At 72.9% G+C, this 57055-nt stretch carries 51 protein-coding genes, 2 tRNA genes and 1 riboswitch (1 of these 54 cut by a window edge); of the genes, 22 read left to right on the forward strand and 31 right to left on the reverse strand.

What is annotated here, in order from left to right; translation table 11 throughout:
* Window positions 1–96: 96 nt before the first annotated feature.
* A complete protein-coding gene (locus tag T328_RS09230) occupies window positions 97–354 on the forward strand; it encodes a WhiB family transcriptional regulator (RefSeq protein ID WP_018835069.1) in 258 nt (85 codons plus the stop codon).
* A 250-nt stretch (window positions 355–604) separates the two neighbouring features.
* Here the strand turns inward: T328_RS09230 and T328_RS09235 are convergent, their stop codons facing one another.
* Window positions 605–2086, reverse strand: coding sequence for a sensor histidine kinase (locus T328_RS09235; protein WP_496495446.1), 1482 nt, complete (start codon window positions 2084–2086; stop codon window positions 605–607).
* A 621-nt stretch (window positions 2087–2707) separates the two neighbouring features.
* Window positions 2708–3340, reverse strand: coding sequence for a TetR/AcrR family transcriptional regulator (locus tag T328_RS09240; protein WP_496495447.1), 633 nt, complete (start codon window positions 3338–3340; stop codon window positions 2708–2710).
* Between the two features lie 79 nt (window positions 3341–3419).
* On the opposite strand from T328_RS09240, the gene T328_RS09245 reads away from it, so the two are divergent.
* Window positions 3420–4172, forward strand: a complete 753-nt coding sequence (locus T328_RS09245) for an SDR family oxidoreductase (RefSeq protein WP_496495448.1) — start codon at window positions 3420–3422, stop codon at window positions 4170–4172.
* 181 nt (window positions 4173–4353) lie between these two features.
* On the opposite strand, the gene T328_RS09250 is transcribed toward T328_RS09245, so the two are convergent.
* From T328_RS09250 to T328_RS09270, 5 genes are all read right to left on the reverse strand, one after another.
* Window positions 4354–5403: an SIS domain-containing protein gene (locus tag T328_RS09250; RefSeq protein WP_496495449.1), complete on the reverse strand. Its 1050-nt coding sequence runs from the start codon at window positions 5401–5403 to the stop codon at window positions 4354–4356.
* Between the two features lie 50 nt (window positions 5404–5453).
* Window positions 5454–7034 carry a glycoside hydrolase family 3 N-terminal domain-containing protein gene (locus T328_RS09255; RefSeq protein ID WP_496495450.1) on the reverse strand — a complete coding sequence of 527 codons (1581 nt, stop codon included), beginning with the start codon at window positions 7032–7034 and terminating at the stop codon, window positions 5454–5456.
* Window positions 7035–7094: 60 nt separating this feature from the next.
* The gene (locus T328_RS09260; RefSeq protein WP_496495451.1) at window positions 7095–7925 is read right to left on the reverse strand and encodes a carbohydrate ABC transporter permease; all 831 of its coding nucleotides are present in this window, start codon (window positions 7923–7925) and stop codon (window positions 7095–7097) included.
* Window positions 7922–8905: a carbohydrate ABC transporter permease gene (locus T328_RS09265; RefSeq protein WP_496495452.1), complete on the reverse strand. Its 984-nt coding sequence runs from the start codon at window positions 8903–8905 to the stop codon at window positions 7922–7924. Before T328_RS09265 ends, T328_RS09260 begins: the two co-directional genes overlap by 4 nt.
* Window positions 8906–8995: 90 nt before the next feature.
* On the reverse strand, window positions 8996–10282 hold the full coding sequence (locus T328_RS09270) for an extracellular solute-binding protein (protein WP_496495453.1): 1287 nt from the start codon (window positions 10280–10282) through the stop codon (window positions 8996–8998).
* Between the two features lie 328 nt (window positions 10283–10610).
* On the opposite strand from T328_RS09270, the gene T328_RS09275 reads away from it, so the two are divergent.
* The 6 genes from T328_RS09275 (at window position 10611) to T328_RS09300 (ending at window position 18549) form a co-directional block, all read left to right on the forward strand.
* Complete coding sequence (locus T328_RS09275; protein ID WP_496495454.1) at window positions 10611–11417, forward strand: GntR family transcriptional regulator; 807 nt, start codon at window positions 10611–10613, stop codon at window positions 11415–11417.
* A 175-nt stretch (window positions 11418–11592) separates the two neighbouring features.
* Window positions 11593–13839 carry a carbon starvation CstA family protein gene (locus T328_RS09280; protein ID WP_496495455.1) on the forward strand — a complete coding sequence of 749 codons (2247 nt, stop codon included), beginning with the start codon at window positions 11593–11595 and terminating at the stop codon, window positions 13837–13839.
* Complete coding sequence (locus T328_RS09285) at window positions 13836–14039, forward strand: YbdD/YjiX family protein (RefSeq protein WP_496495456.1); 204 nt, start codon at window positions 13836–13838, stop codon at window positions 14037–14039. Before T328_RS09280 ends, T328_RS09285 begins: the two co-directional genes overlap by 4 nt.
* A gap of 126 nt (window positions 14040–14165) precedes the next feature.
* Window positions 14166–14684 (forward strand): GNAT family N-acetyltransferase, encoded by a 519-nt coding sequence (locus T328_RS09290; RefSeq protein ID WP_496495457.1) that lies wholly within the window; start codon window positions 14166–14168, stop codon window positions 14682–14684.
* A 16-nt stretch (window positions 14685–14700) separates the two neighbouring features.
* Window positions 14701–14877: riboswitch (cobalamin riboswitch) on the forward strand.
* A 175-nt stretch (window positions 14878–15052) separates the two neighbouring features.
* A complete protein-coding gene (locus T328_RS09295; RefSeq protein ID WP_496495458.1) occupies window positions 15053–17515 on the forward strand; it encodes a ribonucleoside-diphosphate reductase subunit alpha in 2463 nt (820 codons plus the stop codon).
* A 59-nt stretch (window positions 17516–17574) separates the two neighbouring features.
* Window positions 17575–18549 carry a ribonucleotide-diphosphate reductase subunit beta gene (locus tag T328_RS09300; protein WP_496495743.1) on the forward strand — a complete coding sequence of 325 codons (975 nt, stop codon included), beginning with the start codon at window positions 17575–17577 and terminating at the stop codon, window positions 18547–18549.
* A 60-nt stretch (window positions 18550–18609) separates the two neighbouring features.
* Here the strand turns inward: T328_RS09300 and T328_RS09305 are convergent, their stop codons facing one another.
* From T328_RS09305 to T328_RS09350, 10 genes are all read right to left on the reverse strand, one after another.
* The gene (locus tag T328_RS09305; protein WP_496495459.1) at window positions 18610–19344 is read right to left on the reverse strand and encodes a D-Ala-D-Ala carboxypeptidase family metallohydrolase; all 735 of its coding nucleotides are present in this window, start codon (window positions 19342–19344) and stop codon (window positions 18610–18612) included.
* A gap of 173 nt (window positions 19345–19517) precedes the next feature.
* Complete coding sequence (gene def, locus T328_RS09310) at window positions 19518–20165, reverse strand: peptide deformylase (RefSeq protein ID WP_496495460.1); 648 nt, start codon at window positions 20163–20165, stop codon at window positions 19518–19520.
* Window positions 20166–20249: 84 nt separating this feature from the next.
* Window positions 20250–21242: a tetratricopeptide repeat protein gene (locus T328_RS09315; RefSeq protein WP_496495461.1), complete on the reverse strand. Its 993-nt coding sequence runs from the start codon at window positions 21240–21242 to the stop codon at window positions 20250–20252.
* 165 nt (window positions 21243–21407) lie between these two features.
* Window positions 21408–22718, reverse strand: coding sequence for an HD-GYP domain-containing protein (locus T328_RS09320; RefSeq protein ID WP_496495462.1), 1311 nt, complete (start codon window positions 22716–22718; stop codon window positions 21408–21410).
* Window positions 22719–22801: 83 nt separating this feature from the next.
* Window positions 22802–24265: an HD-GYP domain-containing protein gene (locus tag T328_RS09325; protein WP_496495744.1), complete on the reverse strand. Its 1464-nt coding sequence runs from the start codon at window positions 24263–24265 to the stop codon at window positions 22802–22804.
* 105 nt (window positions 24266–24370) lie between these two features.
* Window positions 24371–24730: a mycothiol system anti-sigma-R factor gene (gene rsrA, locus T328_RS09330; RefSeq protein WP_496495463.1), complete on the reverse strand. Its 360-nt coding sequence runs from the start codon at window positions 24728–24730 to the stop codon at window positions 24371–24373.
* Window positions 24727–25410 carry a sigma-70 family RNA polymerase sigma factor gene (locus T328_RS09335; protein ID WP_496495464.1) on the reverse strand — a complete coding sequence of 228 codons (684 nt, stop codon included), beginning with the start codon at window positions 25408–25410 and terminating at the stop codon, window positions 24727–24729. Before T328_RS09335 ends, rsrA begins: the two co-directional genes overlap by 4 nt.
* Window positions 25411–25660: 250 nt before the next feature.
* Window positions 25661–26293 (reverse strand): alpha/beta hydrolase family protein, encoded by a 633-nt coding sequence (locus tag T328_RS09340; protein ID WP_496495465.1) that lies wholly within the window; start codon window positions 26291–26293, stop codon window positions 25661–25663.
* Window positions 26294–26429: 136 nt separating this feature from the next.
* Complete coding sequence (locus T328_RS09345) at window positions 26430–26621, reverse strand: hypothetical protein (protein ID WP_496495466.1); 192 nt, start codon at window positions 26619–26621, stop codon at window positions 26430–26432.
* A gap of 118 nt (window positions 26622–26739) precedes the next feature.
* Entirely contained in the window at window positions 26740–27561 is an 822-nt protein-coding gene (locus T328_RS09350) for an SOS response-associated peptidase (protein WP_496495467.1), read from the reverse strand.
* Between the two features lie 84 nt (window positions 27562–27645).
* Here T328_RS09350 and T328_RS09355 point away from each other — a divergent pair, with 84 nt between their 5' ends.
* The 4 genes from T328_RS09355 (at window position 27646) to T328_RS09370 (ending at window position 31375) form a co-directional block, all read left to right on the forward strand.
* A complete protein-coding gene (locus tag T328_RS09355) occupies window positions 27646–28359 on the forward strand; it encodes a M50 family metallopeptidase (protein ID WP_496495468.1) in 714 nt (237 codons plus the stop codon).
* Window positions 28360–28488: 129 nt separating this feature from the next.
* Entirely contained in the window at window positions 28489–29925 is a 1437-nt protein-coding gene (gene aroA, locus T328_RS09360; protein ID WP_496495469.1) for a 3-phosphoshikimate 1-carboxyvinyltransferase, read from the forward strand.
* A gap of 8 nt (window positions 29926–29933) precedes the next feature.
* A complete protein-coding gene (gene rsgA, locus T328_RS09365; protein WP_496495470.1) occupies window positions 29934–30941 on the forward strand; it encodes a ribosome small subunit-dependent GTPase A in 1008 nt (335 codons plus the stop codon).
* 110 nt (window positions 30942–31051) lie between these two features.
* Window positions 31052–31375 carry a DMT family transporter gene (locus T328_RS09370; protein ID WP_496495471.1) on the forward strand — a complete coding sequence of 108 codons (324 nt, stop codon included), beginning with the start codon at window positions 31052–31054 and terminating at the stop codon, window positions 31373–31375.
* Here the strand turns inward: T328_RS09370 and T328_RS09375 are convergent.
* Complete coding sequence (locus T328_RS09375; protein ID WP_496495472.1) at window positions 31341–31979, reverse strand: TetR/AcrR family transcriptional regulator; 639 nt, start codon at window positions 31977–31979, stop codon at window positions 31341–31343. The genes T328_RS09370 and T328_RS09375 overlap by 35 nt on opposite strands.
* 138 nt (window positions 31980–32117) lie before the next feature.
* Between T328_RS09375 and hisN the strand changes: the two genes are divergently transcribed.
* The 4 genes from hisN (at window position 32118) to T328_RS09395 (ending at window position 34311) form a co-directional block, all read left to right on the forward strand.
* Window positions 32118–32912: a histidinol-phosphatase gene (gene hisN / locus T328_RS09380; RefSeq protein WP_496495473.1), complete on the forward strand. Its 795-nt coding sequence runs from the start codon at window positions 32118–32120 to the stop codon at window positions 32910–32912.
* 221 nt (window positions 32913–33133) lie between these two features.
* A complete protein-coding gene (locus T328_RS09385) occupies window positions 33134–33544 on the forward strand; it encodes a CBS domain-containing protein (RefSeq protein ID WP_496495474.1) in 411 nt (136 codons plus the stop codon).
* A gap of 221 nt (window positions 33545–33765) precedes the next feature.
* Entirely contained in the window at window positions 33766–34176 is a 411-nt protein-coding gene (locus tag T328_RS09390) for a Fur family transcriptional regulator (protein ID WP_496495475.1), read from the forward strand.
* A gap of 58 nt (window positions 34177–34234) precedes the next feature.
* A tRNA-Met gene (locus tag T328_RS09395) sits at window positions 34235–34311 on the forward strand.
* Window positions 34312–34440: 129 nt separating this feature from the next.
* Here T328_RS09395 and T328_RS09400 read toward each other — a convergent pair.
* The 3 genes from T328_RS09400 to T328_RS09410 all read right to left on the reverse strand — a co-directional run bounded on the left by T328_RS09400 (window position 34441) and on the right by T328_RS09410 (window position 39828).
* Entirely contained in the window at window positions 34441–36282 is a 1842-nt protein-coding gene (locus T328_RS09400) for a tetratricopeptide repeat protein (protein WP_496495745.1), read from the reverse strand.
* Between the two features lie 375 nt (window positions 36283–36657).
* Window positions 36658–36731: transfer RNA gene (locus T328_RS09405), tRNA-Met, on the reverse strand.
* A gap of 100 nt (window positions 36732–36831) precedes the next feature.
* Window positions 36832–39828 carry a UPF0182 family membrane protein gene (locus T328_RS09410; RefSeq protein ID WP_496495746.1) on the reverse strand — a complete coding sequence of 999 codons (2997 nt, stop codon included), beginning with the start codon at window positions 39826–39828 and terminating at the stop codon, window positions 36832–36834.
* Between the two features lie 143 nt (window positions 39829–39971).
* On the opposite strand from T328_RS09410, the gene T328_RS09415 reads away from it, so the two are divergent.
* On the forward strand, window positions 39972–40595 hold the full coding sequence (locus T328_RS09415) for a PPA1309 family protein (RefSeq protein ID WP_496495476.1): 624 nt from the start codon (window positions 39972–39974) through the stop codon (window positions 40593–40595).
* A gap of 93 nt (window positions 40596–40688) precedes the next feature.
* Here the strand turns inward: T328_RS09415 and T328_RS09420 are convergent, their stop codons facing one another.
* From T328_RS09420 to T328_RS09430, 3 genes are all read right to left on the reverse strand, one after another.
* The gene (locus T328_RS09420; protein ID WP_496495477.1) at window positions 40689–41783 is read right to left on the reverse strand and encodes a YlbL family protein; all 1095 of its coding nucleotides are present in this window, start codon (window positions 41781–41783) and stop codon (window positions 40689–40691) included.
* Between the two features lie 270 nt (window positions 41784–42053).
* Complete coding sequence (locus T328_RS09425) at window positions 42054–42533, reverse strand: molybdenum cofactor biosynthesis protein MoaE (protein ID WP_496495478.1); 480 nt, start codon at window positions 42531–42533, stop codon at window positions 42054–42056.
* 189 nt (window positions 42534–42722) lie between these two features.
* Complete coding sequence (locus tag T328_RS09430; protein ID WP_496495479.1) at window positions 42723–43868, reverse strand: SDR family oxidoreductase; 1146 nt, start codon at window positions 43866–43868, stop codon at window positions 42723–42725.
* A 175-nt stretch (window positions 43869–44043) separates the two neighbouring features.
* On the opposite strand from T328_RS09430, the gene T328_RS09435 reads away from it, so the two are divergent.
* Window positions 44044–45555 carry a zinc-dependent metalloprotease gene (locus T328_RS09435; protein ID WP_496495480.1) on the forward strand — a complete coding sequence of 504 codons (1512 nt, stop codon included), beginning with the start codon at window positions 44044–44046 and terminating at the stop codon, window positions 45553–45555.
* Window positions 45552–46082: an NUDIX hydrolase gene (locus T328_RS09440; RefSeq protein ID WP_496495481.1), complete on the forward strand. Its 531-nt coding sequence runs from the start codon at window positions 45552–45554 to the stop codon at window positions 46080–46082. The genes T328_RS09435 and T328_RS09440 overlap by 4 nt, the downstream gene beginning before the upstream one ends.
* A gap of 201 nt (window positions 46083–46283) precedes the next feature.
* On the opposite strand, the gene T328_RS09445 is transcribed toward T328_RS09440, so the two are convergent.
* Window positions 46284–46871 (reverse strand): M48 metallopeptidase family protein, encoded by a 588-nt coding sequence (locus T328_RS09445; protein WP_496495482.1) that lies wholly within the window; start codon window positions 46869–46871, stop codon window positions 46284–46286.
* Between the two features lie 169 nt (window positions 46872–47040).
* Between T328_RS09445 and T328_RS09450 the strand changes: the two genes are divergently transcribed.
* Complete coding sequence (locus T328_RS09450; RefSeq protein ID WP_496495483.1) at window positions 47041–48228, forward strand: ThiF family adenylyltransferase; 1188 nt, start codon at window positions 47041–47043, stop codon at window positions 48226–48228.
* Complete coding sequence (locus tag T328_RS09455) at window positions 48221–49621, forward strand: ABC1 kinase family protein (RefSeq protein ID WP_496495484.1); 1401 nt, start codon at window positions 48221–48223, stop codon at window positions 49619–49621. Before T328_RS09450 ends, T328_RS09455 begins: the two co-directional genes overlap by 8 nt.
* A gap of 136 nt (window positions 49622–49757) precedes the next feature.
* Here the strand turns inward: T328_RS09455 and T328_RS09460 are convergent, their stop codons facing one another.
* The 4 genes from T328_RS09460 to T328_RS09475 form a co-directional block, all read right to left on the reverse strand.
* Window positions 49758–50069: a putative WhiB-interacting protein gene (locus T328_RS09460; RefSeq protein WP_496495485.1), complete on the reverse strand. Its 312-nt coding sequence runs from the start codon at window positions 50067–50069 to the stop codon at window positions 49758–49760.
* Window positions 50066–50431 (reverse strand): WhiB family transcriptional regulator, encoded by a 366-nt coding sequence (locus T328_RS09465; RefSeq protein ID WP_496495486.1) that lies wholly within the window; start codon window positions 50429–50431, stop codon window positions 50066–50068. The genes T328_RS09460 and T328_RS09465 overlap by 4 nt, the downstream gene beginning before the upstream one ends.
* Before the next feature lie 113 nt (window positions 50432–50544).
* Window positions 50545–50868 (reverse strand): hypothetical protein, encoded by a 324-nt coding sequence (locus T328_RS09470; RefSeq protein ID WP_496495487.1) that lies wholly within the window; start codon window positions 50866–50868, stop codon window positions 50545–50547.
* A 168-nt stretch (window positions 50869–51036) separates the two neighbouring features.
* Window positions 51037–53181 carry an ATP-dependent DNA helicase UvrD2 gene (locus T328_RS09475; protein ID WP_496495747.1) on the reverse strand — a complete coding sequence of 715 codons (2145 nt, stop codon included), beginning with the start codon at window positions 53179–53181 and terminating at the stop codon, window positions 51037–51039.
* Between the two features lie 329 nt (window positions 53182–53510).
* Between T328_RS09475 and T328_RS09480 the strand changes: the two genes are divergently transcribed.
* The gene (locus tag T328_RS09480; RefSeq protein WP_496495488.1) at window positions 53511–53768 is read left to right on the forward strand and encodes a mycoredoxin; all 258 of its coding nucleotides are present in this window, start codon (window positions 53511–53513) and stop codon (window positions 53766–53768) included.
* A gap of 36 nt (window positions 53769–53804) precedes the next feature.
* Here the strand turns inward: T328_RS09480 and nudC are convergent, their stop codons facing one another.
* Together nudC and T328_RS09490 are read right to left on the reverse strand one after the other, a co-directional pair.
* Window positions 53805–54755: an NAD(+) diphosphatase gene (gene nudC / locus T328_RS09485; RefSeq protein WP_496495489.1), complete on the reverse strand. Its 951-nt coding sequence runs from the start codon at window positions 54753–54755 to the stop codon at window positions 53805–53807.
* 105 nt (window positions 54756–54860) lie between these two features.
* Window positions 54861–57055, reverse strand: the 3' portion of a protein-coding gene (locus T328_RS09490; RefSeq protein WP_496495490.1) for an ATP-dependent helicase. 1309 nt of this gene lie beyond the right edge of the window; 2195 of the gene's 3504 nt are visible here — the last part of the coding sequence; its start codon lies beyond the right edge, outside the window; it ends in the stop codon at window positions 54861–54863.

The raw sequence follows: 57055 nt of genomic DNA on the forward strand, positions 1-57055 counted from the left end.
CCGGAAATCTGGTCGGGCCCCTTCACTTGTCGGAGGATTCGTGAAAGCGTTCACATTCACAAGCAACTTACAGCAACGCGAAGAGATGGAGCAGTCATGGACTGGCGTCACAGCGCCGTTTGCCGCGAGGAAGACCCCGAACTCTTCTTCCCGATCGGCAACACCGGTCCTGCGCTGCTGCAGATCGAGGAAGCCAAGGCCGTCTGCCGTCGCTGCCCCGTGATGGAGCAGTGCCTGCAGTGGGCGCTGGAGTCCGGCCAGGACTCCGGTGTCTGGGGTGGCCTCAGCGAGGACGAGCGCCGCGCGATGAAGCGCCGCGCCGCCCGCAACCGGGCGCGCAGGGCAAGCGCCTGACCCGACACCCCCCGGATGCGCGAAGGCGCCGTGGGTCCCACGGCGCCGCTCTCCCCGAGCCGCAGCGCAGCAGCCACTAGCCACAAGCCACACCCCGAGCACCTCAGAGCCCCGGAGCCGACGGCCCGGGGCTTCTTGCTGCCCCCGGGGCGCGCCGGCCGCGCGCGTACGGGCCCCGCGCCGGCCCCGCCGGCCGCGGCCCGCGCGCGTACGGGCCCGTCAACCGCCGTACACCCCAACCACCCGCGCGTCAGCGCTTTTCGGGTTGCACGGGAATGTCGAACACCACCCGCGTGCCCCCCTCCGGCGCCCGCGCCATCGAAAACGTGCCCGCCAACTCCCCCTCGACCAGCGTCCGTACGATCTGCAGCCCCAGGCTCCCGGACGTCGCCGGGTCGAATCCCTCCGGCAGCCCCTGCCCGTCGTCCTGCACGGTGACCAGCAGCCGGCTGTCCTGCCGGCCGGTGGAGCGCAGCGCGGTCACCTCCACGTGCCCCGACTCCCCCGGCCCGAAGCCGTGTTCCAGGGCGTTCTGCAGCACCTCGGTCAGCACCATGGACAGCGGCGTGGCGACCTCCGCCGGCAGCACGCCGAAGCGGCCCGTACGGCGCCCCGTCACCCGGCCGGGGTTGATCTCCGCGACCATCGTCACCACCCGGTCGGCGATCTCGTCGAACTCCACCGTCTCGTCCAGGTTCTGCGACAGCGTCTCGTGCACGATGGCGATCGAGCCGACCCGCCGCACCGCCTCGTCCAGCGCCGCCCGCGCCCGCCCGTCGGGGTCTTCGGCGGCCAGCCGGCGCGACTGCAGCCGCAGCAGCGCGGCGACGGTCTGCAGGTTGTTCTTCACCCGGTGGTGGATCTCCCGGATGGTGGCGTCCTTGGTCATCAACTCACGCTCGCGCCGCCGGATCTCGGTGACGTCGCGCAGCAGCACCAGCGACCCGATGCGCGCCCCGCGCGGCTTCAGCGGGATCGCGCGCAGCTGGATGACGCCGCCGATGCCTTCCACCTCCGCCTCCCGCGGCGCCCAGCCGCTGGCAAGCTTGACCAGCGCCTCGTCCACCGGCTCCTTGCTGGCGGCCAGCTCGGAGGTGGCCTGGCCGAGGTGACGGCCGACGAGGTCGGCGGCCTGGCCGAGCCGGTGGTAGGCGGAGAGCGCGTTGGGTGAGGCGTACTGCACGATGCCGTCCACGTCGAGCCGGATGAGCCCGTCGCCGACGCGCGGCGAGGTCTCCGTGTCGCCCTGCTGCCCGGGGTAGGGGAACGCGCCGGCGGCGATCATCTGCGCCAGGTCGGAGGCGCTCTGCAGGTACGTCAGCTCCAGCCGGCTGGGAGTGCGCACGGTCAGCAGGTTGGTGTTGCGGGCGATGACGCCGAGGACGCGGCTCTCCCGGCGCACGGGGATGGATTCGATCCGTACGGGCACCTCTTCGCGCCACTCCGGGTCCCCCTCGCGCACGATCCGGCCCTCGTCGAGGGCCACGTCGAGCATGGGGCGCCGGCCGCGCGGGACGGTGTGGCCGACCATGTCGTCCTGGTACGAGGTGGGGCCGGTGTTCGGGCGCATCTGCGCGACGGAGACGTAGCGGGCGCCGTCGACGGTCGGGACCCAGAGCACGAGGTCGGCGAAGGACAGGTCGGCGAGCAGCTGCCACTCCGAGACGAGGAGGTGCAGCCACTCCAGGTCGGTCTCGCTCAGCGCCGTGTGCCGGCGGACGAGTTCGTTCATGGACGGCACACCTTGGAGCCTACCGGCGGGACCGGGCGGCACCCGCAGGCTGCCTGCGGCGGCAGCGGGCCGGAGATCGGGGCGGCGGCCAGGACGTGTCCCGGCCGCCGCAGGCAGCCCGCACACCGCGGCGAAGCCGCCGACGCCCGCCACGCGGCCCGCAGGCGGCGGTTGCGGAACGGCAGCGGGCCGGAAGGGACAGCCAGGACGTGACCCGGCCGCCGCAGGCACGCCGCACACCGCGGCAAAGCCGCCGACGCCCACGGCGCGGGCCGCAGGCCGTGACGTATTTCGGGACGCGCCACCCAGACCGAACCTGCCCCCACCGCCGCAAGCAGGCGCACGCCGCGGCGAAGCCGCCGGCGCCCCGCGGTGCGGGCCGCAGGCCGCAACGCACTTCGGGCCGCGGTGCCTGGACCGGGACCCTCAACCCGTCCGGCACCGCGGCCCGGAGCCAAGCACCGGTGCGCACGTCGCGGAGTGTGCGGCCCCGCGGCCTCGCAACCGGTGAAGAGGCCGGGACGCAGTCAGGGCAGAGAGCGCCTCGGGCCTCGTTCCACCCCGTCGTGCGGAAGGGGTGGAAGCCTGACAAGCATTGTGGACTAGACCACTCCCGGCTGTCTACGCCCCGGACGCACCGACTTCGCGGCCCTCGGCCGCCGCCTCAAAGCCCAACGCCGCGACCTCCGCCACCCGCTGCAGCAGCTCCCGGTCGGCACCATCCCTGGCCTGCGCGGACAAGCCCTGGATCACGGCCGCGGTGTAGCTCGCGAGCTTCTCGGCGTCGGTCCCGGCCGGCAGCACGCCGGCGGCCACGTCGGCCCGTACGCGCGCCGCGATGCTCGCGAAACTCAGCTCGCGCAGCTCGCTCATCTTGGCCACCACATCCGGGGTGGTGGCGCTCACGCCGACGCTGAGGACCATGCAGCCGCGCGGGCGGTCCGGCGCGGTGTAGCCGACGGCAGCCTCGCGCAGGATGCGCGTGACGGCGGCGACGGCGGTGGGCTCCTCGGCCAGCGCGCGGTCGATGAACGTCCCGTTGTCGGTGCGCGCGTACGCCTCCACCGCCGCGTCGAGGAGCGCCCTCTTGTCGCCGAAGGCGGCGTACAGGCTCGGCGCGCCGATGCCGAGGAGGCGGGTGAGGTCGGCGACCGAGGTGGCCTCGTAGCCGTGTTGCCAGAAGGCGTGCAGGGCCTTCTCCAACGCCTCGTCGCGATCGAAGGAGCGAGGTCGCCCGCGCTGTTTGGTGGCCATGACATCAATTCTATAGCGTCCGCTAGTTAATGTGATACGGTCCTTTCTGTAGCGACCTCTACAGAAAGGGGGCGCAGCCATGGGCGCGCTCACTGGGAAGACGGCACTGGTCACGGGCGCAAGCCGGGGGATCGGCAGGGCGATCGCGGAACGGCTGGGGCGGGACGGCGCGCGCGTCGCCGTGCACTACGGCAGCAGCGAGGCGGCGGCGAAGGAGACCGTCGCCGCGATCGAGGCGGCCGGCGGAGAGGCGTTCGCGATCAGGGCCGAGCTGGGCGTGCCCGGCGACGCGGCGGCGCTGTGGGCGGAGTTCGACCGGCACGCGGACGGGCTCGATATCCTCGTCAACAACGCGGGCGTCGCCCTGCAGGCGCTCATCGAGGACACCGAAGAGGCCGACTTCGACCGGCTGTTCGCGGTGAACACCAAGGCGCCGTTCTTCGTCACCAAGCTGGGCCTGCCGCGGCTGCGGGACGGCGGGCGCATCGTCAACCTGTCCTCTGTGTCCACGCACGCGGCGCTGATGCCGACGCTGCTGGCGTACACAATGACGAAGAGCGCGGTCGACGCCTTCACCAAGTACCTGTCGAAGTCCGTGGGCGCGCGGGGCATCACCGTCAACGCGGTCGGGCCCGGCGCGCTGGACACCGACATGAACGCCGACTGGCTGCGCGGCAATGACGACGCCAAGGCCGGCACGGCCGCGATGTCCCCGCTCGGCCGGATCCCGGACGTGAGCGAGGTCGCGGACACGGTGGCCTATCTGGTCTCCGGCGACGCCGGGGTGCTGACCGGCACGTACGTCGACGTCTCCGGCGGAGTGCTGCTCTGAGACGCGCTACGGACCACGGCCCCGGCTCCGCGAGGGGGCCGGGGCCGTGGTCCGTACCGATCAGGCGGTCAGCGCGTCACCTTCGCCGACGCGCGCGGCGCGCCGCCCGGGCTCCTGAGGGCTCCGCCCCCGGTCCCCCACCACACCGGCCGAACACCGCACCGGCGTCCCCGCGGAGCGCTCACCGCGTCTCCGTCACCTTCGCCAGCGAACGCGGCGCGTCCGGGTCCTGGCCGCGGGCGATGGTGACCTCGTACGCGAGCAGCTGCAGCGGCAGGATCTCCAGGATCGGCTGCACCTCCTCCGCCACCCCCGCCGTCGGCAGCACGAAGCCCGCCGCGGCGGCGTCGACCTGCGCCTTGGGGCCGATCACGACGAGGTCCGCGCCGCGGTCCCGCAGCCGGTCCAGCACCGGCTGCAGCGCCTCGCCGCCGCGGCCGTCGGTGACGATGGCGATGACCGGCGAGACGTTGTCGACCATGGCCAGCGGGCCGTGCAGCAGGTCGGCGCCGGAGTAGGAGAGCGCCGGGATGTACGACGTCTCCATCAGCTTCAGCGCCGCCTCCTTGGCCGACGGATAGCCGAAGCCGCGCGAGGTGAGGACCATCCGCTCGGCGAAGCGGTAGCGCTGCGCCAGGGCCTTCACCTCGTCCTGCCGGGCGAGGATCTGCTCGGCCAGCTCCGGCAGCACCATGGCCGCCTCGCCGCGCCCGCCGCGCATGCCCTCGACGAAGAGGTAGAGCGCGAGCAGCGAGGCGGTGTACGTCTTCGTCGCCGGCAGCGCCTTCTCCGGGCCCGCCTGGACGTCGATGTGGTATTCGCTGACGCCGGCCAGCGGGGAGTCCGGGTTGTTCGTCACCGCCAGCGTGATCGCGCCGGCCTCGCGGGCGGCCCGGGTGGAGGCGACGAGGTCCGGCGAGCCGCCGGACTGGCTGACGGTGATCACCAGCACGTCGGTGAGGTCCGGCTTGGCCTCGTACGCCGTCGTGGTCGACATCGACGTCAGCCCGCAGGGCAACCCCAGCTGGATCTCCAGCAGGTACTTGGCGTACAGCGCGGCGTTGTCCGACGTGCCGCGCGCGGTCAGCAGCACGAAGCGCGGCGAGCGGGCGGCGATCGCCTCGGCGACCCGGCGGATCTCCGGGGCGCCGTGCGCCAGGACGCGGCGCAGGACCTCGGGCTGTTCGGCCATCTCGCCGGCCATGATCCGGCCCGGCTGGGCGGTGGTCATGCGGGGTGCCTCCGTTTGCGGTGTCAGGTGGTACGGCGGGCGAGCGGCGGTCAGGCCCCGGCGCCCTTGCCGGTGACGACCTCCGCGGCGGCGCGCCCGCAGACGCGGGCGGCACCGTGCGTCGCGATGTGCGGCGCCCCGCGCGGCGGCGCCTGCGGCACACCCATCTCCACCACGACGGTGTCGGGGCGGACGGCGAGCAGGGCGTCGAGCGCGTCCGCCATCCAGGGGTGGCGGTGGACGTCGCGCACCACTGCGACGATCCTACGGTCACCGGCTGCCGCGAGCACATTTGCGGTCAGCGCCGACAAACCCTCCCGGCTCGCCGCGTCCCCGCCGCCGGTGCCCTCGGCGCCGGTGCTCTCGGCGCCGGCCGCCGAGCCGTCGAAGACCGCCGACTCGGTGCCGGGCAGCGCGCGCTCCAGCTCCGCGCCCACGCCCCACGGCGTCTCCTGCCCCACCGCGATGCTCGCCACCGGCGTGAACCCGGCGACGTACACCGGGCCGGCCGGCGGCACGTAGTCCGCGGCGCCCGTGACGCGCAGCGCCCGGCGGGCCGCTGCCTGGCCGACGCCGGGGTCCGGCGCGACCCCCTCCGCCGCACCGCCCGCCGCCGACCCGGCCGCCAGCGCCCGCACCCGGGCGGCGGCTTCGGCAAGCCGCTCCTCCGGCAGGTCCCCGCCGCGCACCGCGGCCACCAGCGCGTCGCGGGTGCGCAGCACGATCTCCTCGTCGCCGCGGGCGCCGAGGCACAGCGCGTCGGCGCCGGCCGCGACGGCCCGTACGGCGCCGCCCTCGATGCCGTACGTCGCGGCGATGGCCTGCATCTCCAGCGCGTCCGTGAGGATCAGGCCGTCGAATCCGAGGCCGCCGTAGACGGCGGGGGTGCGCAGCAGGCCGGTGAGCGCCTCGGGGCTGAGGGTGGCGGGCAGGTCGGTGCGCAGCGCGGGCAGCAGGATGTGCGCGCTCATGATCACCTTGGCGCCGGCCGCGATCGCGGCCCGGAACGGCACCAGCTCCCGGGTGCGCAGCACGCCGAGGGGGACGTCGATCCGCGGCAGGGCGTGGTGCGAGTCGACGTTGGTGTCGCCGTGGCCGGGGAAGTGCTTTGCGCAGGCGAGGACGCCCGCGGCGTGCAGGCCCTCGACGTACGCGGCGGTGTGCCGGGCGACCAGCTCGGGGTCGGCGCCGAAGGAGCGCACGCCGATGACCGGGTTGCCGGGGTTGGAGTTGACGTCCGCGGACGGCGCCCAGTCGAGGTTCACGCCGACCTCGGCGAGCCGGCGGCCCAGCTCGCGGGCGACGGCCCGGGTGAGGCCGGGGTCGTCGACGGCGCCGAGGGCGAGGTTGCCGGGGAAGGAGGAGCCGGTGCGCACCTCCAGCCGGGTGACGTCGCCGCCCTCCTCGTCCATCGCCACCAGCACCTCGGGCCGGGCGGCGCGCAGCCGGGCGGTGAGCCGGGCGACCTGCTCGGGGCTCTCGACGTTGCGGCCGAAGAGCCCGACGCCGGTCAGGCCCTCGTCGAGGCGGCGCAGCACCCAGTCCGGGGGCTCGGTGCCCAGGAAGCTCGGCTGCAGTACGGCGAGGGCGTCCCGGGTCAGCGTGTCGGTGGCCCCTGCGAGTGTCGTCATGGCCGTCGTGCTGTCCCTTCCCGCGGCGGGTGCTCCCGCCGCAGCTTACGAGGTGGCACGTCAGCCCTTCACGGCGCCCGCGGTGAGGCCGGCGGTGACCTTGCGCTGCAGGTACAGGAAGAGCAGGAGGATGGGGAGGGAGAACAGCGACGCGGCGGCCATGGTGGCGCCCCAGTCGTCGCCGAAGTTGGTCTGGAACTGCGACAGCCACAGCGGCAGGGTCTGCGCCTCGGCCTCCTTGTTGAGGACCAGCACCATCGGGAACTCGTTCCAGGCGGTGATGAAGCCGAAGAGCGAGGTGGCCATGAGGCCGGGCGCCAGCAGCGGGAAGATCACCTTGCGGAACGCCTGGGTGCGGGAGGCGCCGTCGACCATGGCCGCCTCCTCCAGGTCCTTGGGCACCGCGGCCACGAAGTTGCGCAGGGTCAGAATGGTCAGCGGCAGCACCATCACGGTGTAGAAGAGCGTCAGCGGCACCAGGCTGTTCAGCATGTCCGCGTCGCGCACCAGCATGTACACCGAGATGACCATGACCTCCCAGGGCGCCATCTGCGCGAACATGAACACCAGGATGATGCCGGTACGGCCCCGGAAGCGCATCCGCGCGATGGCGAAGGACGCGAAGAGGGCGATGAGCAGCGAGAGGCCGACCGCCAGCAGGGTCACCGTGAGCGAGTTCTTCCAGAAGTTCCAGAAGTTGTCGGCGTCGAAGGCCGTGCGGTAGTGCTCGAAGGTCGGGTCCAGGGGGAACCAGACCGGGTCTTCGCTGAGGATGTCGCCGGTCGGCTTGAAGGACGTGGCGAACATCCAGTACACGGGGAAGAGGAAGATGACGAACAGCACCAGGGCCGTCGCGTTGGGCCAGAAGCGGCCGAAGAGCGAGCGCCTCACGAGTCTTCCCTCTCCTGCTTCATGAGCATGCGGATGTAATACGAGGTCAGCCCCATCAGCACCAGGATGGTGAGTACGGAGATCGCCGCGCCCATGCCGTAGTGCTGGTTGCCGACGCCCTCGACGAAGGCGTAGACGGGCAGCGTCTCGGTGAGCCGGTCCGGCCCGCCGCCGTTGATCGCGTAGACGTGCGGGAACGCCTTGAAGATCCAGATGATCTCCAGGAAGGTGGTGGCGAGCAGGAACGGCCTGATGAACGGCAGGGTCACGGAGGTGAAGGTGCGCCAGGCGCCGGCGCCGTCCAGGCCGGCGGCCTCGTACAGCTCCTTGGCGATCGTGGTCGTGGCGGCGTAGAGGTTGATCGCCACGAACGGGATCGACGTCCAGACGAGCATCACCGTGATCACGAAGAAGGTGGAGAACTGGCTGCTGGTCCAGCTGTAGTCGGCCATCGAGTGCCAGCCGAGCTTGTCCAGGACCCAGTTGACGACGCCGTAGCGCTCCGCGAACAGCCACTGGTAGACGGTGGTGGCGGCGATGATGGGCATCGCCCAGGCGAGCACGAGCGCCATCAGCAGGGTGAGCCGCATCTTGCGGCCGAGCCGGGCGAGGAGCAGCCCGACCAGGGTGCCGAGCACCATGATGAGCGCGACGTTGACCGCGGTGAACACGACGGTCCGGAGCGTGACGCGCCAGAAGTCCTCGCCGCCGAGGGCGTCGGTGTAGTTGTCGACGCCGTTCCACTCGGTGAGGTGCTGGATCAGCTCCTTCATGCCGAGCTGCTGGAACGACAGCATGCCGTTCTTCACCAGCGGCCAGCCGAGCAGGATCGCGGTGAGCACCAGCGCGGGCAGCAACAGCAGGTACGGAAGGGCGCCGGCGGACCCCTGGGACCTGCGGCGGCGTCCGGGCGGTGGGGGTTGTGTACGGGCGCGGCCCGCGGCCTTCTCGGCGGCCGGGCTCGGTGTCTGCACAGTCATGATGCGGCGATCTCTTCGGGACGAGGTGGTTTCGGGCCCGCGGGTGCGGGCGGGGCCGGGGCGTACCCGGTCCCGCCCGCCCGATGTCACTTACTCCTGCGCCAGGCGCTCGTTCAGATCGCCCTCGACCGACTCGGCCGCTTCCTCGTGGGAGTCGCCGTTGAGGAAGGCGGTCATGTAGGACTTGATGGGGTTGGGGGTGTTCTCCACCGCGCCCCACTCCGGGATGAGCGGTGTGGTGCCGCCGACGGCGGCGGCCGGCGCCGCGGCCTCGGCCGCCTCGTTGCCCTGCAGCTTCGACTGCAGCGAGTCCTTGTTGGGGATCACGCCGTTGGCCGCCGCGAGGGCGCCCTCGTGCTTGTCCGAGAGCACGATCTTCAGGAACTCCTGGGCCAGCTCCTGCTTCTCGCTGCCCGCCGCGATGGCCAGGTTGGAGCCGCCGAGGAAGACGCTCTCGGGGGTGTCGGCGGTCTCACCGGGGATGGTGAAGTAGCCGATCTCCTTCTCGAAGTCCTTGTCCTTGCTCGCTTCGATCGCGGTGCCGGACTCCCAGCCCATGCCGATGATGGCGCCGGTCTCGCCCTTGCCGAAGACCTCGCCCTGCTGCGGGGTGGCCTCGTCCTTGTCCTTGGGCGCCGTGGAGTAGTCGGCGTACTGCTTGTAGATCTCCATGGCCTCGCCGACCTTGGGGTCGGAGAGGTTGGACACCCACGTGTCGCCGTCCTTCTTCACCAGCTCGGCGCCCTGGCCGATGAGCAGGCCGTCGAAGAAGTACCAGTTCTGGCCGGGCATGTAGATCGGCTCGGCGTCGGTGTTCTTCTCGATCTTGTCGAACGCCGCGAAGAGGTCGTCACGGGTCTGGGGAAGCTCCGTGATCCCGGCTTCCTTGAAAATCGACTTGTTGTACATCACCACGCGGTTCGCGAAGAACCACGGCGCGGCGTACTGCTGACCCTCGTAGATCGACGACTCGTTGAGGGACTCGGTCCACTCGGTGCCGATCTCCTCCTTCAGGTCGGTCAGGTCGGACAGACCGCCGGTCGCCGCGTAGGCGGGCGTCTGGGTGTTGCCGACCTCGACCACGTCGGGCGGGCTCTCCTCGGACAGCGCGGTGGTCAGCTTCTGCTGAATGCCGTTCCACTGCTGCACCTTGTATTCGAGCGTGGCGCCCGTCTTCTTCTCGAACTCGGCCTCCACGTCCTTCAGCCAGTCGTCCGGTGTGGAACCGTCCATGGCCCAGAAGGTGAGCGTCTCGCCCTTGAACGAACCGGGCCCGCCGCCCGCCTCGTCACCACCGTCACCGTCGTCAGAACCGCAGGCGGCGAGGCTTGCCACCAGGCCAGCCGCCGCCAGCACCGCTACCGCCGTGCGCTTCACGTCACCCTCCTCAACATGCCGGCCCACGCCCCCCTGCCGTCGTTCGCCGGCGATTCGCCGGCGATTCGCCACCGAAAAGTCCTTGCTCCCGGACCCTGCCCGTGGAGTGGACTTGTGGTCTTTAATGGTTTAGACCAGGTTGACGGTCTTGGTCTGGACCAATCGTGGAACGAAGCCTGGCCTAGACCAATGAGGGTGTCAAGGGTGTGCGGCCTGCTGGTTCGGCTTCCGTTACCGGACCGACATGTGAGCAATCCCGTCACCCCGCGAGTGCACCGACGGGTGACGAGCCGTGCCAGGATGTGAGCCGCTACCAGACGGAGGAGTCATGAGGACGAACGCCGGACCGGCCGAGGGGACGTCGGCTGCGACGGTACCGGCAGCCGACGAGCCGGGACGCGCCGGGGGGAGCGCCGGGCGGACCACCCGTGTGCCCAAGTACTACCGCCTCAAGCGGCATTTGCTGGAGATGACCGAGACCCTGCCGCCCGGTACCCCGGTGCCGCCGGAGCGCACCCTCGCCGCCGAGTTCGACACCTCCCGTACGACCGTGCGCCAGGCGCTGCAGGAGCTGGTCGTGGAGGGGCGGCTGGAGCGGATCCAGGGCAAGGGCACGTTCGTGGCCAAGCCCAAGGTCTCGCAGGCCCTCCAACTGACCTCGTACACCGAGGACATGCGCGCCCAGGGTCTCGAACCTACCTCGCAGCTGCTGGACATCGGCTACGTGACCGCGGGCGACCAGCTCGCCGAACGGCTCGACATCACCCCCGGCGGGCGCGTGCTGCGCATCGAGCGCCTCCGGCTGGCCAACGGCGAGCCGATGGCCATCGAGACCACCCACCTGTCCGCCAAGCGCTTCCCCGCGCTGCGCCGCAGCCTCGTCAAGCACTCCTCGCTCTACACGGCGCTCGCCGAGGTCTACGACGTCCACCTGGCCGAGGCCGAGGAGACGATCGAGACCTCGCTCGCCACGCCCCGGGAGGCGGGGCTGCTGGGCACGGACACGGGCCTGCCGATGCTGATGCTCTCCCGCCACTCCGTGGACACCCACGGCGAGCCGGTGGAGTGGGTCCGGTCGGTGTACCGCGGCGACCGGTACAAGTTCGTCGCCCGCCTCCGCCGCCCGGTGGGCTGAGCGGCCGAGCGGCGGCGCGTCCCGGCTCCCGGCCGGGCCCGCCGCCGCCTACCCGGCGGCTCCCGCCGCGGACCGTGATCGAAAAGCGACTCATCGCCCTAGTGACGGCGGCCACACCCTGCTCTACATTTCGAGCGCATTGCAAGAGATTGAGAGCTCAGGGGACGGAGCCGCCATGACAGTGCAAGCAACCCCGGAGGACGTACCGCGGAAGCCACGCCTGGAACCGAAGAGCGTGGCGCTCTGGTCCGTCGTCGCCCTGGTGGGCGCCGTCGGCTGGACCATGCTGGCGCTCTCCCGCGGCGAGGAGGTCTCCGCGGCCTGGATGGTGGCCGCGGCCCTCGGCTCGTACGCCATCGGCTACCGCTTCTACTCGAAGTTCATCGCCTACCGCGTGCTCAAGGCCGACAAGACCCGCGCCACCCCGGCCGAGCGGCTCGACAACGGCATCGACTTCCAGCCCACCGACCGCCGGGTGCTCCTCGGCCACCACTTCGCCGCGATCTCCGGTGCCGGACCGCTGGTCGGCCCGGTGCTGGCGGCGCAGATGGGCTTCCTGCCGGGCACGATCTGGATCGTCGCGGGCGTGATCTTCGCGGGCGCCGTCCAGGACATGGTGGTGCTGTTCTTCTCCACCCGCAGGAACGGCCGCTCGCTCGGCCAGATGGCGCGCGAGGAGATCGGCCCGGTGGGCGGCGCCGCCGCGCTGATCGCGGTCTTCTCGATCATGATCATCCTGCTGGCGGTGCTGGCGCTGGTCATCGTCAACGCGCTGGCGGAGTCCCCCTGGGGCACCTTCTCCATCGGCATGACGATCCCGATCGCCCTGTTCATGGGCTTCTACCTGCGGATGATCCGGCCGGGCCGGGTCGCCGAGGTGTCGCTGATCGGCGTCGCGCTGCTGCTGCTCGCGCTGGTCGCGGGGCGCTGGGTGGCCGAGTCCTCGCTCGCGGACACGTTCACGCTGAGCAAGGAGTCGCTGGTCGTCTGGATGGTGATCTACGCCTTCATCGCCTCGGTGCTGCCGGTATGGATGCTGCTCGCGCCGCGCGACTACCTGTCCACGTTCATGAAGCTGGGCACGATAGCGCTGCTGTTCATCGGCGTGGTCGTGGCCGCGCCGACGCTGAAGATGGAGGGCGTCACCGACTTCGCCGGCGAGGGCACGGGACCGGTCTTCGCCGGTTCGCTGTTCCCGTTCGTCTTCATCACCATCGCCTGCGGCGCCCTCTCCGGCTTCCACTCCCTCATCTCCTCCGGCACCACGCCGAAGATGGTGCAGAAGGAGACGCAGGTGCGGATGATCGGCTACGGCTCCATGCTGATGGAGTCGTCGGTCGCGATCGTGGCGATGATCGCCGCATGTGTGCTGGACCCGGGGCTGTACTTCGCGATGAACTCGGCGCCCACGGTGATCGGCGACACCGCACAGTCGGCGTCCCAGGCGATCCAGGGCTTCGGGTACGAGATCACGCCGGCGGCGCTGCAGGCGGCGGCCGACTCCGTCGAGGAGTCGACGCTGCTGTCCCGTACCGGCGGCGCACCGACGTTCGCCATCGGGGTCTCGGAGATCTTCTCCGACGTGACCGGGGACAGCCTCAAGGCGTTCTGGTACCACTTCGCGATCATGTTTGAGGCGCTGTTCATCCTGACCGCGCTGGACGCGGGCACGCGGGTGGGCCGCTTTATGCTGCAGGACACCCTCGGCAACGTCTACAAGCCGCTGAAGCGCGTCAGCTGGTGGCCGGGGCTCATCGGCACCAGCGCGGTCGTCGTGGCGCTGTGGGGCTACTTCCTGTGGGTCGGTGTCAACGACCCCCTCGGCGGCATCAATCAGCTCTTCCCGCTCTTCGGCATCACCAACCAGTTGCTCGGCGCGATCGCGCTGACGGTCTGCACCACACTGCTGATCAAGTCCGGCCGGCTGAAGTGGGCGTGGGTGACGGGCATCCCGCTGCTCTGGGTCGCGGTGGTCACGCTCACCGCGAGCTGGCAGAAGGTGTTCTCGGACGACCCGCGGGTCGGCTACTTCTCCCAGGGCGACGTGGCGCAGGAGAGCATCGACTCGGGCGAGCTGTCCGGGCAGGAGCTGGAGGACGCGGAGACCGTCGTCACCAACACGACGGTCGACGGCGTGCTGTCCGTGATTTTCGCCCTGCTGGTGGTCATCGTGATCGTGGACGCGGCGCGGGTGTGCGTGAAGTCGCTGCGCAACCCGGAGTCGGTGGTCAGCCACGAGGAGCCGTACCACGAGTCGTCGTTCGTCGCGCCCGCGCAGCTGATCCCGACCAAGGAGGAGAAGGCGGAGCTGGCCGCGGCCGGGCTGGGCGCGGGCGGCGGCTTCAAGCCGGGCACCGGGTCGGGCTCCGCCGCCGTGGGCGCCCGCGGCGCCGGCGGCGCGCAGGACGGAGGGGGCTCGTGACCGGGACGGCGGCGGTGGCGGCGGCCGGGCGCAAGGTCTGGTGGTACGTGCGCGAGGTGATCGGCGACACGGCGTACGAGCGCTACGTCGAGCACCTGCGCCGGCACGACCCCGAGGCCGAGGCGCCCAGCCGGCGCGAGTTCGAGCGGATGCGCACGGACGCGGGCGACGACCCGCGCAAGGGCTTCCGCTGCTGCTGAGCGCGGTATGGCGCGGGCCGTACGACTACGAGCCGTACGGCTACGGGCCGCCGTCCCCGGTATCCGGGGACGGCGGCCCGTTCCGCCGGGGGCCCGTTGTCGGTGGGGCAGGGCAGACTCGGAGGCATGGACTTCACGGTGCGGCCGGTGCGGCCAGAAGAGTACGAGCGAGCGGGCGAGCTGGTCGCCCAGGCGTATCTGGCGGACGGGCTGCTGACGTTCGGCGACGGCGACGACTACATCAACGAGCTGCGGGACGTACGTGGGCGGGCCCTTGCGGAGCGCGCGGAGGTGCTGGTCGCGGTCGACGGGGACGGCCGGCCGGACGGCGGCCGGGTGCTGGGCAGTGTGACGTTCGTGACGGCGGGATCGCCGTACGCGGAGTTGAGCGGGCCCGGCGAGGGCGAGTTCCGGATGCTGGCGGTGGCGCGGGAGGCGCGCGGCCGGGGCGTGGGCGAGGCGCTCGTACGGGCCTGTGTGGACGGGGCCCGGGAGCTGGGCGCGCGGCGGATGGTGCTGTCCAGCACCCCGAAGATGACGACGGCCCACCGGCTGTACGGGCGGATCGGGTTCATACGTACCCCGGAGCGCGACTGGTTCCCGCTGCCTGGTCTGCCGCTCTGGGCCTTCGTCGCGGACCTCTGAGGCGTGACACAACATATAGGGGTGGTTCCCTGACGGGCTACTAGATGTATGCTCGTCTCAGCTGCCGACGCAGGAGAATCCGGTGGAAGTCCGGAGCTGTCCCGCAACGGTAAGCGATGTGCCGTCATGCCTGCCGCGCGCCGGTGTGCCCGTACGTCGTGAGCCCGAACACCTCCGGCAGCGATCGATACGTCCGGGTCTCGCGGATCGGGCTCACGGACGCAAGCGGCTTTCCGCCTCCGGCGGCGCTCCCCCACAGCGCGCAAGCGCGCGTGGGCGGTACCCCCAGCGCGCCGTGGGCGAGCCCGCCTGCGCCCGCAGGGCAGCCTCTCCCGCGGGGCCCCCGCCGAGCCAGGGAGAGCAGCATCTTGACGATCGCACCATCCGCCGCGCTTACGGAGCCCGCCTCAGCCAGCCCCCACACCCCCGCCGCTCCCGGCGCCGACGACGGCCCGGCCGCCGCGCTCACCCGTGTCCTCGCCGAGCTGACCGCCGACCTGCCCGCCACCGACCCGGCCAGGGTCGCCGCGGGCGCCCTGCGCGGCCGGCATCCCGGCTCCGGGGAGGCCGAGTTGCGGGAGCTGGCCACCGAGGCCGCGGCGGCGCTGATCGCCGAGGATCCGGAGTACTCGCGGCTGGCCGCCCGGCTGCTGACCCAGGCCGTCGCCGAGGAGGCCGCGGCCCAGGGCGCCACGAGCTTCTCCGCGTCGATCGCCGTGGGCCACCGCGAGGGCATCGTCACCGACGCGACCGACGCCTTCGTCCGGCGGCACGCCGTGCGCCTGGACGCCCTGGTGGACGAGGCCGTCGCCGAGGGCCGCGACGACCTCTTCGGCTACTTCGGCCTGCGCACGGTCCACACCCGCTACCTGCTGCGCCACCCCACTGAGCGCGCCGTCATCGAGACCGCCCAGCACTTCTTCCTGCGCGTCGCCTGCGGGCTGGCCGCCGACGAGTCCGACGCCGCCCTGGCCGAAGTCGCCGAGCTGTACGGGCTGATGAGCCGCCTCGGCTACCTGCCCTCCTCCCCCACCCTGTTCAACTCCGGCACCCGCCACCCGCAGATGTCGTCCTGCTACCTGCTGGACTCCCCGCTCGACGAGCTGGACTCAATCTACGAGCGCTACCACCAGGTCGCCCGGCTGTCCAAGTACTCCGGCGGCATCGGCATCTCCTTCACCCGGATCCGCTCCCGCGGTTCGCTGATCCGCGGCACCAACGGCCACTCCAACGGCATCGTCCCGTTCCTGCGCACCCTGGACGCCTCCGTCGCCGCCGTGAACCAGGGCGGCAAGCGCAAGGGCGCCGCCTGCGTCTACCTGGAGCCCTGGCACGCCGACGTCGAGGAGTTCCTGGAGCTGCGCGACAACACCGGCGAGGAGGCCCGCCGCACCCACAACCTCAACCTCGCGCACTGGATCCCCGACGAGTTCATGCGCCGCGTCGAGGCCGACGGCCTCTGGTCGCTGTTCTCGCCCGCCGAGGTGCCGGAGCTGACCGACCTGTACGGCGCCGAGTTCGACGCCGCGTACGCGCGCGCGGAGGCCGAGGGGCGGTACGTCAAACAGGTCCCCGCACGGCAGCTGTACGGCCGGATGATGCGTACCCTCGCGCAGACCGGCAACGGCTGGATGACGTTCAAGGACGCCGCCAACCGCACCGCCAACCAGACCGCGGAGCCCGGTGCCGTCGTGCACTCCTCGAACCTGTGCACCGAGATCCTGGAGGTCTCGGACGACGGCGAGACCGCGGTGTGCAACCTGGGCTCGGTCAACCTCGCCGCCCACCTCGGCCCCGACGGCGAAATGGACTGGGAGAAGCTGGACGCCACGGTCCGTACCGCCGTGACGTTCCTCGACCGCGTCGTCGACATCAACTACTACCCCACGGAGCAGGCCGCCGCGTCCAACTCCCGCTGGCGCCCGGTGGGCCTGGGCGTGATGGGGCTGCAGGACGTCTTCTTCCGGCTGCGGCTGCCGTTCGACTCCGCGGAGGCGCGGGCGCTGTCCACGCGGATCGCCGAGCGCATCATGCTCGCCGCGTACGACACGTCCGCCGGCCTCGCCGAGCGGCACGGCCCGCACCCGGCCTGGTCCCGTACCCGTGCCGCCCGCGGCGTGCTGCACCCCGACCACTACCCCGAGGCCGACGTGGCCTGGCCGGAGCGCTGGACCGCGCTGCGCGCACGCATCGCGGAGACCGGCCTGCGCAACTCGCTGCTGCTGGCCATCGCCCCGACCTCGACGATCGCCTCCATCGCCGGCGTGTACGAGTGCATCGAGCCGCAGGTCTCCAACCTCTTCAAGCGCGAGACGCTGAGCGGGGAGTTCCTCCAGGTCAACACCTACCTGGTGGCCGAGCTGAAGGCGCTGGGTGTGTGGGACGCACAGACCCGCGAGGCGCTGCGCGAGCACGACGGATCCGTACAGGAACTGACCTGGATCCCCGAGGAGGTCCGGGCGCGGTACCGCACGGCGTGGGAGCTGCCGCAGCGCGCGCTGATCGACATGGCCGCGGCCCGTACGCCGTACCTCGACCAGGGCCAGTCGCTCAACCTCTTCATGGCCGCACCGACCATCGGCAAGCTCAGCTCGATGTACGCCTACGCCTGGAAGTCCGGGCTGAAGACGACGTACTACCTGCGCTCGCGCCCGGCGACCCGCATCGCCCGCTCGGCCCGCGCCGCCGCGGCGGCCACCACGGCGGCCACCGAGCCCGCCGGCGCACCCGCGGCGCCCGCCCCCGTACCCCTGCCCGTCCAGCAGCCGCACGCCGACGACGCGGTCGCCTGCTCCCTGGAGAACCCCGAGACCTGCGAGGCCTGCCAGTGACCACCGCCGCCGACGCCAAGAGCCTGCTCGACCCGGGCTTCGAGCTGACCCTGCGCCCCATGCGCTACCCGGACTTCTACGAGCGCTACCGGGACGCCATCAAGAACACCTGGACCGTCGAGGAGGTCGACCTCCACTCCGACGTCTCCGACCTCGCCAAGCTCTCGCCGGGCGAGCAGCACCTCATCGGCCGGCTGGTGGCGTTCTTCGCCACCGGCGACTCGATCGTGGCGAACAACCTGGTGCTCACGCTCTACAAGCACATCAACTCGCCGGAGGCCCGCCTCTACCTCTCCCGCCAGCTCTTCGAGGAGGCCGTGCACGTCCAGTTCTATCTGACGCTGCTCGACACCTACCTCCCCGACCCGGACGAGCGGACCGCGGCCTTCGCCGCCGTGGAGAACATCCCGTCGATCCGCGAGAAGGCGCAGTTCTGCTTCCGCTGGATGAACGCCCTGAACAGGGAAGGAGGGGTGGAGAAGATCGAGCGCCTGGAGACCAGGGAGGACCGGCGCCGTTTCCTGCTCAACCTCATCTGCTTCGCCGCCTGCATCGAGGGCCTGTTCTTCTACGGCGCGTTCGCCTACGTCTACTGGCTGCGCTCCCGCGGCCTGCTGCACGGCCTGGCGACCGGCACGAACTGGGTGTTCCGCGACGAGAGCATGCACATGAACTTCGCGTTCTCCGTGGTCGACACGGTTCGCGAGGAGGAACCGGACCTCTTCGACGAGGAGTTGGGGCGGCAGGTGCGCGACATGCTCGACGAGGCGGTGCGGGCGGAGCTGCAGTTCGCGCGGGACCTGTGCGGCGACGGCCTGCCGGGGATGAACACCGAGTCGATGCGCGCGTACCTGGAGTGCGTGGCGGACCAGCGGCTGGTGCGGCTGGGCTTCGCGCCGGTGTACGGGTCGCAGAACCCGTTCGCGTTCATGGAGCTGCAGGACGTGCAGGAGCTGACGAACTTCTTCGAGCGCCGCCCGTCCGCGTACCAGGTGGCGGTGGAGGGCTCGGTCGGGTTCGACGACGAGTTCTGACAGTGGTGGCCGCCGGCCGGACCCGCCACGGGGGCGGGTCCGGCCGGCGGTGTCCCGCGGTCAAATGCCGCAGGAGGAAGCGGACCAGTAGCGGGAGGACCGGCCGTCGACGTGCGTGTGGTCGCTGTGGCCCGGGTAGCCGGGACCGAGGATCCCGCCGAAGCCGTGCGAGCGCGCCTGCTGGGCCAGCTTGCAGAAGGACGGGGAGCCGACGAGGTCGGCCGCCGTGCCGTACAGGTGCTGGCTGTTGGAGGCGCCGCCGACCGCGTTGTTGCACGAGACGGAGCGGAAGCCGCTGCTGACGCTGATCGGGACGTCGCCGAGGGTGCGCCGCATCGCCTCCAGCTTCCACATGGTGCGCTTGGCATTCTCCTTGGCCGTGGCCGCGGAGACCGCACCGCCGCCCCAGGTGGAGTTGCACGTGTTCAGCTCGGCGTAGGTGAAGTGCACCGGCGTGCAGTCCGCGTCCTGCAGGCTGTAGATCTTGTTGAACGTGTTCGGGCCCGCGATGCCGTCCGAGGCGAGCCCGTACCGGCTCTGGAACTTGGCCACGGCGGCCTTCGTACGCTCGCCGTACTGGCCGTCGACGACGAGGATCTCGCCGGACGTGACGTGGCCCGCCACCCGGATCTGCAGCTGGGTGACGTCGGAACCGGACATGCCTTCCTTGAGCGTGCGGTTCCAGGTGTAGCACGAGTCCGCCTGCGCGGTGCCGGCGGTGGCGACCGTACCGACGACACCTGCCGCCGCGAGCATGACAATACTGAGGATGAGTCTGACCGTACGTCTGAGCATCGGGCCTCCGTGCCGTACGAATGGGGGGCTCCGAGCGTCGCGCGCGACGGGCGCGCGGTCAACGAGCCGGCCTTCCGCCAGTGGACCAGACCACCGCCGTAACCGCCGCGCAAGAGGCGGCGGTTACGGACACACGGGGCGGCGGCCGGGGGCCGGGGAGGCCCGGACGGCGGTCAGTCGTTGGGCACCGTCTCGTACCGCGGGGTGTTCTCCGCCATCTGCTGCATGACGTCCTTGCGCTCGCGCTTGGAGAGCCGGTCGATGTACAGCCGCCCGTAGAGGTGGTCCGTCTCGTGCTGCAGGCAGCGGGCGAAGTAGCCCGTGCCGTGCACCCGGATCGGCTTGCCGTCGAGGTCCTGGCCGCGCACCACCGCGTAGTCCGGGCGGGCCAGCGACATGTACGCGCCGGGGACGGAGAGGCATCCCTCGTTGCCGTCGTCGAGCTGCCGGCGGTCGGCGGGCAGCTCCTCCAGCACCGGGTTGCACACGGCTCCCACGTGGCGTACGCCGTCGTCGTCCGGGCAGTCGTAGACGAAGAGCTTGAGGTCGACGCCGACCTGGTTGGCCGCGAGCCCCACGCCCTCCGCCGCCCGCTGGCTGACGAACATGTCGTCCGCGAGTTGCCGTAGCGCGTCGTCGAAGTCGGTGACATCCCGGCACTCGCGGTGCAGCACCGGATTGCCCACCACCGTGATCGGCCTGAACGTGCCCCGCTCCCGGGCCTGGCGCTCACGCGCCTCCGCGTCCGTCACGTCGTCGAGGAACACGTCCGGCGACTCCGCTTCCCGCCCCGCCTGTTGCTGCTCCGCCTGCTGCGTCATCCTCGCCGTACGCCTTCCTGGTTCCCGCCCTCACGAGCTTTATGAAAAGACCGGAGTCCAGGGTACGGCCAGCTTCTGACAGCCTCAGACGACTTCCTCAAGATCCCGCCAGTCCCGGGTGTCCGGGCTGTCCGCGGCCCAGCTCTCCAGCAGCCCGCGCACCAGGGACGCGGGCGCGGCTATCCCGCACTCCCGCTCCGGCACCCACAACCCGTCCTCGGTGCGGTGCACCAGCGGCCCCGGCTGACCGGGCTCGCTGTGGTCGTGCGGGTCGAGGGACGCCTGCAGCGAGCCCTCGGCGCTGGGCATGCAGCTCTCCGAGCAGGTGCGACAGAGCAGCCGCACCGAGGACGACCAGTCCTCCGCCGCGTACCCCGCCTCGGCCGCCAGCTGCTCGACCGCGTCCCGGTCCGCCTCGGTGGCCGCTTCCAGCAGCACCACCCACGTCGGCACCGGCGACGGCGCCCACAGCTCTATCTCGTCGAAGACCGGGTACGACGGGCCCGCCAGCGTCGCCCGCTCGCCGTGCGGCACCCCGTCGTGCAGCACGACCTCGCCCCAGCGCCGCCCGGACGACGGCAGCGGGATGCTCTGTACCTCGATGCGCGCCGGGTCCAGCCGGCGGCCCCAGACGACCTCCGCCTCGCCCTCCGGCGACAGCCGGACCGCGGCGCTGCCCAGCTCCATGTCCTCCGGCGGCTCGGCCGCCCCCTGGTGCGCGGCGCCGCCGGGCACGCGCAGCCCGTACGCCTCCCAGGACCGCCGCGCCAGCGGCCAGTCCTGCAGCGCGGTGGCGGCGATGCCGACGTTCCACCAGTCGGGCGCGCCCGTCTCGCGGTCGAGCAGTGCGACGGCCCGCAGGCCGGCGGCGCGGGCCTGCTCCCAGTCGTGCCGGAACTTGTGCAGCAGCGCGAGGTTGAACCACGACTCCGACAGCCAGGGCTCCAGGCCCGCGGCACGGGTGAGCAGCGCGCCCGCGTCGTCGTACCGGCCGTCGCCGATCAACGTGAACGCGCGGTCGGTCGCCTGCCGCCACGAGGCGGAGGGCCGATGCCGTGTTCTGCCGAAGATCTTCACGATTCCTGCCTGCCGTCTTTGACTCCAGGATGACCACTGTGCGCCCCGTCCGCACGGCGTGCTCTCCCCGGGGGGCTCCGTTGCTCCCCGCAACTTCCTGTCCGCTCGGGTGCCGGGCTATGCCCGCATCCAACCACGCGGTGGCGTACACCCGCTTCTTACCGGTCAGTTCACCTGTGCGCCGCTCGCCAGCACCTCCCTCAGCGCGTCCACCACGGCCGGGTCGTACTCCTCCGCGGTGGCCAGGCGCAGCCGCTCCAGCGCCGCGAGCGGGCCGGCGGCGACCGCGCCCTCACCCTTCGCGTTCCCCGTCACCAGGGCGTCGTATGCGGCGGCCACGCGCACGATACGGGCCGCGACCGGCTGGTCACGGTACGGCTCCGCCTGCCGCTCCACGACGACGGCGACCTCGGCGGCCACCCCGGTCTGCCGCACCACCGCGCCGCCCAGCAGGGCGATGCGCCGCCGGTCGGCGAGGCTGTCGGGCCCGCCGCCGGCCGGCACGGGGTCGCCGCCGGCGGCCGGCACCGGGTCGGCCAGCGACAGCTTGCCGAGGTCGTGCATGAGCGCGGCCTGCTCCAGCACGTCCAGCTCCCGCTCGGACAGCCCCCGCACCCGGCCGATCGCCCGGCAGAGGGAGGCGACGCGGTGGGCGTGGCCCTGGGTGTGGTAGCCCGCCATCTCGGTGGCGCGGGCGAGGGAGGCGATGGTCTGGCGGTACGTGCGGCGCACGGCGGCGTAGCGGCGGAACGAGACCTGGGTGAGCAGCAGCGGCAGGCTCAGCACGGGCAGCGCCCACGGGCCGGCCACCTGCGCGGCGAGCGCGATGACCACACCTGTCGCGCACATCGCGGAGCCGACGCCGGGCAGGGCGCGCAGTTCGTCGCGCAGCAGGGGCCCGTACGGCCAGCCGGTGCGGGCGCGGGCGAGGCAGGCGGCGAGCACGGCGTCGCAGAGTGCGGTCAGCGCGAGGACGCCGAGGAGCGCCAATACGTAGACGGTGCCGGGGCCGGGGCCGGGCCCGGCGGCGAGGTCGCCGGGCGGGCCGCCGGGGTCCGCGGCGCCGTCGTCCGGGGTGCCCGCGTTGCCCGCGCACAGGGGGCGGCAGCAGGCGGCGGCGAAGGCGGTGCCGAGCACCCGGCGGACCAGGTGCTCGGCGGTGGGGCCACGGCCGCGGGCGATGTGCGGCACGGCGCCGACCACGGTGGCGGTGAAGGAGACGGCGGCGATCTCCAGCACGGCGGCGCCGGCGGTGTCCGCGGGGATGCAGAGCAGGGCGTAACCGAGCGCGCCGGCGGTGGCCAGAGGCGCGGGGATGCGCGCGGGGGCGCCCGCACGGTGGTCGCCCGCTACCTCGCCGAGCACGATGAGGAGGCCGAAGGCGAGCGCGGCCCCCGGCTGGGCGAGCCCGTGCGACAGCGTCCAGCAGAACCCGGCCGCGGTCACCGCCCCCGCCGCCCCGACCGCGATCCGCACCGAGGGCGGAGTCGTACGGCCCCCGGCGGGCAGCGACGGTCCGTGACTGCGCCGCGGTGCGCCGGACGGTTGCCGTGCCCGGCTCACAGCCGACCGCCGCCGGCCGCCGGGGGCCCGCCCGCGGCGCCGCGCGGATCCCCGGCGGCAGGAGCCCCGCCGCCCGGGTGGGGGACCCGCGACGCCGCGAGACCGCCGCTGAGCACCACGCCACCGTCCGGGGTCGCCCCGCCGTCCGCCGCGCCGCCCGCACGGGCACGCCGCAGCGGCGCGGGCTCGTCCGCGGTGACCTCGGCGTGCCAGCCGCGGCGCTCGATCGCGCCGGCCAGCGCCTGCACCATCCGGGGGTCGAACTGCTCCCCCGCACACCGCCGCAGCTCCGCCAGCGCCGCGGGCACCCCGCGCGCCCGCCGGTAGGAGCGGGTCGACGTCATGGCGTCGAAGGCGTCGGCCACCGCCACCACCCGGGCGTATTCCGGAATCCGCTCGCCGGTGAGCCCGTACGGGTAACCACCGCCGTCCATCCGCTCGTGGTGGTGGAGGATCGCCGAGCGCACCTCCTCCAGGAAGCCGATGCCGCGGACGATCTCGTGCCCGTACTCCGGATGCAGCTCGATGACCCGCCGCTCCTCGGGTGTCAGCGGCCCGTCCTTGCACAGGATGCGCGTCGGCACCCCGAGCTTGCCCACGTCATGCAGGATCCCGGCGAACCGCAGCACCTCCTGCCGGCGCTCGTCCATGCCCAGCTCGCGCGCGATGAGCACCGACGCGCGGCCGACGCGCTCGCTGTGCCCGCGGGTGTAGCGGTCCTTGATGTCGACGGCCTGCACCAGTGCCCGGATCGTCGCCTGGTGCGCCGCGCGTTCGCGGTTGGCCTGGGCGAACGCCCAGCAGGAGATGGCCATCGGCAGCAGCACGAGCAGCCCGCTGGCGGGGCCGTGCGGGCTGTGCCAGAGCATCGCCATCATCAGCCCGGCGAGGCCGTGCACGAGGTACGCGCTCGCCGCCGCGGGCGCGCCGGCGAGCGCCGCGCGCGGCGACCGGCGCTCGGCGGCGGCCTGCATCAGGGCGTCGAGGCAGGTGAGCACGGTCCAGAAGGCCGCGACCGCGGCTAGCGCGGCGGGCAGCAGCTCGGGGAACCCAGCCGGGCCGAGCCTGGCGTCGCCGGGCACGCGCTCCTGCGCGTACGCGGCCGCCCAGCCGGCGAGCGCCAGCTCCGCGGCCCGCCACAGCCGTCGTGGCGCGGCGGGCTGCTCGGCGATCCGGGCGGTCAGCGCGCCCGGGAGCGGGACGAGGGCCGCCGCGGCGGGCGGCAGCAGAAACGCTCCTGCAAGCAGGACCGGGAAGAAGGCGCCGATGCCGTCGGGCACCCGGCCCGCCAGCGGCGGGCAGCGCCAGAGGTGCTCACCGGCCGCGTAGACGGTGGCGAGCAGGGCCACCGCGGCCCAGGGGATCGGGGCGCCGGGCCGCAGCGCGGGGGCGGCACAGGCCGCCGCGGCGAGCACCGCGCACAGCAGGCAGCCGCGCCCGGCCGCAGAGACCTGCGCCACCCGCCGCATGCGCCCCACGCTCCTCGTCCGCGCTGTACTCCGTACGAGTTGGGGAGCATAGGGCGGCGCCTACGGCCGAATGGGGCGCAGTTGCGCAAAAGAACACTACGAGCCGGGTGGATTCGCACCTTCGAGTGACGTGGAGCGGCCGTCGTCACCGGTGCTCCCCGTGCTCCCGGTGTCGAGCACAGGCTGCTCCGGCACGTCGTCGCCGGACCTGATGAGGTCGATCCGGCCCATCACCTTCGCGCGCAGGTCCGTCGGTACGTCGTCCTGGCCGCAGCAGCGTTTGACGAGCTTCTTCACGGCCTGCTCCAGGCCGTACTTCTCCAGACAGGGGCTGCACTCGTCGAAGTGCACCTGGATCTTCGCGCAGTCCCCCTCGGGCATCTCCTGGTCGAGATACTCGTAGAGGTGGTCGAGGACCTCTGAGCAATCAGTCTCGTGCGACTCTCCGCAGCTCATGATCCCGAACCCTTTCCCGTGTGCGAGCCGGCCGACTCGGGTCCGGCTCCCGCCGGCATCAGGCCGCGCTCCTGCGCGTAGTCCTCCAGGAGGCCGCGCAGCTGACGGCGACCACGGTGCAGCCGGGACATGACCGTACCGATCGGTGTCCCCATGATGTCGGCGATCTCCTTGTAGGCAAACCCCTCGACGTCCGCGAGATACACCGCGATACGGAACTCCTCGGGGATCGCCTGGAGGGCTTCCTTCACGTCGGAGTCCGGCAGGTGGTCCAGCGCCTGGGCCTCGGCGGAGCGCAGGCCCGTCGACATGTGGGACTCGGCGCGCGCGAGCTGCCAGTCCTCGATCTCCTCGGCGGCGCTGCGCTGCGGCTCGCGCTGCTTCTTGCGGTACGAGTTGATGAACGTGTTCGTCAGGATGCGGTAGAGCCACGCCTTGAGGTTCGTGCCCTCGCGGAACTGGTGGAAGGACGCGTACGCCTTGGCATACGTCTCCTGCACCAGGTCCTCGGCGTCGGCGGGATTGCGCGTCATGCGCAGCGCCGCCGAGTACATCTGGTCGAGGAACTGGAGCGCGTCGCGCTCGAAGCGCGCGTTCCGCTCGGTGGACGTCTCCTCGGGCGCCGACCGCTCCTCGGCCGACTCGCCCTTCCCCGCGTCGGTCCCAGTGACGAGACCCACCTCCTCCAGCACCGTGGCGGAGCCATTAGTGGCCCCGTACGGTTCGGAGGATAGACGACGTCCGTGCACATCCGCCGCCCAGTACTTCTCCGCTGCCGCCGGCTGCGGACGCGACGGGCATGCAACCCTGCTCATACGCTTCCCTTCGTTGATCGCGTGGAACGTACATCGGCGACAACGCCCGCCCCCGATGGCGCATTCCCGGCGGTTCCGCAGGACACCCGGGCTCGGGGTGGGCTGTTCCGGGGCGTCAGCGCAGGCCGGCGAGCCACTCCGCCGCGGCGGCGGTGATCGTGGCGGCGGTCCCGGCGTCGTCGGGTGGCGCGCTCTTGGCCACGGCGAAGCCGTGGTCCGCGTACGGCACGGGCACGACGTCGACGTCCGCGGGGAACTCCGCGGGGCCGCCGAAGGGGTCGCGCTCGCCCTGCACCACGCGGGTCGGCACCCCGGCGTCCAGCAGCTCCGCCAGCCGCGACTTCTCCGGCTTGCCCGGCGGGTGCAGCGGGAAGGCCAGCGCGAGCACCGCCCGGGCCCCGAGCGCGCGGGCCGTGCGGCACGCGACCCGCGCGCCGGCGCTCCGCCCGCCGGCGACGACCGGCACACCGGGCTTCTCCAGGGCGGGCCACAGCGCGGTCCAGCCGGCGTCGAGGGTCCTGGGCGCGGGCGCCAGCTTGCGGCCGGCGACCCGCCAGGGCTGCTCGACGAGCGCGACGGTGACCCCCTCGGGGGGCAGCGCGGCGGCCAGCGACCGCAGGTCGCGGGTCTCGATGCCGCCGCCGGCGCCGTGGCTCAGGGCGAGCACGAGCCGCGGGCGTGCGGCCCGGTGCCAGGTGATGCGGGCGTCGCCGGGCGGGGTGGCGACGGTCTCCGTGGTGGGCTTCACCCGGCACAATCTAGGCGAGCCGTACGCGCCCCCGGCGCCCCCGCACCGGGGACGTCGGCAGATCCGTGCGGGCAGCCGTCCGCCCGGCTCAGCGGATCAGTCGGGCACGTGCTTCCTCTGCCATCTTCTGCTTCTTCTACTGATTCTGCTTCTTAGCGCGGGCACGGGCCATCAGGACGATGAGCACGATGATCACGGCGATGACGACCAGCACGATGATCATCGTCGTGCCATCGCCATCACCGCCGGCGCCGGCGCCGCCGCCGCGGTAACCTCCGCCGCGGCCCCCGCGCGCGAGTAAGCCGGAAACTTCCTGGATGTAGGCCATGGCCGGGGAGTCTAGGCCGTGGAGATCCGGACGCCGACCCGGCCCCGGGGAGCCGCCGCCTGGGCACGTTCCGGCCGGGCGGACTCCGTAGCCGGGCGGACTGCGTAGGGTTCGGCCCCTAGAACAGCGTCTCTTCCTCCGGCGCCGCTATCTCCTCCACCAGCTCCGCGCCGTTGTTCCGCACGTCGCTCACCTTCGTCGACACGGGGAACGCCCGCAGCAGCCCCGGGGGCGGCGGGCGCAGCAGCTCGCGCAGCTCCTCGGGGTCCTTGTTGGCCGGGTCGAGCCAGGCGTCCCAGCGGTCCGGGGGGAGCATCAGCGGCATCCGCGGGTGGATGTCGGCGAGGGTGTGCGGCCCGGACTCCCCGGCCGCGCCGCCCGCCAGCTCCGTGGTCTCCGCCTCCGTCGTCACCACCGTGCACGTCACCCACCACGCGCGCGGGTCCTCGTCCGGCAGGGTCTTGTCCCGCCAGAACTCGAAGAGCCCCGCCATCGCGAAGACCGAGCCGTCGACCGGGGTGACGAAGTACGGCTGCTTGCGGGGGCGCTTCTTCTTGCCCTGCTCCTCCAGCTGCCGCTCGCCCTTGAACGTCAGCCACTCGAAGTAGCCGTCGGCCGGCAGCAGGCAGCGTCGCGAGGCGAACGCCCGGCGGTAGGCCGGCTTCTCGTGCACGGTCTCGGCCCTGGCGTTGATCATCTTGACGCCCAGGTCCGGGTTCTTCGCCCAGGACGGCACGAGGCCCCAGCGCAGCGCCCGCAGCTGCCGCACCGGCCGCGGGTCGTCGGAGTCCCGCTCCGGGCGCTCCAGCACCGCGTACACGTTCTTCGTCGGCGCCACGTTGTAGTCGGGCGCCAGCGTCTCCTCCGCGTCCCACTTCTCCACGTCGAAGAGGTCGACGAGGTCCTCGGGTTTCCTGCTCGACGCGTACCGTCCGCACATGGGTGACAAGACTGCCACGCCCCTCTGACAGTCCGCACATGCCGCCTTGGCTACCCTGCTCGTTCCGAGCACCGGGAGGGCACGATGGAAGGCACCAGCCTCGGCGAGCTGTGGGACCGCGTCGTCGGTACGCAGCCCGACCCCTCGGAGTGGCTGGTCGCGGTGGCCGGGCTGGTGGCGCTCTCCGCCGTGCTGCCCTGGGGCGTATGGCGGGTGGCGCGCAACGCCGTCACCATTGCGCACGAGGGCGGCCACGGCCTCGTCGCCGTGCTCACCGGGCGGCGCCTGGAGGGCATACGGCTGCACTCGGACACCTCCGGCCTGACCGTCAGCCGCGGCAAGCCCTCCGGCCTCGGCATGGTCCTCACCGCCGCCTCCGGCTACACCGCCCCGCCGCTGCTCGGCCTCGCCGGCGCCTGGCTGCTGGCCGACGGGCGCATCACGGCGGCACTGTGGGGCGCGATCGCCCTGCTCGCGGCGATGCTGCTGATGATCCGGAACGCGTACGGGGTGGTGACCGTCGTCCTGACCGGCGCCGCGTTCTTCCTCGTCTCCTGGCTGACCGAGCCGGAGGTGCAGGCCGCGTTCGCGTACGGGGCCGTGTGGTTCCTGCTGCTCGGCGGCGTGCGGCCGGTCTTCGAGCTGCAGCGCAAGCGGCGCCGCGGCGAGGCGCCGCAGTCCGACGCCGACCAGCTGGGGCGGCTGACGCACACCCCCGCCGGGCTGTGGGTGCTGCTGTTCTACGTGGTCGCGCTCTGCGCCCTCGCCGGCGGCGCCCGCTGGCTGCTCGACCTCTGATCCGCCCGCCGCCGTCCGCACCCGCTCGCGCCGGGCCGCGCCCGGCCCGGTTGTCCACAACCGGCCGGTTGTCCACAGGCCGCGGCCGGCCCCTGCGATGGGCGGGCCGGCCCGCATAGGGTGAAGGCTATGACCGCTTCGCAGAGCAGCCCCTGGCCCGCGCCGTCCGCCGCCGCCCCCGTGACGGCCGCCGTCACCGTGCCCGGGTCGAAGTCGGTGACGAACCGTGCGCTGGTGCTCGCCGCGCTCGCCGACGGGCCGGGCCGGCTGCGCCGGCCGCTGCGCTCGCGCGACAGCGCCCTGATGGCGGGGGGCCTCACGGCCCTCGGCGTCGGCATCGAGGAGGCCGCGGGCCCGGACGGCGCCGAGGAGTGGCGCGTCAGCCCCGGCGGCGGACTGCGCGGTGACGCCTCGGTGGACGTGGGCAACGCGGGCACGGTGATGCGCTTCCTGCCCCCCGTCGCGGCCCTCGCCGACGGCCCGGTCCGCTTCGACGGCGACCCGCGCAGCCACGAGCGCCCGCTGCACGGCGTCATAGACGCACTGCGGGCCCTCGGCGCCCGGATCGACGACACCTCACAGGGCAGCCGCGGCGCGCTGCCGCTGACGGTGCACGGCACAGGCGCGCTGCCGGGCGGCGCGGTCGAGGTCGACGCCTCCTCGTCCTCGCAGTTCGTCAGCGCCCTCCTGCTGTCCGCGCCGCGCTTCGACAAGGGCGTCGAGCTGCGGCATACGGGCCACCGGCTGCCCTCGACGCCGCACATCCGGATGACCGTCGAGATGCTGCGCGCGGCCGGTGCCGAGGTGGACGCGCCGGAGGACGGCGGCGAGCCCCACGTGTGGCGGGTGGCGCCGGGCGCCCTGCGGGGCCGGGACCTGACGGTGGAGCCGGACCTGTCGAACGCGCAGCCGTTCCTGGCCGCCGCGCTCGTCACCGGCGGCCGGGTGACGATCCGCGACTGGCCCCGGCAGACCACGCAACCCGGGGACGCGCTGCGCGAGATCTTCACCGAGATGGGCGGCTCCTGCGAGCTGGTGACCACCGCCGGGGGCACGGACCTGGTCTTCTCCGGTGCCTCCGCCGGCTCCTCGGGAGGCTCCTCGGCCGGCGGTGTACGCGGGATCGACATCGACCTCTCCGAGGTCGGCGAGCTGACCCCCGGTATCGCGGCGGTGGCGGCGCTGGCGAATTCCCCGTCCCGGCTGCGCGGCGTCGGCCACCTGCGGCTGCACGAGACGGACCGGCTCGCCGCCCTCACCGCGGAGATCAACGGGCTGGGGGGCGACGTCACCGAGACCGAGGACGGCCTGGTGATCCGCCCGCGCCCGCTGCACGGCGGCGTCTTCCACACGTACGACGACCATCGCATGGCCACCGCGGGCGCGGTCCTGGGCCTGCTGGTGAAGGGTGTGCTCGTGGAGAACGTGGAGACGACCGCCAAGACCCTGCCCGACTTCCCCCAGATGTGGGCCGGCCTGCTCGCCGGGACGGATGCCGGGACGGACGCCGCTCCCGGCGCCGGGCCCGAAGCCGGCGCGCCCGCCGCCCCCGCCCCGAGAGACTGACCCGCACGATGCGGCGCTATGGCAAGAACCCCGACGAGGACGACGTCCGCGTACGCCCGGACCGCCGGGGCAGCCGGCCCCGCAGCCGCAACCGCCCCAAGCACGAGGACGCCGCCGAGGGCTTCGTGCTGACCATCGACCGCGGTCGCATCACCTGCCTGGTCGAGGAGCGCACGATCACCGCCATGAAGGCGCGCGAGCTGGGCCGCAAGGGCATCGTCGTCGGCGACCGGGTCGCCGTCGTCGGGGACGTCTCCGGCGACCCCGGGACGCTGGCGCGCATCGTCCGGGTCGAGGAGCGCACGTCGGTGCTGCGCCGGACGGCCGACGACGACGATCCGTACGAGCGCGTGGTCGTGGCCAACGCCGACCAGCTGGCCATCGTCACCGCCCTCGCCGACCCGCCGCCCCGGCCGCGGCTGGTCGACCGCTGCCTGGTCGCGGCGTACGACGGCGGGCTCGACCCGCTGCTCGTGCTGACGAAGTCCGACCTGGCGCCCGCGGCCGAGCTGCTGGAGTCGTACGCGCCCCTGGGCGTGCGGGCCGTCGCCTGCAACCGCGACGAGCTGGCCACCGGCGAGGGCGCCGCCCGCGTGCTGGACCTGCTCACCGACCGGGTCACCGCCTTCGTCGGCCACAGCGGCGTCGGCAAGACCACCCTGGTCAACGCGCTGGTGCCGGAACGCCAGCGGGCCACCGGCGAGGTGAACGTCGTCACCGGCCGCGGCCGGCACACCACCACGTCCGCGCTCGCCCTGCCGCTGCCCGACGACAAGGGCTGGGCCATCGACACCCCCGGCGTGCGGTCCTTCGGACTGGCGCACGTCGACCCGTCCCGTGTCATCCACGCCTTCCCCGACCTGGAGCCCGGGACGGCGGACTGCCCGCGCAGCTGCAGCCACGACGAACCCGACTGCGCGCTCGACACCTGGGCCGCAGAAGGCCACGCGGACCCCGCGCGGCTGGCCTCGCTGCGCCGCCTGCTCGCCACCCGCGAGCGCCGCGAGGGAGACTGACGAGCTGTCAGCCGACGAGTGATCGAAGCCGTCCGGCAGTTTCCGTCGCGGCCGCGGAGGCGCGTTGGGCATAATCGCTGGAGCGTCAACCGAATGGGAGGCACCACACGATGGCGTGGCTGCTGGTCGTCGTGGCCGGGCTCCTCGAAACCGGCTTCGCGGTCTGCCTCAAGCTCTCCCACGGTTTCACCCGGCTCTGGCCGACGGTCGCCTTCTGCGCGTTCGCGCTCGGCAGCTTCGGTCTGCTGACGCTGTCGCTGAAGAAGCTGGACGTCGGCCCGGCGTACGCGGTGTGGACGGGCATCGGCGCCGCGGGCACCGCCCTCTACGGCATGGTCTTCCTCGGCGACCTGGTCTCCACGCTGAAGATCGTCTCCATCTCGCTGGTGATCGTCGGCGTCATCGGCCTGCAGCTGTCCGGCTCGGCGCACTGACCGGCAGCAGCCCGCGGACCATCCGCTCCACGTCCTCGCCCCCGGCGGCCGGCGCGACCACGTACGACAGCGTCAGCCGTGTCACCGCCTCGCAGACCCGGCGGCGTTCGGCCGGCGCCCCCGGCAACTGCTCCGCCAGCGCCTGCAGTACCCCGTCGCGTACCTTGTCGACCAGCTCGGCCGGCGACTCCACGGACAGGTCCCGCTCCGCACGCCGCTCCCCCGGCGCCCCGTCCCGCGCGGCCACGTGCCGCGCCGGGGCCGGCAGCTGCTCGCCCCAGCACCCGGTGAGCGCGGCGCGCACCAGCGGGTTGCCGCGCGCGGCGCGCAGCGTCCAGGCGACCAGGGCGAGCAGCCGGCCGCCGGCGTCGGCACCGGACCTGCGGGCACCGGCCAGCGTCCGCTCCACGCCCGCGAGATAGCCGTCGATCTCGCGTCTGACGAGGGCCTGGGCAAGGCCCTCCTTGCTGCCGAACTCGTTGTAGAGAGTCTGGCGGGACACCCCGGCCGCGGCGGCGACGTCGACCATCCGCACCGCCGCCCAGGGCCGGCTCCTGAGCGCCGCAAAGGCTGCGTCGAGGAGTCCTTCTCGCGCTGTAGGCATCGTGGCCTCCAGAGGGCGACCGTGCGCTCAGAATTGACGCACCGCCAGGTGCTGTCAAGGGTCCGTACGGGGGCTCGGAGACCCGCCACGCGCCTCGGCGACGGTTGACGGTGCACCTTTGGGGTTACTGTTCGTTGCATGGCCGGTTTTCATGATGATCTGCGTCTCGCCCACGTTCTGGCGGACGCCGCCGACGCCGCCACGATGGAGCGGTTCAAGGCCCTCGACCTGAAGGTCGAGACGAAGCCGGACCTGACTCCGGTGTCGGAGGCGGACAGATCGGCGGAGGAGCTGATCCGCTCCTCGCTGCGGCGCGCCCGGCCGCGCGACGCGGTGATGGGCGAGGAGTACGGCACCGAGGGCACCGGCCCGCGGCGCTGGATCATCGACCCCATCGACGGCACCAAGAACTACGTGCGGGGGGTGCCCGTCTGGGCCACGCTGATCGCACTCATGGCCCCGGGCGCCGAGGGCAACCAGCCGGTCGTCGGCGTCGTGTCGGCGCCGGCCCTCGCCCGCCGCTGGTGGGCGGTGGAGGGTGGCGGCGCGTACACCGGGCGCAGCCTGGCGAAGGCGAGCCCGCTGCGGGTGTCCGGCGTGCGGCGGATCGAGGACGCCTCGTTCGCGTACTCCTCGCTGCACGGCTGGGACGAGCGCGGCAGGCTCGATGGCTTCCTGCACCTGACCCGCGACTGCTGGCGCAGCCGGGGCTACGGGGACTTCTGGCCGTACATGATGGTCGCCGAGGGGACGGTCGACATCTGCGCCGAGCCGGAGCTGTCGCTGTGGGACATGGCGGCGTGCGCGGCGATCGTGGCAGAGGCCGGCGGCTCGTTCACCGGTCTGGACGGCGAGCCCGGCCCGCACAGCGGCAATGCCGCGGCGTCCAACGGGCTGCTCCACCAGGAGCTGCTGAAGTACCTCGGCCCGTAGGCCACCGGCCCCGGTCCCGGTCCCAGTCCCGGCCCTCGGCCGCCCGCCCGGGCCGCCGGCAAACCCGCGCACGGAGGCGCGTGCCCGGCCCGGCCGGACCCTCCCGCCCCCTTGTTGCCCTCCGCGGAGCGTGCCAACCTGGCAGAGACAGACCTTGTGAACTTGTGAAAGCCTTCACAGGCAAGCAGGGCCCCGTTTCGCCTAGGAGGTGGCTCCACCCCATGCTCGTCCGTGACGCCATGAGCACGGTGGTCCTCACCATCGGCCCCGCGCACACCCTCCGCCAGGCCGCCCGGCTGATGTCGGCGCGGCGCGTCGGCGCGGCGATCGTCTTCGACCCTGACACCAGCGGGCTCGGCATCCTGACCGAGCGCGACATCCTCAACTCCGTCGGCGCGGGCCAGGACCCGGACATGGAGAAGGCCGACGACCACACCACGACCGACGTCGTCTTCGCCGCACCCGGCTGGACCCTCGACGACGCCGCCGAGGCCATGACCCACGGCAGCTTCCGCCATCTGATCGTCCTCGACGACGCGGAGCCGGTCGGCGTCGTGTCCGTACGCGACATCATCCGCTGCTGGACCCTGCAGCAACAGGAGCCGGCGCGCCGCGAGACAGCCCTCGCCTAGCGCGACCGAACGTGCCAGAGGGGCCGGGAGCCCGACCGGCGTCCCGACCCCTCTGTCCGTGTACGGCAACCGGCCCGCGGCCACGCAGGGCCTGGGGCGCGACCTCGCGACCGATCGCCGCAGTCTGCGACGGAGCCTACATTAGACATAGTCCAAGTCAAGATGCCCATGAAGTTCGTATGGGTTCTGGCCATAGAGCGGTGCGCTGCTACCCTGAATGCATGAGCGACCTCCTGGAGCGACTGCGCGGCCGAGGCTTCCGGCTCACCGCACAGCGGCGAGTCGTGGCCGAGGTCCTGGACGGCGACCACGTGCACTACACCGCCGACGAAGTTCTCGCGCGTGCCACCGCCCGGCTCCCCGAGATCTCCCGGGCGACCGTCTACAACACGCTGGGTGAGCTGGTCGCGCTCGGCGAGGTGCTCGAAGTCAGCACGGACGGCCGCGCCAAGCGGTACGACCCGAACGCCCACAGCGCCCACCAGCACCTGGTGTGCAGCCGCTGCGGCTCGATCCGCGACGTGCGCCCGGAGGGCGATCTGCTGTCGACCCTGCCCGCGGCGGAGCGCTTCGGCTTCAGGATCTCCGGCGTGGAGGTCACGTATCGCGGCATCTGCCCGGACTGCGCGTAGCCCCCTGGTAAGTGATTTGCGCTGGTCGATCGGCCAGGGGTAGTGTTGGTTTCACCGACGCGGGGTGGAGCAGCTCGGTAGCTCGCTGGGCTCATAACCCAGAGGTCGCAGGTTCAAATCCTGTCCCCGCTACCACTGACGGAGGCCCGGACCACACGGTCCGGGCCTCCGCCGTTGTCTGCTGTCGTCGTTTGCTGTGGGCAAGACCACGAGTAAGGGGCGACGGCCATTGCCGTCGCCCCTTACCTTGAGCCGCTCAGGCGGTCAGGCGGTCAGCTCCTGCGCGAGCGCGTCCCGCAGCCGGGCGGCGCGCTCGGCGACCTCCGCCGGACCCAACTCCACCGCCCGCGACGACCAGTGCTGGCTCTCCGGCAGGTCGCCCCGCCGGGCGGCCAGCAGCGCGAGCCGCAGCGCGGCGCGGCCGTGGCCGTGCTCCGCCGCCCGGCGCCACCAGATCGCCGCCTCCGGCACGCTGCCCTCCCGGGCCAGCAGCAGGCCCAGGTTGAACGCGCCGTTGCGGCTGCCCGCCTCCGCGGCGGCCCGGTACCACCGGCCCGCGGCCTCCGTGTCGCCCCGGCCGGCCGCGCGCATGCCCAGCCGGACCTGGGCCCGCCGGTGCCCCTGCCGCGCCGCCTGCTCGTACCACCGCTCGCACTCGGCGGCGTCGGCGCCGGAGGCATCCGGACCGCCGGAGCCGCCCGCGGCGCCGGCCGGACCCGCCGACCCCGCGCCGCCCCAGGCCCGCGCGCTGCGCGACCCCGCGGCACCCGCGGCGTCCGGCCCGGGCCCTGCTCCGGGGCCCGGCCGCCGGTCGTCCAGCAGCGCCGCCAGCCGGAACGCCCCCTCGGCGCTGCCGCCCTCGGCGGCCGTCCGCAGCCGGTGCTCGGCCTCCTTCTCCTCGCCGTCGCGCAGCAGCGCGATGCCGACCTGCAGCGCCGCCTCCACGTGCCCGGCCGACGCGGCCCGCTCGTACCACTGCCGGGCGCCTGCCTCGTCCTCCCGGCCCGCGTGGATGATCCCGAGGTTGAACGCCGCGTCGACGCTCCCCGCCTCCGCGGCCTTCGAGAACCACGGCTCCGCGCCCGCGGCGTCGCCGCGCTGCAGCAGCAGCACGGCCAGCGCGTTGGCCGCCTCGCAGTGTCCGGTGTACGCGGCCTGCCGGTACCACTGCTCGGCCTGCTCCACCCGGCTCTCCCCGGCGCACAGCAGCGCCAGGTTGTACGCGCCGTTGACGTCGCCCGCGGCCAGGGCCGCGCGGTACCACCGCTCCGCCTCCTGCGGCTCGCCGCGGTCCGCGTACAGCGCGCCGAGCGCGTTCGCGGCGTTGCCGTCGCCGTCCTTCGCCGCCTGGCGCCACCACACGGCGGCGCTGGCGTCGTCACCGGCGTCGCGCAGCAGGAAGCCCAGCGCGCAGGCCGCGCGCGGCTCACCGCCCCGCGCGGAGATCACGTACCACCGGCCGGCCTCCTGCGACTCGCCGCGCTCCTCCAGGAGCGTGCCGAGGTGCAGCGCGGCGCGCACGTGCCCGCGCGCGGCGGCCTGCCGGTACCACTGCTCGGCCTCGGCGACCGGGTCGTCCCCGGCCCCGGCCGCGCCGCGTACGAGGCTCACCGTGCCCGGCCGCGCCGCCGGCGGCGACAGCCGCGTGCCGGTCTCGACGCCGCTGCCGGACGGCGCCCGGGTGCCGGTGTCGAGGATGCGCGCAAGGCGGTACGCCGCCTCGCGGTGACCCTTGTCCGCCGCGATGCGGAACCAGCGCTCGGAGCCCACGTCGCTGCGGTGCTCCAGCAGGTCCGCGAGCGCGTACGCGCCCAGCGCGTGCCCGGCCTCGGCGGACTGGCGCAGCCAGTACTCGGCGCCGGGCTCGTCGCCGTTCTCCCGGTAGTACCGCCCGAGCGCGTGCGCGGCGGCGGGCGAGCCGCCGACCGCGGCGATACGCCACCAGCCGGCCGCCTCGTGGACCAGGCCGCGCTGGTAGAGCAGCACGCCCAGGTTGTTCGCCGCCGCCCGATCGCCCTCGGCGGTCGCGGCGCGCAACACCGGCTCCGCGCCGTCCAGATCGCCCCTGCGCAGCAGGGCGGCGCCCCGCGTGCTCAGCTCCGCCACGGCCGGATCCGTACCGCGCGCAGCCTTCAGCTCACCGGCGGCGGGAGCCTCGCGCTCCGGCCCACCGGTGCCCCCTGTCCTACGGGCATCCAACACCCTTGCCTCGTCCCCCATGAGGTCCATCGTCGCACCACCTGCAACCCGCGTACACCTGGTATACCTCAGCCAGGAAGGTCACTTCAGCGGTTTGTCGACTTCCCGACACAACGACTCATCAAACCTTGTCACGCCCACAACCCCCAAAACAATGACCTCAAGAACATCTGCACGATGCATCCCCCCCTTCGCACCACCGCCCCCACGGCCGCCCACAGACCACGCGTCAGACACACGTCGAGGCCCGGAGTCCGATGGACTCCGGGCCTCGATCTCGCGTAGCGGGGACAGGATTTGAACCTGCGACCTCTGGGTTATGAGCCCAGCGAGCTACCGAGCTGCTCCACCCCGCGTCGTGTGCCGTAAGGCTATCACGGTGCGAAGCGCCCCAACGCCGCTGTCCCGCCCGGCCCGTGGCCCGCCGGACATCCCGTCCGGCGGGCCACGGCCGCGCTAGGCCCCGCCGCCTCCGCCGTCACCGGCATCACCGGCGTCACTGCCGCTTCCGCCGTCTCCGCCGCCGTCGGCGCCGCCGTCGGCACCATCGGCACCGGCGTCACCGGATCCACCGCCGGTTCCGTCGTCGCCGTTCGCGCCCGTCTGCTGGGCCTCCTCGATCCGCTGGAGGGCCTCCTCCAGCTCCTCCTGGGCCTGGCCGTACGCCTCCCAGTCCTGGTCCTGGAGCGCCTGCTGACCGTCCTCGTAGGCGTTCTGAGCGTCCTCCACGGCGTCCTGGAGGCTGCCCCCGGTCGGCGGTTCCTCTTCCGGTGGTGGCTCCTCGCCCGGGTCTTCGGGTGGTGTCGCTTCCTCCACCCCGAAGACGACGTTCAACGCCTTGGGCAGCGTGTCCTCGAAGGCCGTCTGATCGCCGTACGTGACCAGCACCTTGCGCAGCAATGGGTAGCCGGTGCCGGTGCCTTGCACGTACACCGGCTCGATGTAGATCAGTCCGCCCTCCAACGGCACCGTCAGCAGGTTGCCGTAGATGACTTCCGAGTCGCCTCTCTGAAGGATGTTGATCTGGTCGGCGATCGCGGCGTTGGAGTTGAATCTGGACTGCACGAGTTTCGGTCCCGGCACGGGACTGTTGGGTGGCAGCTTCAGGATTCTGATCTCCCCGAAGTCCTCGCTGCGCGCGTCCGCGCCCACCGCCATGTACGCCCCGAGGTTGTTGCGGTTGCGTGGCGTGAACGTGGTCGTCAGCGAGAACGTCCGCGAGTCCTGGTCCGGCATCCTCATACTGAGGTAGTAGGGCGGCACCGAAGACTCGACCTTGGTGGTCGGGTCGTCCGGGATCTCCCACTGCTCACTGCCGGAGTAGAACTGCTTGGGGCTGGTGACGTGGTACTGCGTCAGCAGCTCGCGCTGGACCTTGAACAGGTCCTGCGGGTAGCGCAGGTGGTCCATCAGCGAGTCGCTGATCTCCCCGCGCGGCTTGACCGTGTCGGGGAACGCCTTCATCCACGTCTTGAGCACCGGGTCCTCGGTGTCCCACTCGTAGAGGTCCACGCTGCCGTCGTACGCGTCAACCGTGGCCTTCACCGAGTTGCGGATGTAGTTGACCTGGTTCTGCTGGGCGACCACCGAACGCTGGTCGTCCGTCAGCGAGTCAGCCGTCGTGTCGCCCAGGGTGGTCCTGGTCGAGTACGGATAGCCGTTGCTGGTGGTGTAGGCGTCGACGATCCACGTGATGCGGCCGTCGACCACCGCCGGATACGGGTCGCCGTCGATCGTCAGCCAGGGCGCGACGGCCTCCACCCGCTCCTTCGGGGTGCGGTTGTAGATGATCTGCGAGCCCTCGCCGATCGCACCGGAGTACATGATCTGCGGCTCGCTGAACGTCAGCGCGTACGCGGCCCTGTTGATCGGGTTGGACAGGTCGACGCCGCTGTCGCCCTTGTAGCGGTACGTCTTCTCGCCGCGGTCGTCGGCGTAGTCGACCTCGTCCTGCGGACCGCCCACGATCGAGTAGTCCCGGGTCTGCTCGCCGTAGTAGATACGCGGCTCGTAGTCGCCGAGTTCGCCCTCGGGCGGCAGGTCCTTCTCGGTGTACGACGGGTCGCCGTCGTTGGTGACCTCCGTGCCCTTGGCGGCCACGACGCCGTAGCCGTGGGTGTACCGGAAGTGGCTGTTGATCCAGCCCTTCTCCGGGATGCCGCCCACGTTGATCTCACGCAGACCGACGACGGTGTCCTGCGAGTTGCCGTCCTCGTCCTCGTACCGGTCGACGTCGAGGGTGCCGGGGAACTGGTAGTAGCCGCGGACCTGCTGTTGCTGCTGGTACGTCGGCGAGACCACGCTGGGGTCGAGCAGCCGGACGCTCGCCGTCGTGTCGACGGCGCTGCGCAGTTGCTCGTTGGTGGTGTCCTCGGGCGCCTGGCCGGAGTAGTCCGTCACCTGAGAACCGTCGATGTCGTACGCCTTGCGCGTCGCATCGATGTTCTTCTCGATGAACGGCGTCTCCTTGGCCTGCTCGTTGGGCTGCACCTGGAACTTCTGCACGATCGCCGGGTACAGCCCGCCGATCAGGATCGCCGACAGCGCCATGAGGCCGAGGCCGATGAGCGGCAGTTGCCACGTACGCCGCCACAGCGTGGCGAAGAACAGCAGCGCGCAGATGATCGCGATGACGAAGAGGATCGTCTTCGCCGGCAGGTAGGCGTTCGCGTCCACGTAGCGCAGGCCGGTCCAGCCGTCGGTGGTCTTCAGACCGCTGGTCTTGGTCGCCAGGCTGTAGCGGTCGAACCAGTACGCCACCGCCTTGAGCGCCACGAAGATGCCGAGCAGCACCGCGAGATGCCCGGTCGCCGCGGACGTGGCGCGCGCGCCGGGGCTGGAGATCCGCAGGCCGCCGTAGAGGTAGTGGGTGAGCGCGGAGGCGATCACGCACAGCACGATCGCGACGAAGCCGAACCCGAGCAGGAAGCGGTACCACGGCAGGTCGAAGGCGAAGAAGGAGATGTCCTTGTGGAACTGCGGGTCCTTCTCGCCGAACGACTGGCCGTTGACCCACAGAAGCCAGGTGCGCCACTGCCCGGTCGCGGAGGCGCCGGCGATCAGACCCACCAGCGTGGCGACGCCGAGCAGCACCCACTTCTTGTACGGCGCGAGGTTCATCCGGTAACGGTCGAGGCTCTCCTGCTCCAGCGACATCGCGCTCAGCGGCGGCCGGAGCCGGTGGGCCAGCCACATGTTGAAGCCGACCGCGACCGCCATCAGCACGCCGAAGACGAGGAACAGCCCCACCTTGGTCCACAACCGGGTGGTGAAGACCGAGGAGTAGCCGACGGAGCGATACCAGAGCCAGTCCGTCCAGAAGCCGGCGAACATGACGAAGATGATGCCCAGGATGGCGAGCACACCCAGCGTCATCAGCAGCGTTCGTACCCGCCGGGACGGCCTGCCCACACTGATCCGTGGCCCGGTGGGGCCTCCGCCGCGGTCCGGCATCTGGAAAGCCAAGGTGGCACCTCGAGACTTGAACGTCCTGTCATACGGCCCCCGCGGCACAGGGGCTCAATGTGGCAACTTACTAAAGCTTTACTCAGTTCCCGCCGGGGGGTGGCAGAGAGCGATGAGGCAGGATGACGAGCATGTCCAACTCTCCCACCGGCGGACCACCCCTGGCAGCCGACCCGCTGACACGCGCGGTCCTGGAGCTCGACGAGTACGCGGCCGGATTCGGCTGGGACCGGCCGCCGCGGCTCTTCGCCCTCGTCGACACCGCGCAGCTGCGCGCGCAGGAGCCGGAGCTCGCCCAGCGGCTCGACCTCGACGCCGGGGACGGCGCGGGGGCCGGGACGGGCGCCGCGGCCGACGCCGGCTCCGGTGCCGGGGTCGCGGCGGCGCCGGCCGCGCAGGTTTCGTACACCCCGATCGAGCAGCAGGAACTGCCCGAAGGGCAGCCGCTCGACGAGTTCCTGGGCACCATCGCCTGGCCCGACGCGGTCAGCGGCTGCGCGCTCACCGTCGAGCGGCTGATGCTCCCGCCCGCGGCGGAGGCCCAGGTGCCCGAGGGCCTCGACGAGGCGGGGCTCGCCGCCTGGGTCGCCGAGCACCCGGGGCGTGCGGAGGTCCGCATGACGGTGGGCGTGCTGCGGGACGGCAGCCGGGAGGCCGCGCTGCGGCTGCGCTCGAAGGACGCTCCCACCGAGGTGCTCACCGGGCCGGACCTGGTACCGGGGCTCGCCCGGGCGCTGGCGGCGACGTTCGACTGACCGTCGTAGGGCCGGCCGGTCCCGTGCGGCCGGCCGGCCTCGGCACGCCGGGCCATCCGTCCTACGCACCCGCGCGCGCCCGGGTCCGTACGGCTAACCCTCGCACTCGTCGAGTTGGTCGACGCGGCCCGCGCGGATGTCGTCCAGCGCGTCCATGGCGTCGTCCATCTTCCCGACCTTGACGAGCGTGAGCCCGTCGGGCACGTCGCGGGCGGCCGTCGGGCAGTTCTGCGCGGGCGTGAGGAAGAACTCCGCGCCCTGGTCCCGGGCGCCGACGGTCTTCATGTGGATGCCGCCGATCGGTCCGACCCGGCCGTCGGCGTCGATCGTGCCGGTGCCGGCGACGAACTCGCCGCCGGTGAGGTCGCCCTTGGTGAGCTTGTCGACGATGCCGAGCGCGAACATCAGGCCCGCGCTGGGGCCACCGACGTCGGCGAGCTTGATGTCGATCTCGAACGGGAAAGTGTGCGCGGTGCCAGCCGTGATGCCGACCATGGCCTTGCCGGGCTCCTGGTCCGACTCCCGGGTGGTGACGGGCATGTTCTCACCCGGCAGCTTCCGGGGGTCGTCGCCGTTCTTCTCGGCCTTCTCGGCCCGGTCCGCGGGAACGATCCGGAAGGTGACCTTCTCCCCCGGCTTGTGGCCGGTGACCAGCTCGACCACGTCGCCCGGCCCGTCGACGGGCTTGCCGTCGACCGCCTTGATCACGTCACCGGCGTGCAGCGTGCCCTGCGCGGCGCCGCCCGCGACCACGGAGGCCACGATCACGCGGGTGGTGAAGGGGATGCCCAGTTCCTCGAGCGCGGCGACCTTGGCGCTCTCCTGCGAGGCGGTGAACTGCTCGGCGTTCTGCTGGTCGACTTCCTCGGCGGTGCTGTCGTCCGGGTACAGCGACTCGTGCGGCACGACCGCGTCGTCGGGCGAGAGCCAGCCGTAGACGGCCTCGACGAGGTTCATCTTGTAGTCGGCGCCGGTGACGCGGACCGTCGTCATGTTGAGGTGGCCGCTGGCCGGATACGTCTTGCGGTCCTCGATGTGCAGGACGGGCTCGCCGTCGTGCTCCCCCAGGGTGTTCACCGTCGGCCCCGGCGACATCTCCGCGTACGGCACGGGGATGAAGACCCCGGCGATGAGGAGGGCGAGGAGCGTCACGGTGGAGGCGAGCAGCGTCGCCGTGCGGCGTGGCATAGAACGACAGTACGGGACGCTCAAGCGGCCCCGGAACGGGAGTGGCTACGCTCCATGGCCTCCCGGAACCGGGCGTACCCCGCGAGCTCCGTGCTGTCTCCCACCTTGCGGCTGCGCGTCGCCCAGCCCGCCCATATCGCGGCCGCCCCGGCTGAGGCGAGGGGTATGACCAACCAGGCTATCGCTGCCATTCCGTGCTCCTAGCTGACGTGAGTTCTTTCCGATAAGCCAACGCTCACGCGGGCCCGGAAGTTACGCAACTCGACAACCTCAACCAGCGCCTACCCACTCGTCCGTCCCGTCCGTGAACTTCTGGTGTTTCCAGATGGGAACTTCGTGCTTCAGGGTGTCGACCAGGCGGCGACAGGCGTCGAACGCCTCGGCGCGGTGCGGGCAGGAGACGGCGACCACGATGGCGAGATCCCCCACGGCCAGTTCGCCCACGCGGTGGACGGCGGCCAGCGCCCGTACCGGATAATCGGCCGCGACCTTCTCCGCGATACGGCGCATCTCCGCCTCGGCGGTGGGGTGGGACGAATACCCCAGCGCCGCCACGTCCGCCACGCGCTCGGTCGCCTCCCGCCGGTCGTGGTCGCGGACCGTGCCGACGAAGAGCGCCGTGCCGCCGGCGGAGGGGTCGCCGACGGCGGCGAAGACCTCGTCGACCGACAGCGGGGTCTCGCGGACGGCGACGAGGCGCACGGGGTCCGCGGCGGCCTGCTCGCCGGGGTGCTGCGGGGTCTCTGCCATCTGTCCATCCTGCCGCACGGGACCGACAGCCCGCCCGCGCGGGGGCGGGTGGCGGGGGCGGGCGGACGTACGGGCTCCTGGGACGCACGTAGGGGCCTCAGGAGCGCGCGCGTGCGTACGCGGGTGCGCCGGTTCGTACGGACGGGAGCGGCCCGGCCCGTACGGGCGGCCGGCCGGCCGGGGCGTGGGTCAGATCTTGCCGCGCCGCGCCTTGCGCACCCGACGTACGACCGCGGCCGTGCCCAGCAGCGCGACCGTCGCCCCGGCCGCACCCGCGGCGCCCGCCGCGGCGGCGTCCTTGCGGCCCAGCCGGCGGCCCGCGACGGTGTGCCGGCCGGAGACCTCGTCCACCAGCTCGGCCAGCACCTCCTCGTTGGTGTGCTGCGGGCGCCAGCCCGCCTCGTGCAGCCGGCTGCCGCTGACGACCCAGGGGTACATCGTGTACGCCAGATCGCCCGCGGGCGACGGCGTGAGCCCGAGGCGGTGCAGCCGGGAGGCGGCGCCGAGCGCGACGGCCGACGGCAGCTCCATGCGCCGGATGCCGGTCAGCTCCTCGACCTCGTCCTGCTCCAGCCAGCCGTCGCAGCCGACCGCCAGCTCCCCCTCGGCCTTCTCCAGCGCCGCGAACGTGAGCGCGGCGGCCAGGTCGTCGATGTGGCAGAACTGCCAGCACGGCCGGGTGCCCTTGACGACCAGCAGCCGCGGCGACTCGAAGTACCGGGTCAGGGGGGTGTCGACGCCGCCGACGACGGCGGCGGGGCGAACCACGGTGACGTTCAGCCCGGGGTGCGCGCGGGGCGCGCGGCGGCCGAGGCGCTCCATCTCCAGCAGGTCGCCGACGCCGGTGGCCTCCTCGGTGGCGCGCAGCTCGGCGTCCTCGGCGAGCGGCACGGGGTTGTCGGGCAGCGCGCCGTAGACCATGGCGGAGGTGCACAGGACGACGCGGCGCACGCCGGCCGCCGCGGCGGCGGTGAGCACCGTCTGCGTACCCCGTACGTTGTACGCCGTCCGGGCCGTGGCGTCGGTCTCCAGGTCCAGGTCGAGGGCGAGGTGCACCACGACGTCCGTGCCGCGCAGCTTGTCGGCGATGGCGGGGTCCCGCACGTCCAGCACGTGCCAGTGGGCCTCGGGCAGCTCGCCGCGCCGCTCGTCGATGGCGACGACCTGCTTGACCTCGTCGGAGGCCGCCAGCCGCTCCGTGACCAGGGCGCCGATGCCGGCCGCCGCCCCGGTGACGGCGACGACGGGGCGCCACGCCCCCGGGGCGGGCTCGTCGGCCGCGGCCTCATCGGCGGCCTTTCGCGCTGCGCGAACGTTCGGTTCCGGGGAACTCACCGGGCGGCTCCAGCTGTTGTGTGCAGTAGTTCCATCCATCCTGCCCCAGCCGCGCCCGTGGCGGTGGCGGCGGGCGCCAGGACATCGTGCAGGCATACGAAGCGGCATAGGGTGGAGGTAGTGGAGGGCGTACGCCGCCGGCCCGGTGCAGGCGGCCCGACGAGCCGAGGAAACCGTGAGTGACACCCCATTCGGATTCGGTCTCCCCCAGGAGCCGGACGACGACGGCGAGGGCGACGACAAGGGCGCCCGCAAGGGGGACGGCGACCTGAGCGGCCGGGACCCGTTCGGCTTCGGGGACGCCGCCGGCGACCCGCAGAACCCGTTCGCGGCCATCTTCGGCTCCCTCGGCGGCGGCGCGGGCGGCGCCATGGGCCCGCAGGACCTGGGCGCGGCCTTCCAGCAGCTCGGCCAGATGCTGAGCTACGAGGGCGGACCGGTCAACTGGGACATGGCCAAGGACATCGCCCGCCAGACCGTCGCCCAGGGCGGCGGCTCCGAGGGGGAGTCCAAGGACGTCAGCGTCGGGGACGCCGAGCGCAAGGCGGTCGAGGAATCCGTACGCCTGGCCGATCTGTGGCTGGACGGGGTGACGTCGCTGCCCTCCGGCTCGGGCGTCGCGCTGGCGTGGAGCCGCGCGGAGTGGGTCGAGGAGACGCTCCCCGTGTGGAAGGAGCTGGTCGACCCGGTCGCCGAGCGCGTGGGCGCCGCCATGGGCGGTGTGCTGCCCGAGGAGATGCAGGCCATGGCCGGCCCGCTCATGGGCATGATGCGCTCGATGGGCGGTGCGATGTTCGGCACCCAGATCGGGCACGCCGTGGGCGTGCTGGCCGGCGAGGTCGTCGGCTCGACGGACATCGGGCTGCCGCTGGGGCCGGCGGGCAAGGCGGCGCTGCTGCCCGTGAACATCAAGAGGTTCAGCGAGGGCCTCGGTGTGCCGCAGGACGAGGTGCGGCTCTATCTGGCGCTGCGCGAGGCGGCGCACCAGCGGCTCTTCGCCCACGTACCGTGGCTGCGCTCGCACCTCTTCGGCGCCGTCGAAGGCTACGCGCGCGGCATCAAGGTGGACACCTCCAAGCTGGAGGACCTGGTCGGCCAGGTCGACATCGAGCGTCCCGAGCAGCTCCAGGATGCGCTGCAGCAGGGCATGTTCCAGCCGGAGGACACCCCGGAGCAGAAGACGGCGCTGGCCCGGCTGGAGACGGCTCTGGCGCTGGTGGAGGGCTGGGTGGACGCGGTCGTGCACGCCGCCGCGGAGCCGCACCTGGACGCCCCCTCGCTGAACTCGCTGCGCGAGGCACTGCGCCGCAGGCGCGCCACGGGCGGTCCCGCGGAGCAGACGTTCGCCACCCTCATCGGGCTGGAGCTGCGACCGCGGCGGCTGCGGGACGCCTCGCGGCTGTGGGCGTCCCTCGCGGACGCGCGCGGCGTCGACGGGCGGGACGCGCTGTGGGCGCACCCCGACATGCTGCCGACGGCGGGCGACCTGGACGACCCGGACGGGTTCGTGCACAGCGAGCAGGCGGACTTCTCGGAGCTGGAGAAGATGCTGGGCTCGGGCGGGACGGCCGAGGGGCCGGAGTCCGCGGAGTCGACCGGCTCCGCCGAGGAAGGCTCCGCCGAGGACCGTGCCGACGAGGACGGTGCCGACGGGCAGGATGGCGGCAAGGGCGACGCGGACAAGTGACGCTGCGGGACGACGCCGAGCGCGTACTGAAGGAGTGGGACGTGCCGGACGGCGGTCAGGACTCGCTCCGTCTCGCGTATCTGGAGTATCTGGCGGCCCACCCCGACGGCATGTACAAGCCGTGCGCGACCGGACACGTGACGGCCAGCGCACTGATCGTCGACGTGGCGCGGGAGCGGGTCCTGCTGACCCTCCACCGCAAGCTGAACATGTGGCTGCAGACGGGCGGCCACTGCGAGCCGGAGGACGCCACGCTGGCCGCGGCTTCGCTGCGGGAGGCGGGCGAGGAGTCCGGCATGCCGGGCCTCACCCTGCTGCCCGGCGGCCCGGTGGGGCTCGACCGGCACCACACGCCGTGCGCCTGGCACCTGGACGTGCAGTACGCGGCGCTGGCTCCGGCGGGCGCGGTGCCGTCGATCAGCGAGGAGTCGCTGGATCTGCGGTGGTACGGGTACGACGAGGTGGCGGGCGTCGCCGACGCGTCCGTGGCGCAGTTGATGGAGCGTACGCGGGCGCGGCTGGTCTGAGGGCCGGCGGCGGTCTCGTCGGGGCTAGGCCCTGTCTGACAAATCCCGCCTGCGCCGCGACGCCTGGCACGCACGCTCGCTGCGTTGTCGGGATCGACCGAATAGGCCCACTATGCGGTCGACCCTCCGCCTTGCGATCGCACGCACCAGACGCCGCGACGCCCGCCCTGTGGGCGGACGGCGCTATTTGTCAGACAGGGCCTAGTCGGCGATGGTCGGCGACGGGCCCGCGGGCGCGGGGCGCGGGATGAACGGCAGGCTCTCGCCGGCGACGACGCCCTCCAGGTAGCCGCGGGCGCGCTCGGTGCGGGGGTAGGCGGCGACGAGGTCCCAGAAGCGGGGGCCGTGGCCCGGCACGAGCAGGTGGGCCAGCTCGTGGATCAGCACGTAGTCGATGACGTACTCGGGCATGCCCTTCAGCCGGTGCGAGAGGCGGATCGTGCCCTCGGCGGGGGTGCAGGAGCCCCAGCGGGTGTTCTGGTTGGTGACCCAGCGCACGCTGGTGGGCCGAGCCCGGCCGTCGAGGTACTGCGCGGACAGCCGCTGGGCGCGGTCGGCCAGCTCGGCGTCACCGGGCATCCGCCGGTTCTCCTGGGCCTGCAGCTTGTCGAGCATCACCGTCACCCAGCGCTGCTCCTCCGCCTCGCTCATGCGGGCGGGGATCAGCACGACGGTGCGGTCGCCCTCGCGATACGCGGAAACGGTCCTGCGCCTGCGCGCGCTGCGTCTGACCTCGACCGCTCGCGACGGTTTCGGCCGTCCTGGGCTGTGCTCTGGGTCAGCGGGCACGGCACGACGTTACCCGGTCGGGGCGGAGAAAGTCCCGGCCAGGAGCAGGTGTGCGGCGCCACCGCCGAGACTGCGCCCAATTCGTAATACTTTTTCCGTCACCTGTGGATAACTCGCGATGCGTCGGGGCGGAGGGCTGGCAGAGTGGCGGAGGAACGAGGGGGGCACGATGCATCCGATGATCAAGCCTGCGCTGCGGCGGAGCTGGCGCGGCAGGCACACCGTACAGATGGGCGTGACCAGGGCACATGCGGTGTCGATCCATCCGGTGGACTCGGCGACGGGGCTGTTCCTGCGGCGGTTGGACGGCACGCGCGGGCTGGAGTCGCTGCGCCGGGAGGCGCACAGGTTCGGGCTTTCCCCGCGGTCGGTGGACGCCCTGGTCGCCCGATTGACCGGGGCCGGGCTGATCGACGAGGGACCGCCCCCGCCGAATACCACCGGAACTCCCCGCGACGACCATCCGACCTCCACCGACCGTCCACGTCATGTCCACCGTTCGGCGAGCCCCGGCCCGCCGTCCGGGGCGGGGCATCCCCGGGCCGGGGCGATACCGGCGCGGCTGCGCGGGGACCAGGCTTCGCTGTCCGTCGTGCACCCCGAGCCCGGGGCTGCCGTGGCACGGCTGGCGGCGCGGCGAGGGCTGCGGGTGCTGGTGCGCGGCGCCGGGCGGGTGGGCGCCTCCGTGGCGGCGCTGCTCTCCGCCGCGGGCGTCGGCGAGGTGGACGTCGTCGACGGCGGCTGCGTCGAGCCGTGGGACGTCGCGCCGTGCGGGGTCGGCCCCGGGGAGGTCGGCCGGCGGCGCGGCGAGGCGGCCCGGGGCGCCGTCCGGCGGACGGGGCCGTGGCCCGCGGCACGCGGCGGGCGCCGGGCCGGAGCGGTGTCGCTCGTGGTGCTGGCGCCGCGCGACGGCCTCGCGGCGTACGCACCGGATCCGGAGGTCGCGCGGCGCTACCGCGAAGCGGGCATTCCGCACGTGTACGCGGGTGTGCTGGAGGGCACGGGGGTGGTGGGACCGCTCGTGCTGCCGGGTGGTTCCGCGTGTGCGGGCTGCCTCGCGGCGGCCCGCGCGGAGCGGGAGCCGGAGTGGCCGCGAATGCTCGCCCAGTGGCGGGCGGGAGGTGATCGGGAGGGGGTCGCCGCGTGCGATGTGGCGTTGGCGACAATGGTGGCAGGGCTGACGGCCGCCCACGCGCTGACTTTTCTCGACGGACGGCTGCCGGCCTGCACGGGGGCCCGGCTGGAGTTCGCGCTGCCGGGCCTCGCCTGGGAGTTGACGGAGCTCGATCCACACCCGAGGTGCGGGTGCGGTGCGGCGGCAGCCGCTGACCGGGATACGGGAGTGGCCCATGTCTGACCTTCCGCGCAAGGCGATCACGCGTACCGCCAGGCTGGCCTCGCTGCCGGTGGGCTTCGCCGGGCGCGCCACCTGGGGGCTCGGCAAGCGGCTCGGCGGCCGGCCGGCGGAGCTGGTCGCCCGGGAGCTGCAGCAGCGCACCGCCGAGCAGTTGTTCAAGACGCTGGGCGAGCTGAAGGGCGGGGCGATGAAGTTCGGGCAGGCGCTGTCCGTCTTCGAGTCCGCGCTTCCGGAGGAGATAGCCGGGCCGTACCGTGCGGCCCTGACCAAGCTGCAGGAGGCGGCGCCGCCGATGCCGGTGCGCACGGTGCACGGCGCGCTGGCGGAGCGGCTGGGCCCGGACTGGCGCGATCTCTTCGAGGAGTTCGAGGACACCCCCGCGGCGGCGGCGTCGATCGGGCAGGTGCACCGGGCGGTGTGGCACGACGGGCGCGAGGTCGCGGTCAAGGTGCAGTACCCGGGTGCGGGCAAGGCGTTGCTGTCCGACCTGGCGCAGCTGGGCCGCTTCGCGCGGCTGTTGGGGCCGCTGGTGCCGGGGCTGGACATCAAGCCGCTGATCCAGGAACTGCGGGACCGGGTCGCGGAGGAGTTGGACTACGGGCTGGAGGCGCGGGCCCAGAGCACGTACGCGGAGGAGTTCGCGGACGACCCGGACGTGCTGGTGCCGGACGTGGTGCACCAGGCGGACCAGGTTCTGGTGACCGAGTGGCTGGACGGGGTGCCGGTCTCGGAGCTGATAGCGGACGGCTCCCGGACGGAGCGGGACCGGGTGGGCCAGTTGCTGGCGCGGTTCCTCTTCGCCGGCACGGCGCGCACGGGGCTGCTGCACGCCGACCCGCACCCGGGCAACTTCCGGCTGGTGAAGGAGGGCGAGCCGGACGAGTGGCGGCTCGGGGTGATGGACTTCGGCACGGTGGACCGGCTGCCGGGCGGGCTGCCGGAGGAGATCGGCATGGCGCTCGGGATGACGCTGGCCGGCGAGGCGGACGAGGTGTACGAGCTGCTGCGCGAGCAGGGGTTCGTGAAGCCGGACGTCGAGCTGGACCCGGAGGCGGTGATGGACTACCTGCTGCCGATCATCGAGCCGGCCGCGGTGGAGGAGTTCGCCTTCAGCCGGGAGTGGATGCGCACCCAGGCGGCCCGGATCGCCGACCCCCGCAACCCGGCACACCAGCTGGGCCGGCAGTTGAACCTGCCGCCGTCGTATCTGCTCATCCACCGGGTGACGCTCAGCACCATCGGGGTGCTCTGCCAGCTCGGCGCGCAGGTACGGATGCGCGAGGAGCTGACGGAGTGGCTGCCGGGCTTCGCCGAGTACGCCGAAGGGGGCCGTCCGGAGGACGACCCCCTCAAGGGTTCTGCGACGGAGGACCCGGCGACGGCGAGCGCCTGACGGCACCGCCGTAGCGGGCCGACCTGAAGACCGCCGGCGGCCGGCCGGCAACCGTCGGCGTCCGCGGGCCGGGGCGCCGGCGGCCGGAGCCGTGGCCGCCGCCGACCCGGCCACCTCGCGGTGCCGGCCGGTGCCGTTACTGCATGACGGCCATCGCCAGCGCGCGCCGGGCGCGCATGTGCGCGCGCTCGGCCCGTCGCTGCATCCGGCGGGCGGCGATCAGGCGCATGGCCCTGCGTTCCCGTTCGGCAGCCTCCACGCGGTCCCGATACTGGGCCCGGGCGAGGGCTTCTGGCATGAGTTGCATCTCAAGATTCCTGTTCTGGCGCTCGTCGTAGGCGCCTGCTTCGTGACGTGCTGCGAGGTAGTCGGTGGACGGGCTCATCGTCGTTTCCTGCTCTGTCGGTTCGTGCGCGCGTGGACGGTCGATCGTGCCGTGGGCGTTCATGCCACGACCGGGTTCTTCCGCGGGCGACCACGCGGCCGCTTGCGCGGCACGACGACTCCCTGGACGAACAGCTCGCCGCCCCAGACGCCCCAGGGCTCGCGGCGCTCCTTCGCCCCCGCGAGGCACGCCTCACGGACGGGGCAGGTCTGGCAGAGGGACTTGGCGTACTCGACGTCCGCCGGAGTCTCCGCGAAGAACACTTCGGGGTCGTAGCTCCGGCAGGGCACGAGGTCGCCGAGCGCGTCGATTCGCTCGTCGAGCTCGGTGAGAGCGGTCAGCTGAGTCAAGGGGACCTCCAGGTCGGTGGTGCCGGGCACGGGGTCGGGCGTGGGCCTGTGCGAGGTGTGCACGGGGAGGGACACGGTTCCGTCCTTGCTCGTCGTGTTGATCAACTTCTGCGTTGGGCAAATCAAAAGGGCCGCGGATCCCGGTTCGGGTTCCGCGGCCCTGGAAGGTGCCGTCTCGATCGTGTCGATCAAGATGGTTCTTTCCAGGGATCAGGCCCGCGGAAGGCCCGCATGTGCTGCGTCGTGGCCGCAATGCCGCCGCCAAAGGCGCCATTGGCCCACTCCTGCTGGAGGTCGGCACCCGCTGCCGCCGCCGCATAGGCCGGAGCCTGCGCCGCTGCTACCAGGAGTGCCTTGGTCGGTCGCTCGTCACGGACATCGGCGCCCAGACCGCCGCGGACACCGGACACACCGGTGGCGCGGAGCTGAGCGGCGGAGACCGCGAGCAGGCAGGAGGAGACGACCTCGCGACCGGCGGCAGCACGACCGTCAAGTTTCGTGATGCTGATCATGGGGTTCTCCTCCTCTCTGGTCTCGTCGGACCGGCGGGCCGGTCCAAGGTCTCCTAGTACAACACGGAATCACCGGCTCCGTGAAGAGCTGTTCTTCCGTGCCGGAAGGCTATGAGGCTACCTCCGGCGATCGCAAACCATTTTTCGGGGAATTTTTTCCGGGCCCCGTCAGGGCTCCCCGGTGTCCTCGCCGGACGGCTCGCGGCCCGCGCAGAGATCCAGGACATCGGCGCCATATCGGTCGAGCTTGCGCTTGCCCACACCCGAAATGACCGACAGCTCCTGCTCGTTGACCGGCATGGCCTCGGCGATGGCGATCAGGGTCTTGTCGGTGAAGACGCAGTACGCGGGCTGCCCCAGCTGCTGCGCCTGGCCCGCGCGCCAGTCGCGCAGCCGCTCGTACAGCCCCTCGTCCATGTCCGACGGGCAGTCCTCGCAGCGCATCAGCTTGATCTCGCCGGCGTCCGTCAGCGTCCGCCCGCAGACCCGGCAGCGCACCGGCCCGCGCCGCCGGCGCCGGGCGCCCGCGCCCCGCTCCGCACCACCGCGCTCCACGCCGCCCTGCGCCACCACCCCCGCGCCGACCCCGCGCCCGGAGCCCGGCCGCAGCCCGGCCAGGAAGCGGCTCGGCCGCCGCGCGGCCCGCCCGCCCGGCGACCGGGCCAGCGCCCAGGACAGCGAGAGGTGCACGCGGGCCCGGGTGATGCCGACGTACAGCAGGCGGCGCTCCTCCTCGACCTGCTCGGGTGTCTTCGCGTACGTGATCGGCAGCATGCCCTCCGTGAGCCCCACCAGGAACACCGCGTCCCACTCCAGGCCCTTCGCGGCGTGCAGTGAGGCGAGGGTCACACCCTCGACCGTCGGGGCGTGCTGCGCCGCGGCCCGCTCCGCCAGCTCCTCGACCAGATCCGCCAGCGTCGCCCCCGGCCGGGCCCGCCCGAAGTCCTCCGCCAGCCGCACCAGCGCGGCCAGCGACTCCCAGCGGTCCCGCACCGCGCCCGAGCCCGCCGGCGCCTCGGCGGACCAGCCCATCGTGCCCAGCACGGCCCGCACCTGCGCCGCCAGGTCGCCGTCCCGGCCGGCCTCCGCCAGCAGCGCGTCGTTCTTGCCGGCCACGGCCGCACCGCGCAGCTTGACCCCGGCCTCGCGCACCTCGGGCCGCTCGAAGAACCGTTCCGCGCCGCGCATCTGGTACGGCACGGACCGGTCGGCGAGCGCCTGCTCGTAGACCTCCGACTGGGCGTTGATCCGGTACAGCACGGCGATGGAGCTGTGCGGCACGCCCGCGTCGATCAGCCGGCGGATGTGCCGGGCGGTGCCTTCGGCCTCGGCGGGCTCGTCCGCGTACTCCGTGAAGGCCGGCTCCGGGCCCGGCCCGCGCTGCGCCACCAGCTCCAGCCGGGCGGCGGCGGCCCGGCCCGTGGCCTGGGCCAGCACGCCGTTGGCCAGGTGGACGACCTGGGGGGTGGAGCGGTAGTCCCGGACGAGCTTGACGACCGTGGCGTCCGGGTGCCGGGTGCGGAAGTCCAGCAGGTGGTCGGGGGTGGCGCCGGTGAAGGAGTAGATCGTCTGGCTGGCGTCGCCGACGACGCACAGGCTGTCCCGGCCGCCGAGCCACAGCTCCAGCAGCCGCTGCTGGAGCGGGCTGACGTCCTGGTACTCGTCGACGACGAAGTGCTGATACTGCCCGTGGACCTGCTCGGCGATGTCCGGCCGGTCCTGCAGGACGCCCACGGTGAGCAGCAGCACGTCCTCGAAGTCGATGACACCGCGGTCGCGCTTCAGCTGCTCGTACCCCCGGTAGATGCCGGCGATCTCCGCCGGGTCGCGCGGGGCGTCGCGCCCGGCCTTGGCGAGCACCGCGGCGTAGTCCTCGGGGGCGGTCTGGGTGACCTTCGCCCACTCCAGCTCACCCGTGACGTCCCGCAGGTCGTTCCGGTCGAGGCGGACCCGCGCGCGCGCCGCGGCCTCCGCGACCAGCTGGACCTTGCGCTCCAGCAGCCGCGGCAGCTCGCCGCCGACCGCCCGTGGCCAGAAGTACTGGAGCTGCCGCAGCGCGGCGGAGTGGAACGTCCGCGCCTGCACGCCCGGGGCGCCGAGCTGGCGCAGCCGGCCGCGCATCTCGCCGGCCGCCCGGTTCGTGAACGTCACGGCCAGCACGCTCCCCGGCTGCAGCACGCCGGCCCGGACGCCGTACGCGATCCGGTGTGTGATCGCGCGGGTCTTGCCCGTGCCCGCGCCGGCCAGCACGCACACCGGGCCGCGCAGCGCCGTCGCCACCTCGCGCTGCTCCGGGTCGAGCCCCGCCAGCACCGCGTCCGCCGAGCCCGGGACGGCGGGGAACTCCGTGGTCTCCGTGATCGCCGTGATCTCCGTGGTCTCCGTGGGCTCGGTGGACAGGGAGGACTCGGCGGACAGGGAGGGCTGGGTGGACTGCGGGGGCTGCGGTGCTGCTGTCACCCCGCCATGCTGCCAGGTCCGCCGGGACCGGTGTGCCGGTTGTCCACAGCCCCCGCGTCCCGGCCCCGGTTGTCCACAGGCAGGGTGCGCGTGACTACGGGAATGGCCGCGGCCCGGGGTACGTTCACCCTCCGGAACAGACCACGCCGCGACCCGGCCAACCTCCTAAGGAGCGCAGCGACATGGCGGGCACCGTCACGATGTACAGCACCACGTGGTGCGGCTACTGCCGTCGGCTCAAGAGCCAGATGGACCGCGAGGGCATCCCCTTCGAGGAGATCAACATCGAGCAGGACCCGGAGTCCGCCGCCTATGTCGAGAGCGTGAACAACGGCAACCAGCTGGTGCCCACCGTGGTCGTCGTGCCGAGGCAGGGCGGCGCGTCCGTCGCCATGCCGAACCCCTCGCTGGCCCAGGTCAAGGCCGCCCTCGGCGCCTGACCGGGGCCGCCCGGCGCGGCAGCCCCGCGGCGGCCGTCAGCCCGGCCGCCGCGGCAGGTCCGAGCCGTACCACAGCTCGATCAGCCGCCCCGCGATAGAGATCCCGTACGGCGGCAGCACCTCGCCCGACTCGTACGCGGCGCCCAGCTCCGCGCGCGAGAACCAGCGCGCCTCGTGCAGCTCGTCGCCGTCCACCCGGATCTCCGCGCCCTTGGCGTCCGCCGCCCGAGCGAGGAAGCCCACCATGAGGCTCGACGGGAACGGCCACGGCTGGCTGGCCACGTAGTCCACGTCGCCGACGACCACGCCCGCCTCCTCGTAGACCTCCCGCCGCACCGCGTGCTCCAGCGACTCACCGGGCTCGACGAAGCCTGCGAGCGTCGAGAAGCGGCCCTCCGGCCAGTGCACCTGCCGGCCCAGCAGGATCCGGTCCTCCGGATCCGTCACGGCCATGATCACGGCAGGGTCGGTACGGGGATAGTGCTCGGCGCCGCACGCCGGGCAGCGGCGGATGTGGCCCGCGGCGGCGATGACCGTACGCTCGCCGCAGCGCGAGCAGAAGCGGTGCAGCCGCTGCCAGTTCTCCAGCGCGACCGCGTGCACCATCAGCGCGGCGTCCCGCTCCGAGAGCAGCAGCCCCGCCTCGCGCAGCCCGGCGGCGCGCGCGGTGTCGTCCATGCGGCCGGGCAGCGAGTCCTTCTGCAGCGCGAAGTAGCGCACGCCGCCGGAGTCGGTGCCGAGGAAGTAGCGGTGCTGCTCGGTCGGCGGGGCCTCGAAGGCCGGCGTCGTCACCAGCCGCGTGCCGCCGTCGGGGGTGTCGTCGATGAGCGCCTGGCCCTCGCAGACCACGAACACGCGGGTCGTCGGATGGCTCCAGGCCGCCGCCAGCCACGCCTCGTCGAGGCGGTGGTGGGCGGCGCGGTCGATGCCGCTGTCCGCCGTGAAGGAGACCGGCCGGGAGGCCGCCCGCTCGATGCCCGTGGTCACTGCTACTCCCCTTCCGCCGCGTCGCTCACGGCCCCCTCGCACACGTCCCGCGGGCACGCCGGAGGGTCGGCGACGCTGCCGGAGGTGGTGCACATGTCCCCGAGCCTAATCTGTCCGGCCGGACAGCAGGGCCTCCAGCTCCGCTCTTCCCGGCAGCGCGGGCGGACGGACGACGTCCCCGGTGCGTACGTACAGGAAGGCGGCGGTGACGTCGTCGAGCGGCAGCCGCTCCTGCTCGGCCCAGGCGAGGCGGTAGACGGCGAGCTGGAGGGGGTCGGCGCTGCCGCTGCGGCCGGTCTTCCAGTCGACGATCTCGTAGCCGCCGCCGGGGTCGCGGTAGACCGCGTCGATGCGGCCGCGGATGAGGCGGCCGGCGATGCCGAGCTGGAAGGGGGCTTCCAGGCGGTACGGGGTGCGCTGGGCGTACGGGGACCGCTCGAAGGCCTCCTTGAGCGCGGCCAGGTCGCGTTCGTCGGCGATGTCCGGCGCGTCCTCGGCGCCGCCGGGCAGCTCGTCGGGGCCGAGCATGGGCAGCGGCAGCGCCTCGAAGCGGGACTCGACCCAGGCGTGGAACCGCGTCCCGCGCCGCGCGGCGGGCATCGGCGGACGCGGCATGGGCCGGGCCAGCTCCTGCGCGAAGGCGTCGGGGTCGGCGGCGAGCCGGAGCAGCTGCGAGGCGGTGAGCGAGGCGGGCAGGGTGACGTCCCGGACGGGCTGCCGGGCGGCGAGGAGTTCGGCTTCGAGGGCGTCGATGTCGCGGTCCCAGGAGTCGACGACCCGCGCGTCGGCGGGCCCGAGACGGTGTTGGTGCCCCGGCAGGGGGTGCGGGTGCCCTGCGGGCGGCGCATGCGGGTGGGCGGTGTCGGGACCGCCCACCCCCGCGGCGGCGGTGTCCACGGCGGCGCCCACGCCGGGACGGGGCATGCTCGGCGCGGGCGCCTCCGGCGCGGGAACGCCCGGCGCGGGCCCGCCCGCGGCTTCGCCGGATGCGGCGGACTCGGCCGGTTCCGGACCGGAGGTCATCCGCGCCAGCGCCGCCTCCACCGCCGCCGCCGCCCCCCGGCGGCGGGCCGTCGCCGCCGGGTCCAGCGGGAGCGGCCACGCGCGTTCCGCCGCGTGGTCCGCCAGGGCCGGGTTCTCCGCCTCCTTCGGGGGTTCCGGCGCCCACGCCTCCACCTCCCCGCCGCCGCGCTCGCAGTGCTCCCGTAGCGCGTCCAGGAACGCCGACGGGCCCCGCGCCTCCTTCTGCGTCGGCCCCCACCAGTGCCCCGAGCCGAGGAGCAGCGACCGCGGGCGGGTCACCGTGACGTACCCGAGCCGCAGCTCCTCCACCTCCTGGTGCTCCCGCATCGACGCCTTGAAGTCCTTCAGCCCCCGCGCCGTCCACTCCCCCACGTCCGGCAGCGTCTCCGCGTCGCCCCGCAGCGCGTGCGGCAGCACCTTGCCCTGCGTGACCCACGACTCCCGCGGCTGCCGGCTCGGGAAGTGCTTCTCCACCAGCCCCGGCACCACCACGACGTCCCACTCCAGGCCCTTCGCCTTGTGCGCCGTGAGCACCTTGACCGTGTCCCGCCCGTCGCCGGGCAGCGAGCTGTCGAGCCCCTTCTCGTACTGCGCCGCCGTGCGCAGGAACCCCAGGAACCCCAGCAGCGTCGCCTCCCCGTCCAGCGCCGCCGACGCCGCGTAGTCGGCGGCGACGTCGAGGAAGCGCGCCAGCGTCTCGCGCCGCCGCGCCGCCAGCGCGTGCGGCGACGCGGACAGCTCGACCTCCAGACCGGTGGCGCCGAGCACCCGGTGCAGCACGTCCATCAGCGGGTCCGCCAGCGACCGCCGCAGCTCCCGCAGCTCCGTCGCCAGCCGGGCGAACCGCCCTCGCGCCGCCGCGCTGAACGGCAGCCCGTCGTCGACCTGCCGGGCCTGCAGGAACGTGTCCAGCGCGTCGGCCAGCGACGCCACCTCCGCCGGGTCGACGCCCTCGACGGCCTGCGCCAGCCGCTCGTCCGCGTCCGGCTCGCCGTCCGTGCCCGCCGTGGCCACCAGCAGCCGCGCGCGGCGGCCCAGCAGCGCCAGGTCGCGGGCGCCGACGCGCCACCGCGGGCCGGTCAGGAGGCGTACGAGCGCGGCGTTGGCGGCCGGGTCCTGCAGCACCTCGCACATCGCCACCAGGTCCGCGATCTCCGGCAGGTCCAGCAGCCCGGCAAGACCCACGACCTCCACCGGTACGTCCCGGGCGACCAGCGCCGCCTGGATGTCGCCGAAGCCGCCGGCGGTACGGCACAGCACGGCGACGTCGCCGGGCG

This window comes from Streptomyces sp. CNX435, from assembly GCF_059570575.1.

Excerpts from the sequence above, each read along its gene's own strand:
- T328_RS09460 (WP_496495485.1), bottom strand. The coding sequence starts at position 50,069 with ATGAACGCCCACGGCACGATCGACCGTCCACGCGCGCACGAACCGACA.
- T328_RS09410 (WP_496495746.1), bottom strand. The coding sequence starts at position 39,828 with ATGCCGGACCGCGGCGGAGGCCCCACCGGGCCACGGATCAGTGTGGGC.
- T328_RS09275 (WP_496495454.1), top strand. The coding sequence starts at position 10,611 with ATGAGGACGAACGCCGGACCGGCCGAGGGGACGTCGGCTGCGACGGTA.
- rsrA (WP_496495463.1), bottom strand. The coding sequence starts at position 24,730 with ATGAGCTGCGGAGAGTCGCACGAGACTGATTGCTCAGAGGTCCTCGAC.
- T328_RS09305 (WP_496495459.1), bottom strand. The coding sequence starts at position 19,344 with ATGCTCAGACGTACGGTCAGACTCATCCTCAGTATTGTCATGCTCGCG.
- T328_RS09235 (WP_496495446.1), bottom strand. The coding sequence starts at position 2,086 with ATGAACGAACTCGTCCGCCGGCACACGGCGCTGAGCGAGACCGACCTG.
- aroA (WP_496495469.1), top strand. The coding sequence starts at position 28,489 with ATGACCGCTTCGCAGAGCAGCCCCTGGCCCGCGCCGTCCGCCGCCGCC.
- T328_RS09455 (WP_496495484.1), top strand. The coding sequence starts at position 48,221 with ATGTCTGACCTTCCGCGCAAGGCGATCACGCGTACCGCCAGGCTGGCC.
- T328_RS09280 (WP_496495455.1), top strand. The coding sequence starts at position 11,593 with ATGACAGTGCAAGCAACCCCGGAGGACGTACCGCGGAAGCCACGCCTG.
- T328_RS09265 (WP_496495452.1), bottom strand. The coding sequence starts at position 8,905 with ATGACTGTGCAGACACCGAGCCCGGCCGCCGAGAAGGCCGCGGGCCGC.
- T328_RS09230 (WP_018835069.1), top strand. The coding sequence starts at position 97 with ATGGACTGGCGTCACAGCGCCGTTTGCCGCGAGGAAGACCCCGAACTC.
- T328_RS09240 (WP_496495447.1), bottom strand. The coding sequence starts at position 3,340 with ATGGCCACCAAACAGCGCGGGCGACCTCGCTCCTTCGATCGCGACGAG.
- hisN (WP_496495473.1), top strand. The coding sequence starts at position 32,118 with ATGGCCGGTTTTCATGATGATCTGCGTCTCGCCCACGTTCTGGCGGAC.
- rsgA (WP_496495470.1), top strand. The coding sequence starts at position 29,934 with ATGCGGCGCTATGGCAAGAACCCCGACGAGGACGACGTCCGCGTACGC.
- T328_RS09355 (WP_496495468.1), top strand. The coding sequence starts at position 27,646 with ATGGAAGGCACCAGCCTCGGCGAGCTGTGGGACCGCGTCGTCGGTACG.
- T328_RS09470 (WP_496495487.1), bottom strand. The coding sequence starts at position 50,868 with ATGATCAGCATCACGAAACTTGACGGTCGTGCTGCCGCCGGTCGCGAG.
- T328_RS09255 (WP_496495450.1), bottom strand. The coding sequence starts at position 7,034 with ATGACGACACTCGCAGGGGCCACCGACACGCTGACCCGGGACGCCCTC.
- T328_RS09250 (WP_496495449.1), bottom strand. The coding sequence starts at position 5,403 with ATGACCACCGCCCAGCCGGGCCGGATCATGGCCGGCGAGATGGCCGAA.
- T328_RS09300 (WP_496495743.1), top strand. The coding sequence starts at position 17,575 with ATGCGCTACCCGGACTTCTACGAGCGCTACCGGGACGCCATCAAGAAC.
- T328_RS09425 (WP_496495478.1), bottom strand. The coding sequence starts at position 42,533 with ATGGCAGAGACCCCGCAGCACCCCGGCGAGCAGGCCGCCGCGGACCCC.
- T328_RS09415 (WP_496495476.1), top strand. The coding sequence starts at position 39,972 with ATGTCCAACTCTCCCACCGGCGGACCACCCCTGGCAGCCGACCCGCTG.
- T328_RS09375 (WP_496495472.1), bottom strand. The coding sequence starts at position 31,979 with ATGCCTACAGCGCGAGAAGGACTCCTCGACGCAGCCTTTGCGGCGCTC.
- def (WP_496495460.1), bottom strand. The coding sequence starts at position 20,165 with ATGACGCAGCAGGCGGAGCAGCAACAGGCGGGGCGGGAAGCGGAGTCG.
- T328_RS09450 (WP_496495483.1), top strand. The coding sequence starts at position 47,041 with ATGCATCCGATGATCAAGCCTGCGCTGCGGCGGAGCTGGCGCGGCAGG.
- T328_RS09420 (WP_496495477.1), bottom strand. The coding sequence starts at position 41,783 with ATGCCACGCCGCACGGCGACGCTGCTCGCCTCCACCGTGACGCTCCTC.
- T328_RS09350 (WP_496495467.1), bottom strand. The coding sequence starts at position 27,561 with ATGTGCGGACGGTACGCGTCGAGCAGGAAACCCGAGGACCTCGTCGAC.
- T328_RS09345 (WP_496495466.1), bottom strand. The coding sequence starts at position 26,621 with ATGGCCTACATCCAGGAAGTTTCCGGCTTACTCGCGCGCGGGGGCCGC.
- T328_RS09390 (WP_496495475.1), top strand. The coding sequence starts at position 33,766 with ATGAGCGACCTCCTGGAGCGACTGCGCGGCCGAGGCTTCCGGCTCACC.
- T328_RS09245 (WP_496495448.1), top strand. The coding sequence starts at position 3,420 with ATGGGCGCGCTCACTGGGAAGACGGCACTGGTCACGGGCGCAAGCCGG.
- T328_RS09370 (WP_496495471.1), top strand. The coding sequence starts at position 31,052 with ATGGCGTGGCTGCTGGTCGTCGTGGCCGGGCTCCTCGAAACCGGCTTC.
- T328_RS09480 (WP_496495488.1), top strand. The coding sequence starts at position 53,511 with ATGGCGGGCACCGTCACGATGTACAGCACCACGTGGTGCGGCTACTGC.
- T328_RS09385 (WP_496495474.1), top strand. The coding sequence starts at position 33,134 with ATGCTCGTCCGTGACGCCATGAGCACGGTGGTCCTCACCATCGGCCCC.
- T328_RS09290 (WP_496495457.1), top strand. The coding sequence starts at position 14,166 with ATGGACTTCACGGTGCGGCCGGTGCGGCCAGAAGAGTACGAGCGAGCG.